41 protein-coding genes (1 of these 41 only partly in view) are annotated in these 47428 nt (G+C 44.0%); 28 read left to right on the forward strand and 13 right to left on the reverse strand.

Features of this window, described 5'->3' with window-relative positions:
- From HC175_RS05645 to queG, 4 genes are all read left to right on the forward strand, one after another.
- Positions 1 to 302, forward strand: partial view of a cytochrome c oxidase subunit I gene (locus tag HC175_RS05645; RefSeq protein ID WP_168137493.1) — the final stretch only. The gene continues 1516 nt to the left of window position 1, outside the view; the window shows 302 of its 1818 coding nt (coding positions 1517-1818); its start codon lies beyond the left edge, outside the window; the stop codon is at positions 300 to 302.
- A gap of 84 nt (positions 303 to 386) precedes the next feature.
- Positions 387 to 1409 carry a Holliday junction branch migration DNA helicase RuvB gene (gene ruvB, locus HC175_RS05650; protein WP_168137494.1) on the forward strand — a complete coding sequence of 341 codons (1023 nt, stop codon included), beginning with the start codon at positions 387 to 389 and terminating at the stop codon, positions 1407 to 1409.
- A 56-nt stretch (positions 1410 to 1465) separates the two neighbouring features.
- On the forward strand, positions 1466 to 2791 hold the full coding sequence (locus HC175_RS05655; RefSeq protein WP_168137495.1) for a cytochrome P450: 1326 nt from the start codon (positions 1466 to 1468) through the stop codon (positions 2789 to 2791).
- Positions 2792 to 2903: 112 nt separating this feature from the next.
- Positions 2904 to 3830, forward strand: a complete 927-nt coding sequence (gene queG / locus HC175_RS05660) for a tRNA epoxyqueuosine(34) reductase QueG (protein ID WP_168137496.1) — start codon at positions 2904 to 2906, stop codon at positions 3828 to 3830.
- Here the strand turns inward: queG and HC175_RS05665 are convergent.
- The gene (locus HC175_RS05665) at positions 3819 to 4583 is read right to left on the reverse strand and encodes an energy transducer TonB (protein ID WP_168137497.1); all 765 of its coding nucleotides are present in this window, start codon (positions 4581 to 4583) and stop codon (positions 3819 to 3821) included. The genes queG and HC175_RS05665 overlap by 12 nt on opposite strands.
- Positions 4584 to 4671: 88 nt before the next feature.
- Here HC175_RS05665 and HC175_RS05670 point away from each other — a divergent pair, with 88 nt between their 5' ends.
- The 24 genes from HC175_RS05670 to tsaB all read left to right on the forward strand — a co-directional run bounded on the left by HC175_RS05670 (position 4672) and on the right by tsaB (position 34745).
- Positions 4672 to 6534 (forward strand): trehalase family glycosidase, encoded by a 1863-nt coding sequence (locus HC175_RS05670; RefSeq protein ID WP_317172095.1) that lies wholly within the window; start codon positions 4672 to 4674, stop codon positions 6532 to 6534.
- A gap of 120 nt (positions 6535 to 6654) precedes the next feature.
- Positions 6655 to 8946 carry an NADP-dependent malic enzyme gene (locus HC175_RS05675; RefSeq protein WP_168137499.1) on the forward strand — a complete coding sequence of 764 codons (2292 nt, stop codon included), beginning with the start codon at positions 6655 to 6657 and terminating at the stop codon, positions 8944 to 8946.
- Between the two features lie 167 nt (positions 8947 to 9113).
- Positions 9114 to 9695 carry a Holliday junction branch migration protein RuvA gene (gene ruvA, locus HC175_RS05680; RefSeq protein ID WP_168137500.1) on the forward strand — a complete coding sequence of 194 codons (582 nt, stop codon included), beginning with the start codon at positions 9114 to 9116 and terminating at the stop codon, positions 9693 to 9695.
- A gap of 6 nt (positions 9696 to 9701) precedes the next feature.
- Positions 9702 to 16850 carry a T9SS outer membrane translocon Sov/SprA gene (gene sov, locus HC175_RS05685; protein ID WP_168137501.1) on the forward strand — a complete coding sequence of 2383 codons (7149 nt, stop codon included), beginning with the start codon at positions 9702 to 9704 and terminating at the stop codon, positions 16848 to 16850.
- 60 nt (positions 16851 to 16910) lie between these two features.
- On the forward strand, positions 16911 to 17291 hold the full coding sequence (gene gcvH / locus HC175_RS05690) for a glycine cleavage system protein GcvH (RefSeq protein ID WP_168137502.1): 381 nt from the start codon (positions 16911 to 16913) through the stop codon (positions 17289 to 17291).
- Positions 17278 to 17694, forward strand: coding sequence for a VanZ family protein (locus tag HC175_RS05695; protein WP_235942526.1), 417 nt, complete (start codon positions 17278 to 17280; stop codon positions 17692 to 17694). The genes gcvH and HC175_RS05695 overlap by 14 nt, the downstream gene beginning before the upstream one ends.
- A gap of 33 nt (positions 17695 to 17727) precedes the next feature.
- Entirely contained in the window at positions 17728 to 18453 is a 726-nt protein-coding gene (locus HC175_RS05700) for an energy transducer TonB (protein WP_168137503.1), read from the forward strand.
- A 207-nt stretch (positions 18454 to 18660) separates the two neighbouring features.
- Positions 18661 to 19380, forward strand: coding sequence for an energy transducer TonB (locus HC175_RS05705; RefSeq protein WP_168137504.1), 720 nt, complete (start codon positions 18661 to 18663; stop codon positions 19378 to 19380).
- 231 nt (positions 19381 to 19611) lie between these two features.
- The gene (locus HC175_RS05710) at positions 19612 to 21621 is read left to right on the forward strand and encodes a gliding motility protein RemB (RefSeq protein WP_317172096.1); all 2010 of its coding nucleotides are present in this window, start codon (positions 19612 to 19614) and stop codon (positions 21619 to 21621) included.
- 114 nt (positions 21622 to 21735) lie between these two features.
- Positions 21736 to 22638 (forward strand): heme o synthase, encoded by a 903-nt coding sequence (gene cyoE, locus HC175_RS05715; RefSeq protein ID WP_168137506.1) that lies wholly within the window; start codon positions 21736 to 21738, stop codon positions 22636 to 22638.
- Positions 22629 to 23210, forward strand: a complete 582-nt coding sequence (locus tag HC175_RS05720) for a cytochrome c oxidase subunit 3 (protein ID WP_168137507.1) — start codon at positions 22629 to 22631, stop codon at positions 23208 to 23210. Before cyoE ends, HC175_RS05720 begins: the two co-directional genes overlap by 10 nt.
- Before the next feature lie 46 nt (positions 23211 to 23256).
- The gene (locus tag HC175_RS05725; protein WP_168137508.1) at positions 23257 to 24237 is read left to right on the forward strand and encodes a cytochrome c oxidase subunit 3; all 981 of its coding nucleotides are present in this window, start codon (positions 23257 to 23259) and stop codon (positions 24235 to 24237) included.
- 18 nt (positions 24238 to 24255) lie between these two features.
- Positions 24256 to 24618: a cytochrome C oxidase subunit IV family protein gene (locus HC175_RS05730; protein WP_168137509.1), complete on the forward strand. Its 363-nt coding sequence runs from the start codon at positions 24256 to 24258 to the stop codon at positions 24616 to 24618.
- Between the two features lie 73 nt (positions 24619 to 24691).
- Complete coding sequence (locus HC175_RS05735) at positions 24692 to 25345, forward strand: hypothetical protein (RefSeq protein ID WP_168137510.1); 654 nt, start codon at positions 24692 to 24694, stop codon at positions 25343 to 25345.
- Positions 25346 to 25347: 2 nt separating this feature from the next.
- Positions 25348 to 26085, forward strand: coding sequence for an SCO family protein (locus tag HC175_RS05740; protein WP_168137511.1), 738 nt, complete (start codon positions 25348 to 25350; stop codon positions 26083 to 26085).
- Complete coding sequence (locus tag HC175_RS05745) at positions 26075 to 26608, forward strand: DUF420 domain-containing protein (RefSeq protein ID WP_168137512.1); 534 nt, start codon at positions 26075 to 26077, stop codon at positions 26606 to 26608. The genes HC175_RS05740 and HC175_RS05745 overlap by 11 nt, the downstream gene beginning before the upstream one ends.
- Positions 26609 to 26614: 6 nt before the next feature.
- The gene (locus HC175_RS05750) at positions 26615 to 26842 is read left to right on the forward strand and encodes a hypothetical protein (protein ID WP_168137513.1); all 228 of its coding nucleotides are present in this window, start codon (positions 26615 to 26617) and stop codon (positions 26840 to 26842) included.
- A gap of 109 nt (positions 26843 to 26951) precedes the next feature.
- Positions 26952 to 27653, forward strand: a complete 702-nt coding sequence (locus HC175_RS05755; protein WP_168137514.1) for an ABC transporter ATP-binding protein — start codon at positions 26952 to 26954, stop codon at positions 27651 to 27653.
- Entirely contained in the window at positions 27646 to 28890 is a 1245-nt protein-coding gene (locus tag HC175_RS05760) for an ABC transporter permease (RefSeq protein ID WP_168137515.1), read from the forward strand. Before HC175_RS05755 ends, HC175_RS05760 begins: the two co-directional genes overlap by 8 nt.
- Positions 28891 to 28899: 9 nt before the next feature.
- Positions 28900 to 30162: an ABC transporter permease gene (locus tag HC175_RS05765; protein WP_168137516.1), complete on the forward strand. Its 1263-nt coding sequence runs from the start codon at positions 28900 to 28902 to the stop codon at positions 30160 to 30162.
- A gap of 24 nt (positions 30163 to 30186) precedes the next feature.
- Positions 30187 to 31308: an efflux RND transporter periplasmic adaptor subunit gene (locus HC175_RS05770; RefSeq protein WP_168137517.1), complete on the forward strand. Its 1122-nt coding sequence runs from the start codon at positions 30187 to 30189 to the stop codon at positions 31306 to 31308.
- A gap of 61 nt (positions 31309 to 31369) precedes the next feature.
- A complete protein-coding gene (locus HC175_RS05775) occupies positions 31370 to 32806 on the forward strand; it encodes a TolC family protein (protein WP_168137518.1) in 1437 nt (478 codons plus the stop codon).
- A gap of 3 nt (positions 32807 to 32809) precedes the next feature.
- Positions 32810 to 34072: an efflux RND transporter periplasmic adaptor subunit gene (locus tag HC175_RS05780; RefSeq protein ID WP_168137519.1), complete on the forward strand. Its 1263-nt coding sequence runs from the start codon at positions 32810 to 32812 to the stop codon at positions 34070 to 34072.
- Positions 34073 to 34088: 16 nt separating this feature from the next.
- On the forward strand, positions 34089 to 34745 hold the full coding sequence (tsaB, locus tag HC175_RS05785; RefSeq protein ID WP_317172097.1) for a tRNA (adenosine(37)-N6)-threonylcarbamoyltransferase complex dimerization subunit type 1 TsaB: 657 nt from the start codon (positions 34089 to 34091) through the stop codon (positions 34743 to 34745).
- 107 nt (positions 34746 to 34852) lie between these two features.
- Here tsaB and HC175_RS05790 read toward each other — a convergent pair whose 3' ends face one another.
- The 12 genes from HC175_RS05790 to HC175_RS23840 all read right to left on the reverse strand — a co-directional run bounded on the left by HC175_RS05790 (position 34853) and on the right by HC175_RS23840 (position 47135).
- The gene (locus tag HC175_RS05790; RefSeq protein ID WP_168137520.1) at positions 34853 to 35698 is read right to left on the reverse strand and encodes a mechanosensitive ion channel family protein; all 846 of its coding nucleotides are present in this window, start codon (positions 35696 to 35698) and stop codon (positions 34853 to 34855) included.
- Positions 35699 to 35848: 150 nt separating this feature from the next.
- The gene (locus HC175_RS05795; protein WP_168137521.1) at positions 35849 to 36052 is read right to left on the reverse strand and encodes a dodecin family protein; all 204 of its coding nucleotides are present in this window, start codon (positions 36050 to 36052) and stop codon (positions 35849 to 35851) included.
- A 235-nt stretch (positions 36053 to 36287) separates the two neighbouring features.
- Positions 36288 to 37328 (reverse strand): serine hydrolase domain-containing protein, encoded by a 1041-nt coding sequence (locus HC175_RS05800; protein WP_168137522.1) that lies wholly within the window; start codon positions 37326 to 37328, stop codon positions 36288 to 36290.
- Between the two features lie 137 nt (positions 37329 to 37465).
- Positions 37466 to 38167, reverse strand: a complete 702-nt coding sequence (locus HC175_RS05805) for a CPBP family intramembrane glutamic endopeptidase (protein ID WP_168137523.1) — start codon at positions 38165 to 38167, stop codon at positions 37466 to 37468.
- Between the two features lie 84 nt (positions 38168 to 38251).
- Positions 38252 to 38650: a hypothetical protein gene (locus tag HC175_RS05810; protein WP_168137524.1), complete on the reverse strand. Its 399-nt coding sequence runs from the start codon at positions 38648 to 38650 to the stop codon at positions 38252 to 38254.
- 71 nt (positions 38651 to 38721) lie between these two features.
- Complete coding sequence (locus HC175_RS05815) at positions 38722 to 38991, reverse strand: hypothetical protein (protein WP_209309928.1); 270 nt, start codon at positions 38989 to 38991, stop codon at positions 38722 to 38724.
- A gap of 207 nt (positions 38992 to 39198) precedes the next feature.
- Positions 39199 to 39420, reverse strand: coding sequence for a YgaP family membrane protein (locus HC175_RS05820; protein WP_168137526.1), 222 nt, complete (start codon positions 39418 to 39420; stop codon positions 39199 to 39201).
- Between the two features lie 42 nt (positions 39421 to 39462).
- Complete coding sequence (locus tag HC175_RS05825; RefSeq protein ID WP_168137527.1) at positions 39463 to 39768, reverse strand: hypothetical protein; 306 nt, start codon at positions 39766 to 39768, stop codon at positions 39463 to 39465.
- 585 nt (positions 39769 to 40353) lie between these two features.
- Positions 40354 to 43602: an efflux RND transporter permease subunit gene (locus HC175_RS05830; protein WP_168137528.1), complete on the reverse strand. Its 3249-nt coding sequence runs from the start codon at positions 43600 to 43602 to the stop codon at positions 40354 to 40356.
- 113 nt (positions 43603 to 43715) lie between these two features.
- Positions 43716 to 44798, reverse strand: a complete 1083-nt coding sequence (locus HC175_RS05835; protein WP_168137529.1) for an efflux RND transporter periplasmic adaptor subunit — start codon at positions 44796 to 44798, stop codon at positions 43716 to 43718.
- Between the two features lie 331 nt (positions 44799 to 45129).
- Positions 45130 to 46446: a TolC family protein gene (locus HC175_RS05840; protein ID WP_168137530.1), complete on the reverse strand. Its 1317-nt coding sequence runs from the start codon at positions 46444 to 46446 to the stop codon at positions 45130 to 45132.
- Between the two features lie 524 nt (positions 46447 to 46970).
- Complete coding sequence (locus HC175_RS23840; protein ID WP_209309929.1) at positions 46971 to 47135, reverse strand: hypothetical protein; 165 nt, start codon at positions 47133 to 47135, stop codon at positions 46971 to 46973.
- Positions 47136 to 47428 lie beyond the last annotated feature (293 nt).

Consider the following 47428-nt stretch of genomic DNA (forward strand, 5'->3'; position numbering starts at 1 on the left):
TGGTTATCACCGTGTTTGCTATCATTACAGCTTTAGTACAGCTTCTTTTCCTTTACAACTTCATCCATTCGATCTTTGCAGGGAAAAAGGCAACTGCTAACCCATGGAACGCTAATACGCTTGAGTGGACCACCCCTGTAGAGCCAATCCACGGAAACTGGCCTGGTGAGATTCCGCATGTTTATCGTTGGCCATATGATTATAGCAAGACAAATGAAAAAGGAGAATATGTCATAGCAGGACAGGATTTTGCACCGCAAGATGTTCCGCTTCAAAAAGGGGAAGAGGAGCTTAATCACTAAGTTCTTATCACCTCATATCTAAAAGCCTTTTCGCCCCCATGAAAAGGCTTTTTCTTTTATCTTTGTTTTCCTAATTGTCCTTGTATGAACGAAAACCTTGATCCCACCGGCGAAAATTTTTCTTCGGAAGAAATGGATATCGAAAGAGCTCTAAGACCTCTCGACTTCGATGATTTTGCAGGGCAGGACCAGGTGTTGGATAACCTGAAGGTTTTTGTCAAGGCAGCCAATCAGCGCGGTGAAGCCCTTGATCATACACTTTTTCATGGCCCTCCTGGCCTGGGTAAGACTACTTTGGCTCACATCCTTGCCAATGAGCTTGGCGTAGGCATTAAAGTGACCTCCGGCCCGGTTCTAGACAAGCCTGGAGACCTTGCCGGTCTGCTCACCAACCTTGAAGAGCGGGATGTATTATTCATCGATGAGATACATCGTCTTAGTGCTGTGGTGGAAGAGTACCTTTATTCGGCCATGGAAGATTATAAGATCGATATCATGATCGAAACAGGCCCCAATGCCCGTTCCGTTCAGATCAACCTGAACCCTTTTACCCTTATTGGCGCCACAACACGCAGCGGATTGCTAACTGCGCCTATGCGTGCCCGCTTCGGAATCTCCAGCCGACTCGAATACTACACCACCGAATTGCTCTCAGATATCGTTCAGCGGAGCGCCCAGATCCTTAAAGTTCCCATCACGATGGAAGCTGCGATAGAGATTGCGGGCCGTAGCCGCGGTACGCCACGTATTGCCAATGCGCTGTTGAGAAGGGTGAGAGATTTCGCCCAGATCAAAGGAAATGGCAAGATCGACATCGAGATCGCGAAGTACAGCTTAAAAGCTTTGAACGTTGATGCGCATGGACTCGATGAAATGGATAACAAGATCCTTGTTACTATTATTGACAAGTTCAAGGGCGGTCCGGTTGGGATCACTACCCTGGCCACGGCGGTTAGCGAGAGTGCCGAAACTATAGAGGAGGTCTATGAACCTTTCCTTATACAACAAGGCTTTATCCAGAGGACGCCTCGAGGGCGTGAAGTTACCGAAGCTGCCTATAAACACCTCGGAAGAGTAAGAGGTGGTATTCAGGGTGGATTGTTTTAAAAATGTCCAGACCTAAAGGTTTCGCGAATAAGGGAGGCCTACATCTATTCTCGTAAATGAAAGACACCAAAGGCATACCTACTGTATCACGAATTCACTTTTACACGAGTGCCGCCAATATTCTGAAGAATCCGCTGCCTTTTCACAAGCGCAATTTTCAGAAGCATGGGGATACTTTTAAGCTGAAACTCGGTTTTGGTCGGGAGATCATATTCTCGCGTGATGCTGCCTTTGCCGAATATGTACTACAGAAGAATCAGAAGAACTATAAGAAATCTGAAATTCAGACTGTTGATATGGCAAAATATCTCGGTCATGGCCTCCTTACAGCCGAAGGGGAACTATGGAAAAAACAGCGGAAACTCATTCAGCCGGCTTTTCATAAAAAACAACTGGCAGGACTTTTAGACAAAGTAAAAGCGGCAGTAGGAGTGGAGCTGGCCAAAATAAGAACAGATGTCCCTATGGATATTTTTCCGGTGTTCAATGATCTCGCTTTCCAAACCGTAGTGAAGTCACTTTTTAGTAGCGCAGTGGGGCAGCAGGAAATTGACAAGTTGCAATACATCACCGAGGCGGCACAAAAAATGCTGGTAAAAGAGTTGCGGCAGCCCTATCTTGCGTGGTACTTTAACTGGACAGGAAAGATCAAAGGGCACCTGGCGCTTACCGCAGAAGCCCGGCATATCCTGCTAAAAGTGATAAAAGAGCGCAAAAAAAGCAAGGCGCAGCACAATGATCTTTTAGACATGCTTCTTGAAGCGCGGTACGAAGATGGTACGGCAATGAGTGAAGAACAATTACTGGATGAGATCCTTATTCTGTTCACGGCCGGTCATGAAACCACTTCAAATGCCCTCACTTTTACCTGTGAACTTTTAGCCCGAAATCCGGAAGTGCAGGAAAAGATCTTTGCAGAAATAGAGGCTTCAAAAATGGCTTCTGGAGGTGACCATATGCAGGAAATCAAGAATTGCCCTTACACCCAGCAGGTAGTAGAGGAAGCGATGCGCTTGTATCCTCCTGCGTATTTTATAGATCGGGTGAATTTAGAGGACGACCAGTTCGAAGGAAAGGAATATTCGGCAGGTTCCAGTCTTCTGTTTTCCATCTACGAGATCCACCGGCACCCGGATTTCTGGGATCAGCCCGATGAATTTCGCCCCGAAAGATTTTCAGAAGTAAGAACTAAAAATTATTTTCCATTTGGCGCCGGACCGCGAAAATGTATCGGGAACAATTTTGCGATGTACGAAATGGTGATCGCCATCGCCCAGTTGGTTTCAAAATACCAGATTTCCGGAGCGAGAGGAGAGATAGAGATCGAGCCCCTTATCACCCTCAAGCCGAAGAATGCAATTCTTAAATTTTCAGCTAGATAAATTTTCAGCACTTAAGTCTCCCCGACAGTTTAAAATAATACCCTTCAAAAATGCTATTTTTGACACCCGTTAATTTTGAGTGTCGGGCACAGATATTGCAAACTTCCGTAAAGTGAATTCACAAGCAAGTAGATATACCAGCCTTATAAAAGCCGAAGCCGATCGCCTCGGGTTTCTCTCCTGCGGAATTTCCAAAGCCGGATTCCTTGAAGAGGAAGCTCCCCGGCTGGAAGAATACCTTTCAAAACAAAGGCAGGGAAAAATGTCATTTTTGGAGAATCATTTTGACAAGCGACTAGACCCTACCAAACTTGTTGAAGGTTCAAAAAGTGTAATTTCTCTTTTGCTCAATTATTATCCTGAAGAAAAGCAGCGGGAAGGTTCGTATAAGGTAAGCAAGTATGCTTACGGTACAGATTATCACTTTGTCATTAAGGATAAACTCAAAAGTTTGCTACAATTCATTCAGCAGGAAATAGGAGAGGTTTCTGGAAGAGCCTTTGTTGATTCTGCACCAGTTATGGATAAGGCGTGGGCAGCAAAGAGCGGTTTGGGTTGGGTGGGGAAACATACCCTGCTCCTGTCTAAACAGAAAGGTTCCTTTTTTTTCGTAGCCGAGCTCATTGTGGATATGGAACTAGAGTATGATCTTCCCGTGACAGATCACTGTGGGAGCTGTACCGCTTGTATAGATGCCTGTCCCACCCAGGCTATCGTGGAACCTTACAAAGTTGACGGCAGTAAATGTATTTCCTATTTCACCATTGAACTTAAGGAAGAGCTGCCACAGGAAATAAAAGGAAAGTTTGCGGACTGGGCTTTTGGCTGTGATATTTGCCAGGATGTTTGTCCATGGAACCGTTTTTCTCAGTCTCATAAGGAACCTTTATTCAATCCACATCCCGAGCTGCTGGCAATGAGCAAAAAGGACTGGGAGGAAATTACGGAAGAGACCTTCAGAAAGGTTTTTAAGAAGTCGGCAGTTAAGCGAACGAAATACAGCGGTCTCACCAGAAATATTAAATTTTTAAAAGACTAATCTTTCATAGTAATAGCTTTTAACCGGTTGCTTTTGCTCATTACGTGCCGGGCCTTTTAAGCTGAGTTGCTCTAAAAAACTTTTTGCCTGCTTACTGGCATTTTGATCATTATGGCTAAGAACTGTCACATTTTGAAGCTTTGCCTCCTTGTCAATTTCAAAAGATAGATTAAGCACGCCTCCCGGTTTAGCAGCTACATTTTCTCTTATCATGTTTTCTATACTATTTGAAAAGCATTGGAACTTATCATCTTTTGAAGCGCAGGCAGCAACATGTGGAGGGAAGGCCGTACTGCGTGCGTGCGGTAGATCTTTAGCGCGGGTTTCAAAATAACTGGCGTAACTGTCAAACATTTCCTGCTTAAAGATAATTGGCATTGCATAGCTCATAGCCACGGCCTTGCCTTTTACCTTCGCAGGTTCCAGGATCCTGATCTCAGACAGCACCCGAATGACTTCAGCTTTTTGATCTTCATCTGTCGCCTTTACTTTGATCTCCTCAATTTTTCCCTTTTCACTCACCTGAAAAGTAGCATAGGCCTTTCCTTCCCCTTTCAGCGTTTTTGGTGTGACCAGGTTGCTTTTTACATGATCGCTCAGGTTTTGATTAAAACATTCTTTAGTATCTTTATTAGGATCATAACACTCTTTAATAAAGGGTGCTTCATCTACTGCCGAAATTATAAATGTCTCCTGGCCAAGACTTGTGAAGGAAATAAAGAAAATAAGAAATGAAAAGAGGAAAGACTTCATGAACAGATTTTGTTTAAAAATAGAAAAAATTTTATTTGTACTTCTTTTTACATGCTATTCAGCAACGTGTTTTTCCCAGGAAGAGCGGTTGCAGCTCAAGGTTGATACCTCTCTTGAACGACTTCTTGCCACTGCCGACACAGATGGGGATAGGAAGATCACCATAGAAGACCATCCAAAAATGCCTTTTTTGGCACCTCTTGCAGAAGGAGATTCGATAGCAATTAGTGAGATCTACCACTTGTCAAATTTGTTACAGGAGCTGGCACTGGCCCGTGCAGAAGAGAAGGATACGCTAACTGTTTCTATTAACGAGATACAGGAGCCACCCAGCCAGCGCATTTCGAGGCGCATTAGAGAAGAATTCTGGGATGACCTCACTCGCAGCATTGACAGGAAAGGCCTGAGGAAAATTCTGAAAGACACAAAAGCTTCAGATGGGGTGCAACGGCTGTACGTTCCCGCAACAGACACTGCAGGAATTAAATATTACAAAGATCTTCAAGGTGAATTTGATGGATTTGAAGTAGTAGTTCTTCCGCAGAAAATAAGTCCGCAATACGTGAAATCCATTAATGATAAACCCGGACTTCTTGCTTTAAAAATTGAGAATGGCAAGGGCGTTCCATTCGTGGTTCCGGGCGGCAGGTTCAATGAAATGTATGGCTGGGACAGCTATTTTGAAGGGGTAGGACTAATCATTGACGGTCGAATTGACCTGGCTAAGGCGATGGTGGATAATTTCATCTATCAAATCGATCACTACGGAAAGATCCTGAATGCGAACAGGTCTTATTATCTCACAAGATCACAGCCGCCATTCATGTCTTCTTTTGTTCGGGAGGTCTACGAAGCCATGGAAACCAAGGATTCCGGCTGGCTGAAAAGCGCACTTCAAGCTGCAATCAAAGAATATGAGGAAGTCTGGATGGAGCCAGGGGCAAGATTGACCCCTCCTGGTCTCAATCGATATTTGGGGCAGGGCATAGGCATCCCGCCAGAGACTGAAAAAGGGCATTTTGAGGAGGTGTTAAAAGTTTATGCTGCGAAACATGAGCTTCCGGTTCTGGAATTTGAGGAGAAATATAAGTCGGGAGAGATTGTGGATAAGGAACTGGATAAATATTTTGTTCATGACCGAAGTGTAAGGGAGAGCGGCCATGATACCTCATGGAGGCTTGAGAACAGAGCTGCGCATCTTAACACAGTAGATCTCAATTCGCTGTTGTACAAATACGAAACAGATTTTGCATACCTCATCGATAAATACTTCAATGGGCATTTTGCAGCTGCTTCAGGGGAGACGTATACCTCAGAATCCTGGCGTCAAAAAGCCGAAGCAAGAAAGCAGCTTATCAATAAGTATCTGTGGAATGAGAAGGCGGGGAGTTTTTTTGATTATAATTCTCAGGAAGGAGTGCAGACAGGATATATTTCAGCTACTAATTTTTACCCGTTGTGGAGCGGAATTGCTTCCGAAGCACAGGCAGAAGCAATGGTCAGGAACCTGATGCAGGATCTAAAGACAACCGGCGGAATATTGGCAAGTGCAAAAGCTTCGGTAGAAGAAACTGCGACCAACGAGGTACAGCGCCAGTGGGACTATCCTTATGGCTGGGCCCCGCATCAAATGCTGTTGTGGCAGGGATTGATCGATTATGGTTTTGAAGCTGAAGCTTATGAGCTCATCTACCGCTGGCTGTATATGATCACCAGGAATGCAGTAGATTATAACGGTACAATCCCCGAAAAATATGATGTGGTCAACGCCACGCATAAAGTCTATGCAGAATACGGCAATGTGGGTACTGAATTCGACTATATCACCACATCAGGATTTGGCTGGATGAACGCTTCTTATCAATTAGGGCTGGAATTACTTCCGGAGAAGTTTCGGCAAAAACTTGATGAGCTGGTTCCGGCAGAGGAGCCGGATTTTGATGAGCAGTAAATTGGAACTTGGACTAATGGCCGCATCATAAATCCAGGAAGTTGGTAAAAAATAATAGGGATCAATAGCCATAATAATGAAACTCTTTACCTTTGCCTGTCCTGAGTAAACAGGAAATTTATGAAGAACGAACGCAAAAGGCGTGAAGCTTTAATTTACCACGCAAAACCCAATCCCGGAAAGATACAGGTTGTACCTACCAAGAAATATTCTACGCAACGCGACCTCTCGCTGGCATATTCCCCAGGGGTAGCAGAACCTTGCCTGGAAATTCATAAAAATGTAGAGAACGTTTATAAGTATACCACTAAAGGAAACCTGGTGGCAGTGATCTCTAATGGTACCGCAGTCTTGGGGCTGGGAGATATTGGTCCCGAAGCTTCCAAGCCGGTAATGGAAGGTAAAGGTCTGCTCTTTAAGATCTTTGCAGATATTGATGTCTTTGATATTGAGGTGGATACAAAAGATGTAGATGCTTTTGTAAAAACAGTGAAGAACATTGCACCAACTTTTGGAGGGATCAATCTGGAAGATATTGCTGCGCCCGAAGCTTTTGAAATTGAGAGAAGGCTTAAGGAGGAGTTGGATATTCCGGTAATGCATGATGATCAACATGGAACGGCCATAATTTCTTCGGCGGCACTGCTCAATGCTTTAGATCTTGCAGGTAAAAAGATAGGAAAAGTGAAGGTGGTGATCTCGGGTGCTGGGTCTGCTGCAATTGCCTGTGCAAATCTTTATGTTCTGCTTGGAGTAAAGGTAGAGAACATTATCATGTTTGACGTAAATGGAGTTTTGCACAAGGACAGGCAGGACCTTTCTGACCTTCAGAAAAGATTTGCTGTAAAAAAGATATATGAAAATCTAGCGGCTGCAATGGATGGGGCCGATGTTTTTCTGGGGCTTTCTGTAGGGAATATTGTTACTCCCGAAATGCTGAAGAAGATGGCCAAGCGTCCTATCGTCTTTGCTATGGCCAATCCAGACCCCGAAATAGATTATGATCTTGCCATCTCTACCCGGAAGGACATCATTATGGCTACGGGGCGTAGTGATCATCCTAATCAGGTGAACAATGTACTGGGATTCCCCTTTATTTTTAGGGGAGCACTAGATGTTAGGGCGACCAAGATCAATGAGGAAATGAAGATGGCAGCCGTAAAGGCGCTTGCCAGGCTGGCGAAAGAACCAGTACCCGAGCAGGTGAATATTGCCTATGGAGAAACGAAACTGAACTTTGGAAAGGATTATATCATTCCAAAACCTTTTGATCCCAGACTGATCACGCAGGTGCCCCCGGCAGTTGCAAAAGCAGCAATGGAAAGTGGTGTTGCCAAGAATCCTATTCTCGACTGGGCCCGTTATGAAGATGAGCTTCTGGAAAGAATGGGGAACGATAATAAGATCACACGCCTGCTTATGAACCGTGCAAAAATGGACCCTAAAAGAGTCATTTTTGCGGAGGCAGATCATCTCGATGTACTTAAGGCTGCGCAGATCGCTTATGACGAGGGAATTGCAAAACCAATTCTTCTAGGGCGACGGGATGTGATAGAAGAGCTAATGCGGGAAATTGATTTCCATGCAGATGATGTTCCAATAATCGACTCAAAATCTGATGATGAAAATGGACGCCGTAACAGATATGCAGATGTTTACTGGCAAACGCGGAAACGTAAAGGCGTGACGCGCTATGATGCACAGCTGCTCATGCGGCAACGTAACTATTTTGCAGCCATGATGGTCAATGAGGGAGATGCAGACGCCCTGCTTTCTGGCTACTCACGAGCTTATCCCACAGTGCTAAGACCTATGCTGGAGCTTATTGGGAAGGCGAAAGGCGTTTCTAAAGTAGCAGCTACGAATCTTATGAATACTTCCAGAGGACCTTTATTCATTAGTGATACCTCTGTAAATATAGATCCTACAGCAAAAGAGCTGGGGAAAATAGCACAAATGACTGCGCGCACTGTTAGATTATTTGGAATGGAACCTGTGATCGCAATGATCTCTTACGGGAACTTTGGGTCATCCCAGAATGAAAAGGCCGAGAAGGTGAAGGAAGCTGTAGACTACCTGCATCGTTTTTACCCCGACCTTATTGTGGATGGGGAAATGCAGACAGATTTTGCTCTTAACAGCGAAATGCTGCAGAATAAGTTTCCTTTTTCAAAACTGGCAGGTCGTAAGGTAAATACTCTTGTATTTCCAAACCTGGATTCGGGAAACAGTACCTATAAGCTTATAAAAGAGCTTAACAAAACAGAATCTGTAGGTCCAATTCTTATGGGAATGAACAAGCCGGTACACGTACTTCAGCTGGGAGCAAGTGTAGAGGAAATTGTGAACATGACTGCTGTGGCCGTGGTCGATGCCCAGGAAAAAGAGCGGAAAGCAAAACGAGAACAGTAAGAGAAAATGATAAAGATAAGGACCGGGCAAGGAGAAATTCTTTCCCGGTTTTTATTTTCAGAAAAAACACATTGAAAATGGCCATTTTTGAAAGATGTACCTGCGGCTATTTCTTATTTCCCTATCGTGTTTAATTTCTTACATTTGAACCAAGAACACCTTGTTTCATGATCTATAGCGTTAAAGGCCGATTGGTTGAAAAGAATCCTACTAATGTAGTGATAGATTGCAACGGAATCGGATATTTCATTCATATTTCCCTTCACACTTTTTCACAGATATCTTCCAATGAGAATTTGCAGTTATATACGCATCTTCAGGTGAAGGAAGATTCCCATACCTTATATGGATTTTGGGAAAAAAGTGAGCGGGAGATCTTCAGGCTGCTTATCTCTGTTTCGGGGGTGGGAGCGAGCACTGCGCGCAGCATGCTGTCTTCACTTGAACCTCGCCAAATTATGGAGGCTATTGCAGCGGGAGACGTTGCTACTGTACAGGGTATAAAAGGTATTGGCGCCAAGACAGCCCAACGGGTCATAATAGATCTAAAAGACAAAATCGTAAAAGTGTTTGGAATAGACGAAGTTTCGGCACAAAAAAGCAATACAAGTCGCGAAGAAGCGTTATCAGCTTTAGAGACTTTGGGGTATACCCGGAAGCAATCGGAAAAGGTGGTGGAGAGAATTGTTAAAGAAGAACCTGATGCTACGGTAGAATCTCTTATTAAGCAGGCACTTAAAAAATTATAAATTCCTTTGGGGCAGAACTATAACCATCGGTTTTGGCTTTCCTATTCCATTGCGCTTATTTGTGCACTGGCCTTTTCATTCACGTCTAATGCCCAGGAGACAGAAGTGCCGCAAGACAGCACTAAAACGGGATATTCCCTTGGTAAGATACGCCTTCGCAATCCTAACAGTATTGTAAATTCCTATACTTATGACCCTATCCTGGACCGGTATCTTTATACTGAGAAACTGGGAAGCGTCAACATTTCTGTGCCTCTCATCCTTACGCCCGAAGAATACCAGGAACTGGTGATTCAGGAGGAGATGCAGCGGTATTTTCAGGAAAAATCTGATGCATTATCCGGAAGGAAATCGGGAACAGAAGAAGATCAACGGGATCTGCTTCCGGGATTTTATGTGAATTCAGACTTCTTTCAGAATATTTTTGGGGGAGGAGATATTGAACTGATTCCGCAGGGATCTGTCGCGCTTGATCTTGGAGTGCTTTATTCAAAAAGAGATAATCCTGCTTTTTCGCCGAGGAACAGGAGTACCTTCACATTTGATTTCGACCAGCGAATTCAGCTGAGCCTACTGGGGAATATTGGTGAGCGCCTTAAGGTAACTGCAAATTACGATACCGAATCAACCTTCGATTTTCAAAACCAGTTGAAACTGGAATATACTCCTACCGAAGATGATATTATTCAGAAAATAGAAGTGGGAAATATTAATATGCCCCTCAATTCTGCTTTAATACAGGGAGCGCAAAGCTTGTTCGGAGTAAAAACTCAGCTGCAGTTCGGAAAGACAACGATCACCGGAGTTTTTTCGGAGCAGAAGTCGGAAAGGCGCACAGTGAATGTGGAAGGAGGAGCCACCGTACAGGAGTTTGATAAATTCGCCATTGAATATGATGAGAACCGACACTTTTTCCTCGCCCATTATTTTCGGGATAATTATGACAGAGCGCTGGAGAATTACCCGTTCATTAACTCCAACGTTCAAATTACACGGGTTCAGATTTGGGTGACCAACAGGACCAACAACGTTCAAAATCTCACTGACACCAGGAACATTGTTGCAATTCAGGACCTGGGAGAATCGCCTGTTCCTGGAAACATAGGCCTGGAGAATCCTCCTGCCGGATTTTTCAATCGCCCGGCGGGTTCGTTTGCAGATAACCGGAACAACGACCTCAATCCCTTCGGAATTACAGGTCCGGAGGAATCAATCCTCACCCCCGCAATTAGAGACGTTGCGCGGGTAGAAGCCGGATTTGGCGGCTTACAGGTTTCGGAAGGACGCGATTACGTAAAATTGGAAAACGCCCGACAATTAAAACCCACAGAATACCGACTCAACTCCCAGTTAGGTTATATTTCTCTTAATCAACGGCTGGCAAGTGATGAGATCCTGGCTGTAGCTTTCCAATATACAGTGGGCGGAGAAGTTTACCAGGTAGGGGAATTTGCGAATGATGGAATAGATGCTTCGGGAGGAACCGGAATAGAATCTTCAATTTCCCAGAATCTCGTGGTGAAAATGCTAAAAAGCTCAGTTACGAATGTAGATGAACCGGTGTGGGATCTTATGATGAAAAACATTTACAATCTTGGTGCTTTTAACCTGGAGAGGGATGATTTCAGGATGAATATTGTATATACAGATCCTCAACCTCTTAATTATATTACCGGGGTTGAAGGAGTGCCGCTGCCCGAAGATGTGGAGCAAACTACCTTACTTCGTGTTTTTAATCTCGACAACCTGAATATTAACGGCGATCCTATTTCCAGTGGAGATGGTTTCTTTGATTTTGTGCCGGGAATCACCATTCATCCTGAAACAGGAAACATCATTTTTACCTCTGTTGAACCATTTGGGGAGTACCTTTTCAACAAGTTGGATCCAAACCCCAATACAGGGTCCGAGGAATATGAGATTCCTGAGACCTGGAATGAAAATCAGCAGAAATATGTTTTCAGGGCGCTTTATAACACCACAAAGACACAGGCAGAACAGCAGCAGGCCGAGAAGAACAAGTTTCAGCTTCGCGGGAGGTACAAATCTTCAAATGTGGAAGGAATTCCTATTGGAGCCTTTAATGTTCCGCAGGGTTCTGTAACGGTGACCGCAGGAGGAAGAGTTTTACAGGAAGGGGTAGATTACGTGGTGAACTATCAATTTGGAAGAGTGCAGATCCTGGATGAGGCTTTACTGGCTTCAAATATTCCCATTCAGGTATCCACAGAGAATAATGCCCTTTTTGGGCAGCAAACAAAACGCTTCACTGGGCTGCACCTGGAGCACATGTTCAATGAAAACTTTCTGGTAGGGGCGACCTATCTCAATCTTAATGAACGTCCTCTAACCCAGAAATCGAATTACAATTACGAGCCTATTAATAATACCATCCTGGGGCTCAATCTTAATTATTCTACAGAATTGCCATTTTTGACACGCTGGGTGAACAAGCTGCCAAACATAGATACCGACGTTGTTTCAAACCTTTCCTTAAGAGGTGAGGTGGCATACCTGCTTCCTGGGGCACCAAAAGGCAGTGAATTTGAGGGCAGGGCCACTACTTATGTGGACGATTTTGAAGCTGCTCAAACCTCTATTGCTATTGACAATCCATTGGGGTGGGAACTTTCCAGTGTTCCTCTGGGCTTTGGAGGTGAGCTTGGAAATGGTGATCTCGCCACTGGTTATAAGAGGGCGAAACTCGCCTGGTATAGTATAGACCCTATTTTCTACGGAAGCAGTCGGCCTTCGGGTGTTTCAGACGCAGATCTTTCCAGTTTTGCAACGCGCCGGGTCTTCCTTGATGAGATATTTCCGAATATTGATGTGGTGCAGGGGCAATCTCAGGTGCTTTATACCCTTGACCTTGCCTATTATCCAAACTTAAGAGGACCTTACAACTACAATCCAGCGGCTGCAGGAAGTAACAATCTACCAAATCCCGCTGAAAATTTTGGAGGAATCACCCGTGCCCTGAATGCCACTAATTTTGAGCAGAGCAATGTGGAATATATCGAGTTCTGGCTTATGGATCCTTTTATATACCAGGAAAATGCAGGGAATGACGGTGGGAAGCTAGTCTTTAACCTCGGAAATATTTCAGAAGATGTTTTAAAGGACGGACGAAAGCAATATGAAAACGGACTCCCTCCAAATGGGGGAGTCGAAAATACAACTCCTACTGAATTTGGTAAAGTGCCATCAAACCAGTCTCTAATTTATGCATTTAACACCGAGGGCCAGGAAAGGCTTAATCAGGATATTGGATACGACGGGCTTGCAGATGCTGAAGAAGCCGCAAGATTTCCTGGGTTTAGTAGTCTACCCGATCCTTCAGCAGATAATTATGATTATTTCCTAAATGCTTCAGGAAGCATCCTGAACAGGTATTTCGATTACAACGGAATTGAAGGTAATTCCCCGCCCGAAGTTTCGAACACTAATCGCGGTAATACTACTTTGCCCACTGTAGAAGATCTCAACAGAGACAATACCATGAATACTGTAGACAGCTATTACGAGTATGAAGTAGAGCTGTTTCCAAATATGAGTATTGACAACAGCCAGTACGTGACCGATGTCAAATCTTTTTCCACGACTTTACCCAATGGACAGGAAATGCCGGTACGATGGTTACAGTTCAAAGTGCCAATCTATGAACCCACGGCAGCACGTGGAGGCATAGGAGATTTCCGTTCTATCAGGTTTATGAGAATGTATCTCACCGGGTTTGAGGATCCCACGGTTCTTCGTTTTGGAACCATGGACCTTGTAAGAGGTGATTATCGCCGCTATACCCAGACGCTCGACCCCGACAAATCTGATCCGGCTACAGAAAATACTACGTTTACCGTGGCATCAGTAAGTATTGAGGATAATGAAAATCGACAACCCATACCTTACGTACTGCCTCCCGGCGTTGAAAGAGAGGAGTTGCTGAACAACAATACCAGGATACGACAAAATGAACAATCACTTTCAGTAAATGTCTGCGACCTGGAGCCTCAGGATTCAAGAGGAGTTTATAAGAATTTCCAGATCGATATGCGGCAGTACAAGAATCTCGAGATGTTCGTACACGCCGAGTCTGTTGTCAATCGCGCTGCCTGGCGAGAGGGAGAGCTGGTAGCTTTCATGCGAATAGGAACAGATTTTACCGATAACTTTTACCAGGTGGAGATCCCATTAAAGCCTACAGAATTTGGTGCGGCAAGTGCTTCAGAGATCTGGCCTGCAGAAAACAGGATGAATCTGCCTCTGGAATTGCTGCAGGAAGTCAAAGCTAAGGTCATAGGTGATCCAAATATTGTTGCTACAGAACTCAACTTCTTTTCGGAAGAAGGAAATCCTGTGGATGCAGATGATCCATACGAAATGGGCAGACTGCGTATAGGGATCAAAGGAAACCCAAGTTTCGGGAATGTGCGAATGCTAATGTTAGGTGTCAAAAATGGTCTTCCAGACGCTGCTTCCAGGAATCTTTGTGGAGAAGTCTGGTTCAATGAACTGCGTTTGTCTGAACTTAACAACGAGGGGGGCTGGGCGGCTATAGTCAATATGGACGCCAACGTAGCCGATTTTGCAAATGTTTCGGCAACCGGAAGAAAAAGTACCGTGGGATTCGGGGCTCTGGAACAGGGACCCAATCAGAGAAGCAGGGAAGATCTTCTGCAATATGATGTGGTAAGTAATCTAAATATGGGCCAGCTGCTGCCGCCTAAGTGGGGAATAAGGATCCCGGTTAGTTACAGCTATGGAGAAGAACTGATCACTCCAAAATACGATCCGGAATATCTTGATCTCGAACTGGAAACCGTTCTCGATAATGCTGCCACCCAGGAACGTAGGGATGAACTTAGAGAAAGAGCAGAAGACTATACGAGACGACAAAGTATCAATGTAATAGGGTTGAGAAAGGAAAGAGTAGGGGAATCCAAACCTATGCCTTATGATGTGGAGAACCTTACCCTTTCCGGAAGTTATAACCAGGTAGACCACAGGGATTTCGAGATCGAGGATGCATTTGATCAACATGTGCGGGTAGGTGCAACCTATGATTATACTTTTGCACCAGTGAATATTGAACCTTTACGCAATGTTCGGGCTTTAGACAGCAGTGCTTATTTTGCCCTTTTACGAGACTTTAATTTTAATGTGTTTCCTTCAAATATAACTGCGAGCTCAACCATCTTCAGGCAGTACAATGAACAGACCTTTAGAGAGATCAATCTTCCGCCGGGATTTTTAAATGGAATACCCACGCTCTACCAGAGAAACTTTCTCTTTGACTGGCAATACACTATCAATTACAATTTCACAAAAAGCCTGAGGCTTAATTTTGATTCCTCCACAAACAGGATCGTGCGAAATTATCTTGATGATGAAAATAATCCAGATACCACCACAGGAGTCTGGGACGGTTTTTTTAATGTTGGAATTCCAAACCAGCATTTCCAGTCCTTGCAGCTAAATTACGACCTGCCGTTCTCGAAAGTTCCGGCTTTGGAATTTGTGAAGGCTACCTATTCGTACACCGGGAATTTTCAATGGGAGAGAGGATCTCAGATCTACCAGATCCTGGAAGATGTTCCCGATCTTGGGAACAGCGTTCAGAATTCAAATTCCCACCAGGTAAATGCTAATTTGGAGATGCAGACCTTGTATGATTATATTGGTTTAAAGAAAAGGACTAAGGAAGGAGCCGGTCAATCTATCCAGGAACGCAGTCGCGCGGTGCCTACCTTGAATGGGAATACGCCATCTAAGCCTCAGGTGCCCGAGGAAACGGAAAGGCTTAATGCCGGAGATCGTACCTACAATACATTCGTGGGACTCTTGACTGCAATTCGCAGAATTCAGCTGAATTATCAGGAAACGAATGGGATATTTTTACCGGGTTATACTAATGGAATTGGATTTTTGGGAACCTGGGATCCAAGCTTTGGATTTACGCTGGGCAGCCAGGAAGAAATAAAATATGAAGCTGCGCGGAAAGGCTGGCTTACCCTGTATCAGGATTTTAATCAGCGTTATACCGAGGTGGAAAATGAACAGCTGGGGCTCAATGCCGAAGTTGTTCTGGTGCCCGATCTTACCATTGAATTAACAGCAGGGCGTTTGTATTCGGAGACTTTTCAGGAGAATTATCGGGTAGCAGGAGATGAATATATTCCGCTTACTCCAATGACCTTTGGAAATTTCAATATTTCGACGATCCTGTTAGGAACAGCCTTTAACCAAAGTAGTGCTGAAGCATCGGCCACCTTCAATGATTTCAGGGAGAACAGACTCGCAATTGCAAGGAGATTAGCCGAAGAAAATGGTCTCGATCCGAACGATACAGATGCCTTTGGATATCCTGTAGGATATGGTAGAAATAGCCAGAATGTATTACTTCCGGCTTTCCTCGCCGCTTATACGGGCGGTGATCCTAATGATATTTCCCTCGGAGCTTTCAGAAATATTCCACTTCCTAACTGGAATTTGAAATACACCGGCTTCATGCGTTTACCCTGGTTCAGGAAGAATTTCAGGCGCTTTTCGGTGAATCACGGCTATAGGGCTGGATATACCATCAATCAATTCCAGTCAAATCTTGATTATGATCCTGCCAATCCGCGTGCAGTTGATCAGGCTGGGAATATTAAAAGTGAAAGCATATTTTCCAATGTGAATCTTACCGAGCAGTTTAGCCCTCTGGTGAGGATCGACATGGAAATGACCAACTCCATAAAGATACTTGCCGATGTTCAAAAGGATCGCGCACTATCGCTAAGTTTTGATAATAATCTGCTTACCGAGATCAGTGGAAATCAATATACATTGGGATTAGGATATAGGATAAAAGATCTAAAGATCGATACTAAGATTGGGGGAAGGCAAAGGATATTAAGCAGTGACCTGAACTTTAAAGCAGATGTTTCCTATCGTCATAACGAAACTGTGATACGCTATCTTGATCTTGAAAACAGTCAGGTGACTGCAGGGCAGGACATTTGGGCGATCAATTTTACTGCAGATTATGCTTTGTCCAAAAATCTTACTGCCCTTATCTATTATGATCACGCCTTCTCTGAGTACGCCATTTCAACGGCTTATCCTCAAACCACCATTAGGTCGGGGGTTACTTTGAGATATAACTTCGGAAATTAGGTGCAGAGGCTTGACTTGAAGGATTAAAAAATTAACTTTGTTGTTATTAAAAACCTAACCATGAAGATTCCAAAAGATTTAAAGTACACCAATGATCACGAATGGGTGAAAATTGATGGAGATGTTGCCACTGTAGGAATTACAGATTTCGCCCAGGGAGAATTGGGAGATATTGTTTATGTAGAAGTTGAGACTGTTGATGAAACCCTTGAACGAGAAGAAGTTTTTGGTACTGTGGAAGCAGTAAAAACAGTATCAGATTTATTTACGCCACTTTCAGGTGAAATAATTGAATTTAATCAAAGCCTGGAAGATGAGCCAGAAAAGGTGAATTCTGATCCTTATGGAGAAGGCTGGATGGTAAAGATCAGGTTCAGTGATGCTTCGCAGATCGACGATCTGTTAAGCGCCGAGGAATACGCTGAAGTTGTTGAAGGTTAAGCTGCTTTTATTTTTAACAGCGCTGGTTTATACCAGCTTAATTCTTTACCTTTCATTGATTAATCTTGCAGAGACTCCTGTAAAGGATCTGGGGATAAGTGACAAAGCAATGCATGCCGGTGCATATTTTGGATTAGCATTCCTTTGGTCTTTATTTGCGATCTTTACGTTCGAGGCGGTGAGAGTGTTACAAAGCATTATCATTATTTCTGTAGCTTCAACAGCCTTTGGCATTTTTATTGAGGTTTTACAGGATGTGCTCACCAGTTATCGACAACTGGATCTTTACGACGTATTTGCCAATACAACCGGAGTTTTACTCGCAGGATTTATGGTATGGCTGCTGAAGGATTACCTAATCAGGTTAAAGGCTAAGATTAATTTAGATTTAATGAAAAAATAATTATTTTAGCCAACCTATAATTAAAACGGAATTATGAAACCCAAAAAGAACCCAAAAGCTGATTTGTCCAGGAGAAGCGTTTTGTTCTTCCAGATTGGAATGATCATTATGCTTTTTATTACCTGGAGGGCGATTGAGTGGAAAACCTATGACAGGGAAGCCATCGATACCGGAATGGTAGACATGGATGCTCTGGAAGAGGAAGATGTGCCAATCACCGAGTTAAATACACCACCACCACCGCCACCGCCACCACCGCCACCAGCTCCCGAGATCATTGAGATCGTTGAAGATGAGGAGGAAGTAGAAGAGACTGTTATCGAATCTACAGAAACCAATCAGGACGAGATCGTTGAGGTAGCCGAGGTTGAGGTTGTTGAAGAGGAAGAGGAAATTGGGGATGTTCCGTTTGCAGTTATTGAAGACGTGCCAATCTTCCCTGGATGTGAGAACATGAAGAACAACCAGGCCCGTAAGGATTGTATGAGTGAAAAGATCAACGATTTTGTGAATCGAAGATTCAATACCGGGTTAGGTAGTGATCTTGGACTAAGTGGGATCAACAGGATCTATGTTCAGTTTAGAATTGAAAAGAATGGTACTGTAACAGTTTTAGGAGCACGTGCACCTCACCCACGCCTTCAGCAGGAAGCTGAGCGTGTTGTGAACATGTTGCCTAAAATGCAGCCGGGTAAACAACGTGGACAGGCAGTAGGGGTTCTCTACTCTCTACCTATTACCTTCAGAGTTCAGGACTAGATCTTTATTACTATATTATAAAACCCGTTCCAGTTTGGTACGGGTTTTTTTATGCCTACCGGTGAGCTTGTAAGAAATTTGTAGGATAAAATTGCTTTTTCATTAGGTTTTGGATTGGTTATTGATTTATGATCAAAAGATTAACTAATAGTTTGATTTTTAATCTCTTTTGATCTTTCGGAATTACTAATCCTTAAATATACCTATATGAAAAGCAAAAAAAACAACGAGGCAGACCTGTCAAAGAGGAGCACCATTTTTTTTCAGATCGGATTGATCCTCTCATTGCTGCTCGTGTGGCAGCTCATTGAATGGAAGGTTGACAGCAAAGATGTTCCCGAAAATGAAATGATTTCCATAGCTGGTTTAGAAGAGGTAGATGTGCCTTTCACAGTAGTAGAAGAAGTTAAACCTCCGGAACCTCCAAAAGAAGTAGTAGAAGAAATAGACATTATAGACGACGACCTGGATAAGGAGGAGACAGATCTTGCTTCAACCGAAGCTACCGATGCGCCGATCTTAGAAGTAGAGGAGGTGAAACTGGTAGTAGAGGAAGAGGAGATCAAGGATTATGATATTCTCTCTGTAGAAGAAGTGCCTGTTTTTCCTGGCTGTGAGGCCGTTAAGGGAAATGAGGCACGCAGGCAGTGTTTTAGTGAAAATGTGAATAAAATTGTAGGGAAGACTTTTGATTCCGACCTGGGGCAGGAATTAGGTTTAAAGGGTCTCTACAGGATCTTTGTAAGCTTTAAGATCCAGCCAGACGGTTCTATTGCGGTTATTGGTGCCCGGGGTCCTCATCCCCGGCTGGAGGAAGAAGCTATTAGAGTAGTGAAGAAATTTCCGGAAATGATACCTGGAAAACAAGGTGGAAGACCAGTAGGAGTAACTTATTCCCTGCCTATTATTCTGAAAGTTCAGGATTAACAGAATTGTACAGAAAGCCAAACCCGCCCCCTTAGGAGGCGGGTTTTTTGCTTGCAGGAAAATACGTTAGATATTCAAAAAACTGTATCTTTCCTGCATAATCCGTTCAGCTTTCTGCTTGATATGATAAAGTTACAACAGCTCCTCATTCTTTTCTTTCCTATTTTAAGCTTCTGTCAGACCTTTAATGGGGATCTCGAAAGATTTCCAAAATTTCCTGAATGTTCAGATGTGAATTTTAAACAGGAAGCACAATGTTTCAGCAACACGTTGAAATCGAAAATCGTGCGGGAATTCCGGGTGCCGGAATCTGTTTCCGAAGCTAACTACAAGGGGGAACTTGTGGTGCTGTTTGAAGTGGACAGGGAGGGGAATTTCGTGCTGACTTATATCGATGCTACTTATCCCGAATTAAAGGAGGAAATAAAACGCATTTTTGAGACCCTTCCTGTAATCGCACCTGCTACCTATAATAGCCGACCCATTAATATGCAATTCAGAATGCCTGTGCGTATTCCTCTCGATTTCTCTGGAGATGCACTTTCCGAACCCGGGATTGAGATAGTAGATACATCAAGGGAACAACCGAATGCGGCACCGCAGGAAGCTCCGGAAGTATTCAAGGAATACGATCAAATAAAAAGTTTAGCTTTTGAGCACCCCAGGGCCACAAGTCAAATCAATATTCCCCTTTCTCACGAGCTTTACAGCCGCTTTGAAGATGAGGTCAACAGGGTGGGAACGAATTTTCATTCGGCTTCAAAACCATTTTTGTTTGCTGAAGTCCAGCCATATTACAATTTTGAAGAGGAAATTGAAGCTTTACAAAAACCGGCAGAGACCTGGATAGGTCGCAAATTGTGGAATGAACATTTATTTACTTTTCAAGTCGACGATTACTGGTTTAGCGTTGATTTCGCACTCGATATGCAGGTGGGAAAAGATATTGACAGCAGGCTGGATGTTACTTATAACAATACAAGGGCAGCAATATTTCAAGGAGGCTTAGGCAAAAACTTCAACTTCTATTCTGTGGTATATGAGAACCAGGGGAGATTTGCAGACTACTTTAATGAATACGCCGAATCAATTAGGCCAGGTAGTGAGGGGGCAGCTATAATTCCCGGGAGAGGAATAGCAAAAAGTTTTATGGGACAGGCCTACGATTATCCTGTTGCCGAAGGCTATCTCTCCTTTAGTCCTGGTAAATTTTTTAATCTGCAGTTCGGGCACGGAAAGAACTTTATTGGGGATGGTTACAGATCTTTACTGCTAAGCGATGTCGCTTCTCCCTATCCATTCTTCAAATTGAACACCAGCTTCTGGAAAATTAAATATACCAACACGTGGATGTCTCTGCGCGATGTGCGGCCCGAGGTGACGGGAGAAGATTCCTATAGAACAAAATTCATGGCCAATCATTATCTCAGCTACAATGTGACAAAGAGGCTCAATCTAGGTTTTTTCGAGTCTGTAATGTGGGAAAATGACAACAACCGGGGTTTTGATCTTAACTATCTTAATCCTGTGATCTTTTACAGAGCTATAGAGTTCTCAACAGGGGCGCAGGCCGGGAATGCAGTTATTGGGCTCACGGGAAAATATAAATGGAGTGACCAGGTCCTTACCTATGGACAATGGTTGATCGACGAATTTTCCTCGACCGATGTTTTTGGTGGGGAGGGTAGCTGGAAGAATAAGCACGGGTTCCAAATTGGGACTAAATATTTCAACGCTTTCAATATCCAGGATCTATACCTGCAGCTGGAGTACAATCAGGTGCGGCCATACACTTACAGCCACAACACCATCACCTTGAATTATGGGCATACCAACCAGTCTATGGCTCACCTGTGGGGGGCAAATTTTAGGGAGATCATCGGAATTGCACGGTATAAAAAAGGCAGATATTACGGTCATGTGAAGGCAATATTTGGAGAAAGAGGTTTCGATTATTTTGAAAACGGAGATTATTACGGCGGAAATATCTACCGTTCTGAAGAAGATAGGCCTTTAGAAACTGGCGTCAGAATAGGACAAGGCAACAATACCGATTCATTCTATGCGGAGACGGAATTCGGTTATATTGTCAATCCGGCTACCAATCTAAAATTTTTCGGAAGCTTTATCTATCGCAACTTTGATCCGGAGGTCAATACCTCTTTGAATTCAGATGCTACAACCTATTGGTTCAATGTGGGACTAAGAACAGACATCTTCAACTGGTACTTCGATCTTTAGGATCGATAAATCCCTGTAAATCAATCAGTGATTTTCTTTTAACTTCAAAATTTAACCCGCACATAGTCTTGTGAAAAAGCAATTAAGAAGTATCTTTGCGGCAAAATTGCCTTTTTGGAAAATACCCAGGTACATAACACTTCAGTTTCCCTCATAAGTGATCTTAAGGAAGTAACAAAAGTAAGGCTTGCTATAAGCGTGGTCTTTTCTTCTGTTGCGGGTTATTTCCTCGGGGCTGAGTCTATTGATCTCCTTACGGTTGTAATGCTTTCTATTGGAGGTTATTGTCTTGTGGGAGCTTCAAATGCTTATAACCAGATCCTTGAAAAGGACCTGGATCTTTTGATGAAGCGTACACGGAACAGGCCTGTCCCATCGGGGAGAATGAGTGTGAATACGGCCTTTCTTATTGCAAGTACGCTTACCCTTGCCGGCTTGATCATTCTATATCTTATCAATCCAAGAACGGCGATGTTTGGCGCTATTAGTATCTTTCTTTATGTAAGCGTCTATACACCTCTTAAGACAAAGACTCCGCTTTCTGTTTTTGTAGGTGCATTTCCCGGGGCAATTCCCTTTATGCTGGGCTGGGTTGCTGCTACAGGGGAATTCGGAATAGAGCCGGGAACGCTCTTTATGATCCAGTTCTTCTGGCAATTTCCGCATTTCTGGGCCCTTGGGTGGTGGTTGTATGACGACTATGCAAAAGGCGGATTTTTTATGTTGCCAACTGGGAAAAGAGATAAGGGCACTGCAGTTCAGATCGTTCTCTATACCATATGGACCATTATTGTCTCTTTAATCCCTGTTACAGGAATGACCGGAGGCTTATATATCACTCCATTTTCAGCAGGCCTGGTGCTTTTGCTGGGCCTTGGAATGTTATATTATGCAATTCAATTGTATCAAAAGCGCGACGAAAGTTCCGCGAAGAAATTAATGTTTGCTAGTGTGTCTTATATCACGTTGCTGCAAATTATATATGTTTTGGATAAATTAATTAGAATATGGATTTAACACAGGGAACTGTTAAGCATAAGGAAGAAAGAGCTAAAAAGATGATGCTCTGGTTCGGGATCATAAGCATGGCAATGATGTTTGCGGGACTTACCAGTGCGTTTGTGGTAAGTGCGAACAGGCCAGACTGGCTATCAGAATTAGAATTACCAACCACTTTTATTTGGAGTACCTTTGTAATTGCCTTAAGCAGTGTGACTATTCATTTAGCCGAAAGAGCAGTAAAAAGGGGAAACAGAACTCTTGCTACCTGGGGATTGCTCACCACATTGGTGCTGAGTTTCGTATTTATTGCATTGCAATTGTTGAGCGGAAGCGAGCTCTTAGAAACAGGATATTTCTTTACCGGGGCGACCAGCAGTGTTACCACCTCCTTTTTGTATTTGATCGTTGGTTCTCACCTGGTGCACCTTTTAGGCGGGATCATTGTACTTTTTGTAATAATTTATAATCATTTTAAACAGCGTTATTATCCGGGTCAAACGCTTGGGTTAGAACTTGGTTCCACCTATTGGCACTTTGTAGACGGGCTTTGGTTATACCTGTTTTTATTTTTATATTTCTTTAGATAAATAAAAAACCTATTTTTGCCCATACTTTAAAAATCAAATTCTTTCTATGGAATCTACTGTTGTAAGAACAGGTACTGAAGGAAAAACCTGGGGTGGAGGGAATCAACCCTTGAAAGTTAGTTACGGGAAAATGATGATGTGGTTCTTCATCCTTTCTGATGCGCTTACTTTCTCTGGCTTTCTTGCCTCATACGGTTTTGCGAGATATAAATTTGCGAATAGCTGGCCAATTGCCGATGAAGTGTTTAATCACTTTCCTTTCATGCATGGAGTAGATGCTCCCATGTATTATGTGGCCTTAATGACCTTTATTCTTATATTTTCTTCTGTGACCATGGTTCTCGCGGTCGATGCCGGGCACCAGATGAAAAGAGCGAAAGTAACTTTCTACATGTTGCTCACCATTATTGGAGGTCTTATCTTCCTTGGATCCCAGGCCTGGGAATGGAAGAATTTCATCCAGGGTACTTACGGAGCTATTGAAACCAGAGGCGGCAATGTGCTGCAGGTAATCAATGAAGATGGGAAACGAGTAGCACTGGGAGATTTCGTCACAGCTGCACCCAGGGAAAGAGTAGTACATGAGCGCACTAATGGTTTGTGGTTCGTTGATGAACCTACTTTACCAAGATTTACCATAGAAGATGTTATCACTGGCTTTAAAGCAAATCCAGATCTGCTTATAAGAACACAGGAGCTAACAGAGACCGGAGAGAAGGTTGTGCTTACAAGAGCCGCTTCGATGGCAAAGTTGCAAAATGAAGGAATTGGGATCATTGAAGGTGCCAACCTCCAGAAGAATGAGTATGGAAATCCTTTGTTTGGAGATTTCTTCTTCTTTATTACAGGATTCCATGGATTCCACGTACTTACAGGGGTTATGATCAATATCATTATTTTCTTCAATGTCTTGATTGGGACATACAAAAGAAGAGGTCATTACGAAATGGTGGAGAAAGTTGGGCTTTACTGGCACTTTGTGGATCTTGTTTGGGTATTTGTATTTACATTTTTCTATTTGGTATAATCGGGAATAAAGAATAAGATGGCACACGATACAACACACGCACACGAATCTAACACTAAAAGGATCTGGACCGTATTTGTAATTCTGTCGGTGATCACTATCGTAGAGGTGATCCTGGGAATTATTAAGCCAGATTTTCTAATACATACCTACTTCATTAGCCTTAAATTGATCAACTGGATCTTTATTGTGCTTACCATTTGGAAGGCTTACTACATTACATGGGCTTTCATGCACATGGAAGGGGAGACAAAGGGCTTGAGAAGGTCTGTAGTCTGGACCGCTGGTTTCCTTATCGTTTACCTTGTTTTCATTTTGCTTACCGAAGGAAATTATATCCATGAGGTATTGCAAAGAGGAAATGTAGCGTGGGACTTTTAAAAAGTTAAAACAATCCTGAAAGGCGGTTTTAAAACCGCCTTTTTTTATTTTTGCATCCCCGGGAGAATTAACTATGAAAAAATTCTTTGTCATTTTTGTCCTTTTTGCGCTGCCCCTTGTCGCCTATCTTTTCTTTGCATCGGGAGTAAACAATTTCGCAAAATTACCAGTGCTCACTCAGGAAGTGTATCAGCTTGAATCCTTCACTAATGTTGAGGAAGATGGTGGGGAAGTGAGTTTTGATAATAAGATCACGATCCTGAGTTTTCCAGGCACAGATCCTATGGAATATCTTACCAATGCCTATCACCTGGCGGAAAAGATCTACGATCCTTATTCAGAATTCAAGGATTTTCAACTGGTATCTATAGTGCCAGAAGGAAGTGAAGCAGAGGTCGAACTTCTGAAGCGAAAGATCTCGGAGATCGTAGATATAGAAAAATGGATCTTTGTTTCGTCTTCCGCAGAAGATATTCAGAGCCTTTATGACAGCCTGGAAACCGACCTTGTACTCTCGGGAGATCTTTCCACGCCTTACGCTTTTATCATCGATAAGGATGGAAAACTTAGAGGACGGGATGAAGATGATGACGGGGAGCCTCTTTTTGGCTACGATACAGGTTCGCTTCATGTGATCAACAACAAAATGAATGATGATGTAAAAGTGATCCTGGCAGAATACAGGCTGGAGCTTAAAAAATATAAAGAAGAAGGATTAGATCAATAGCGATGAAAAATTACTCCTACATAGGAATTTCCCTTGTAATTCTCATTTTTGGGATCCTTGTCATTCCCGAGATAATAGATCGAATCAAGGATACCGAGGTAGTGACCTCAAACCGCTCCAACGGCCAGGAAGAACGTGCGAATGCCACAGGAGAGCTTGAATACATCATGGTGAACAATGAGAGGAAGCAGGTGCCGCCTTTCGAATTCGTAAATCAGGATGGAGATACTGTTTCGAATAAAGATTATGCAGGGAAGGTGTATGTAGTGGAATTCTTCTTTTCCACCTGCCCCACCATTTGCCCTATTATGAAAGATAATCTCGTGCAAGTCCAGGAGGTCTTTGCGAAAAATGAGGATTTTGGAATTGCTTCCTTTAGCATCGATCCTGCGCATGACACGCCTCAGGTATTAAAAACTTATGCCGAAAACAAGAACATCACTCATCCTAACTGGAACCTGCTTACAGGAGAAAGAGAGGCAATTTTTGACCTGGCCAATGCTGGATTCAACATCTACGCAGGAGAAGATGAAAACGCAGAAGGAGGATTTGCCCACTCAGGATACTTCGCTCTTGTAGATCGGGAAGGTTACATCAGGTCTCGAAAAGATCAATTCGGGAATCCCATCATTTATTACAGAGGCTCTGTTCCGAGGAAGGCACTGGTAGAACCGGGCCAGGAAGAGCCACAGATCGACATTTTGATTGCAGATGCTAAAAAACTCATCAATGATAAATAGAGCAACAGACAAAGTGATGGTGCCGGCTATTCTGGCTGTTTCCGTCCTGGTGCCAGTCCTGGTATTGATCCTTATGTACCTTCCCGAAAGGTATGATCTCTTAGGAGGCAGGTTTAACAACTTTCCGCTTTTTCACGCAGTTCTCAATTTCTTTACTGCAGTTTTCCTCATCCTCGGATTTTTTGCAATGCGCGTAAGGGAAATTAACTGGCATAGAAATCTTATGATTTCGGCTTTTTCTCTATCTGCAGTGTTTCTCATTAGTTATGTGATCTCAAAAATTAGTAATGAGCCTGTTCCTTATGGAGGGGAAGGAGTATTGAGATATGTGTATTTTTTCATTCTTATCTCACATATTCTTCTGTCGGCTATCATTGTTCCACTTGTATTGTTCACCATGTACAGGGGATTATCTGGCGAGATTGAAAAACACCGGAAAATTGCCCGTTATACTTATCCCGTCTGGCTCTATGTCGCCGTCACAGGAGTTTTGGTATATCTTTTCATGGCGCCATATTATTAGTCCATTATGAATAAGAAGAGCTTCTTTTTACTTTTTTTCAGTATTCTGAGCTTTGCAGAAGCATCGGCACAATGTGCCATGTGTCGTGCGGTGCTGGAGAGTGAGGGCAGCCAGGCCGCTGCCGAAGGGATCAATGACGGCATAGTTTACCTTATGGTCTTTCCTTACCTGCTCATGGCCGGGGTGGCATATTTTATCTGGAAATCCCGTCGCAAGAGTCGGGTAGAGGAGTAGTAGTACCTTCATTTTCTTTCCTTTCTGAAACTTTTTTAGAAAAATGTAACATTTCCTCCTTTTGCAAGTCTAATGGGTGACGCCCTTTATGAATTGAATTATACCAGGTATGATTGAGATAAAAGATTTGCATAAGTCCTATAAGACCGGTAGCAATTCCCTGCATGTACTAAAAGGAATAAACTTTAATGTTGCCGAAGGCGAACTCGTTTCCATTATGGGTTCTTCGGGGTCTGGAAAATCTACCCTTCTAAACATCCTGGGGATGCTGGACGAGGCAGACGGGGGGACTTACACTTTAGACGGAGTGCCTATTAAAAACCTTAATGAGAAAATTGCCGCCAGGTATCGCAACAAATTTCTCGGCTTCATATTTCAGTCCTTCAATCTTATTAGCTATAAAACTGCGCTCGACAATGTGGCGTTACCGTTATATTATCAGGGCATCAAACGCAAGGAAAGGATCGATCGGGCGATGGAATATCTTGACAAAGTGGGCTTGACACCCTGGGCACAGCACCTTCCCAATGAGCTCTCTGGAGGCCAGAAGCAAAGGGTGGCTATCGCACGAGCGCTTGCCAGTGATCCTAAGGTACTATTAGCCGATGAACCCACGGGAGCATTGGATACCAAAACATCTTATGAGGTCATGGATCTAATTCAGAAGATCAATGAAGAAGGCCGCACTATCCTTATTGTGACACATGAACATGATATCGCAGAAATGACAAAGCGCATCGTCAATCTTAAAGACGGGGTGATCATTGATGATAAAAAAGTAGACCAGATAAAGGCACAGCAGTATGTTTGATCTTGAGCGTTGGGAAGAGATCTTTGAAACCATCCGCAAAAACAAATTGCGGACCTTCCTTACTGGCCTTTCTGTTGCCTCAGGGATATTCATTCTTGTGATCCTTCTGGGAATAGGAGAAGGAATGAGAAACGGGATCTCTTCAGAATTTGAACAGGATGCTGCCAACATTCTTTACGTCTGGACCGGGGCAACCTCTGTGGAACACAAAGGCCTTAATCCAGGAAGGCAGATAAGACTAAAAATTTCCGACTTTCAAACCACTGCCCAGAAGTACGAAGAGGAACTCGAATATAAGTCGGCCGTACATCGCATCTGGAATGGGGTGGTAGATTATGGGAAAGAAACAGGATCCTACCGGGTAGAAGGTGTGCTGCCAGATTATCAATTTCTTGAGAACAGTACCATGACACAGGGAAGATATATCAACTATTTAGATCATAAGAACTTTGAAAAAGTAGTGGTGCTTGGAAACAGGGTCAATAATGACCTTTTTAAAGGGGAAGATCCCATCGGGAAGTACGTGCAGGTATCGGGCATTATCTTTAAGGTTGTTGGAGTTTTCACAGATCCCGGAGGGGAACGTGAGGAAAGCAGAGTGTACGTGCCTCTTTCTACCGGGCAACGAGTTTTTAACGGTCAGAACTATATTAATAATATGGCTTTTACTCTCGAAAAAGCCGACAATTTTGAAGCTGCTCTTGCTGCATCCACGAAATTTTCTTCAGAACTGCAGGAGTTTTTAAAGGAGCAGCATACGATAGCGCCTGAAGATAACCGAGCTATCAACATTAATAATTCTCTTGAAAATGCGAAGCGATTTTATGATCTCATGGACATGATCAAGTTTTTCTTCTGGGGTGTAGGAATATGTACCATCATAGCGGGAATTGTAGGGGTGAGTAATATCATGCTCATTATTGTTAAGGAACGAACCCGGGAGATTGGAGTAAGAAAAGCGTTGGGTGCCGAACCTTTATCCATAGTGGGAATGGTGCTGCATGAATCAATTTTTGTTACGGCCATTGCCGGCCTCATTGGATTGATTGGAAGCCTTGCATTGCTGGAACTTGTAGGGCCAATGATAGAAATGGATTTTATTTCAAATCCTTCAGTAGATTTTGGAGTTGCGCTTACCACAGTGATCATACTCATTGTTGCCGGGGCTGTAGCCGGCTTCTTTCCTGCTTACAGAGCGGCAAGAATAAAACCTATTGTTGCATTAAGAGATGAATAAATAGCAATTATGTTCAGCAGAGATAACTGGGACGAAATTCTGGAAGCACTTAGCGCCAACTGGTTTAGAACAATTCTTACCGCGTTTGGAGTATTGTGGGGGATCTTTATCCTTGTAATTCTACTTGCCGCGGGAAAGGGTCTGGAAAATGGTGTGAAACAGGGATTTGGAGGCATGGCCACCAATTCCATGTTCATGTGGTCTCAGGTCACTTCCCGACCATATAAAGGCTTACCTAAGGGCCGGCGTTTCAATTTCAAGATTGACGATGTTGCGGCAATAAAAAGAGAAGTCCCTAATATGAGATTCGTCTCCCCACGAAATCAACTGGGAGGTTTTGGAGGTGCCAATAATGTGGTACGAGGGCTCAATACCGGGGCTTTCAATGTTTATGGAGATTATCCCGAGATCATTCAGCAGGAACCCATGGACATTACCTCCGGAAGGTTCATCAACTATTCAGACATTGAAGAAAAGAGAAAGGTAGCGATCATAGGAGAAGGTGTTCGCACTGTACTTTACGAGCAGGGGGAAGAGGTGCTGGGAAGTTATATAAAGATAAACGGCGTAAACTTTATGGTGGTGGGCACCTACAAGAAAAAGGGAAATAACGGAAATGCCGAAGAAAACCAGAAGCAGATCTACGTGCCTTTTACTGCTTTCTCCCAGGCCTTTAATCGGGGAAATGATGTGGGGTGGATGGCTATTACTGCAAAAGACGGCTCCTCAATTACGCAACTGAAATCTGAAGTAATCGATGTGGTCAAATCCCGGCATTCCATTCATCCTGAAGATGACAGAGCCATAGGGAATTTTGACCTTTTTGAGGAGTATAACAAGATCAACGGTCTTTTTATCGCTTTAAAAGGAGTAGCCTATTTTGTGGGGATTCTGGTATTGCTTTCGGGAATTATCGGAATTAGTAATATCATGCTCATCGTGGTCAAGGAACGCACAAATGAAATAGGTGTACGTCGTGCACTGGGCGCGACTCCCTGGGCTATAAGAGGGCAGATCTTAATGGAGTCTATTTTTCTCACAATAGTGTCGGGTATGGCGGGTATTGTCCTGGCTACCGGGATCATTGCAGGAGTAAATAAGCTTTTGAGTGGCATGGATACTTCAGAAATGATGTTCCTTAATCCTTCTGTAGATCTGGGCGTAGTAATGACAGCTTTAGCCATCCTTGTCATTTCAGGATTGCTGGCAGGATTGATTCCGGCACAGAATGCTATTAAGATCAAACCTGTTGATGCTTTAAGAACCGAATAACAATAAATACAAATAGATAACAGAATGAAAAGAGTTGTAACGATCCTGATTTTGGTTGTAATCGCAGTAGCTTTTTCCGGCGCACTATATTACCTGTATGCGAAGAATCAAGAGGATCCAACCGTTTATGAAACCGAGAAGCCTTCAGAACAAACCATCGTAAAGAAAACTGTTGCGACAGGGAATATTGTTCCTAAAGAAGAGGTATTAATAAAACCCAATATTTCAGGAATAATTGAAGAGATCTACATCGAGGCGGGTGACCGTATCAAGGCCGGGGATCAAATTGCGAAGATTCGCGTCATTCCTAATGTTTCTTCTTTGCAAAGTGCAAAAGATGCTGTGCAATCTGCAAAGATCAACTTTGATAATGAGCAGAAGAACTACGAGCGTCAAAAAGTGCTTTTTGAGAAGGGAGTAATTTCAGCTAATGAATTTGATAATGCGCAGGTGGCTTTCCGCAGGGCAGAGCAGAATTACAGGTCTGCACAGCAAAACTATGAGATAGTACGCACCGGTACCACCAGCGGACTGGGAAGTGCTGCAAATACCATGATCCGTTCTACTGTAGAGGGAATGGTGCTTGACGTTCCTGTAAAGGTAGGAAACCAGGTGATTGAGAGTAACAACTTCAATGATGGAACGACCATCGCAGTTTTAGCCGATGTTAACGAGATGATCTTTGAAGGGAAAGTTGATGAAAGTGAAGTAGGTAAGATCAAAGAGAACCTGCCTTTGGAGGTGACTGTAGGAGCGATCGAAAATAAGACCTTCAATGCCGTGCTGGATTATATCGCGCCTAAAGGTGTGGAAGAGAATGGAGCGATCCAGTTTGACATAGAGGGACGTCTGGATAAGGCAGATACCACTTTTATTAGAGCAGGTTTAAGTGCCAATGCTTCTATTATTCTGGCAAGGGCCGAGAATGTGCTTGCATTAAGAGAAGCGCTCATTCAATTTGATCCAAAAGATCAAAAGCCTTTCGTGGAGGTAGCCACAGGAGACCAGCAGTTCGAACGTCGGGATGTGGAGCTGGGAGTAAGCGACGGCATTTTTGTAGAGGTGAAGAGTGGGGTTTCGGAAAATGACCAGGTGAAGGTGTGGAACCAGCTCAAACCTGCAGGACCTGCACCACAGGCACAGTAAAAATTACAAAAAGCAGTAACAAAATCAGCATAATCAAGACCTAAATTTTACAACCACAATTATGAGAAGAATCTTATTAACTGCAGTTTTCCTTTCTTTTGGTGTCGTAGTTTCGGCACAAAAGAAAGAATGGACACTACAGGAGTGCATATTATATGCCTTAGAGAATAACATTAGCGTTAAACAATCCCAGCTGGATGTAGAGCTAAGCGACATTCAGGTTTCTGATGCCTTCGGAAATTTTCTGCCTGGAATCAATGCTTCGGCATCAAATTCCTGGAATACGGGGCTTACCCAGAATGTAACCACTGGAATTCTCCAGACGCAAACAACCAGGAACTTTTCTGCCGGGGTGACCGCGGGAGTAACCTTGTTTGACGGATTAAGGAATTTCAAGCAATACCAGTATGCGAAAATTGCAAAGCTGGCGAGCCAATATTCGCTGGAACAGATGAAGGATGACGTGGCCTTATTTGTTGCTAATGCGTACTTGCAGGTACTTTTTAATAAGGAAAACCTGAAGGTGATCGAAGCTCAGCATGAAATCACTCTGGAGCAGCTTGAAAGAGCCGAAGCATTGGTGGAGGCAGGTTCTTTACCAAGGGGAGACCTGCTGGAGATCCAGGCCACTGCTGCAAATGAAGAACAACAGATGATCGTGGCTCAAAACCAGATCGAGATCTCCCTGATCTCCCTTGCCCAGATGCTGCTCATCAAGGATTATGAGAATTTTGATATTGCAGAGCGTGATTATGAGGTCTTTGGTGCCGAAGTTCTTGATGTACCGGTAGCACAGGTGATAGAAGCAGCCGAAGAAGATCGCTATGAGGTCAAGGTAGCTGAAATAAACCGCGACCTTGCCGAGAAGAATCTCGAGATCGCACGTGGTGCTTACTGGCCAACCCTTGGTGCCTTCTTTAATTACAATACCAGGGAATCTGGTGCAGGAAGATTTATTGCTGCAGGTCTTGATCCAGATGAGCCTTTTAGAGAAATTGGTTTTGTGGAATCTACCCAGGAAGTTGTGGTTGCACCAAATATGGCTACCGAAATTGGGAACCCATTACCCTTTTTTGAGCAGCTACAGCTTAACGACGGGATCTCTTATGGGGTACAGCTAAACGTTCCTATCTTTAACGGTTTTGCTACTCGCAACCAGGTAAAAAGAAACCAGGTGGGAGTGCTGCGCAGCGAATACCAGCTGGAGCAGACCAGGCTTGATCTTGAGGCAAATGTCTACCAGGCCCAGAGAGATGCAAGAGGCGCTTTAAAAGCCTATGAAGCTGCCCTGCTTGCAAGGGAAGCACAGGTGCAGGCGTATGAATATGCTACAGAGCGATATAATGTGGGAATGACCAATGCCTTCGATTTTAGTCAATCCAAATTCAACCTGCAGAATGCAGAGATTGAGGTTGTAAGAGCCAAATATGATTACATTTTCAAATTAAAAGTACTGGAATTATATTTTGGAGTTCCAATCACCGATCTTAAATTTTAAGAAATGAAGAAAAAAACTATTTTTATTATAGCCGGAATTGCCATTGTACTTATCGTACTTCTTGTGGTTGGAAAAAAAGCCGGTTGGTTTGGAAAATCAGGTAATTTCAAGGAAGTAGAAATTACAGAAGTAAAAAAGCAGGATGTCATTGAAAAAGTTTCAGCAACTGGAAAGATTCAGCCAGAGGTTGAGGTGAAATTATCTTCAGAAGTTTCAGGAGAGATCATTGAACTCCCTGTTGTTGAAGGGCAGCAGGTGGAAAAAGGAGATCTGCTGGTGAGAGTGAATCCAGAGATATATCTTTCCAACCTGGAACGATCTCGCGCCGGACTTCAAAATGTGAGATCTGGCTTATCACAAGCTGAGGCATCACTTAGAGAAGCCGAATCAAATTATGAACGCAATCGAACTCTTTTTGAGAAAGGAATAATTTCAAAGGCAGAATGGGACAGGATAGTTTCGGCCTATGAAGTTGCAAAAGCGAACAGACAGGCTGCGTTTTACAGTGTGAGAAGTGCCGAGGCCAGTGTGAATGAAGCGCAGGAAAGTCTGGGCCGTACAAATATCTATGCCCCTATGTCGGGGACTATATCTTCCCTTTCGGCAGAGCTTGGGGAGCGGGTAGTAGGTACACAGCAAATGGCAGGTACCGAGATCATGCGTGTAGCCGATCTTTCTGATATGGAAGTGGAAGTAGACGTGAATGAAAATGACATTGTAAAAGTTTCCATAGGAGATTCCACGATTGTAGAGGTTGACGCTTATTTAAAACAGGAATTCAAAGGTCTCGTAACAGAGATCTCAAATTCTGCTAATGCCACTGCCACTGCCGACCAGGTGACCAATTTTAAAGTAAAGGTGAGGATACTTAAGGATTCTTACCAGCATTTACTGGAAGGAAAGCCTGCGAGCTATTCTCCATTTCGTCCTGGCATGACAGCAACTGTAGATATCATTACCAACCGCAAGGATGGCGTTATTGCCATACCAATTAGTGCGGTGGTTGTAAAGACAGATACCGCTGCAAGTACTGCAAAGAAGGCACCAGAAAAGCTGGCTGCAAATCAACTTTTTGAGACAGTATATGTAAAAGAAGGAGATGAAGCAAAGCAGCGAGTGGTAAAAACAGGAATACAGGATGATGCTAATATTGAGATAAAGGAAGGTCTTGAAGAAGGAGAAACTGTAATTACCGGGCCATACAACACCGTTACGAAACTTTTAAAACCTGGAGACAAGGTTGAGGTGAAGAACGAAAAGGAATAATTCTTAACTTGCGCCGGTGATATTATGCATAGAAACAGCTACCACCAATTGTTCGGTAAGCATAGGAAATAAAGGAAAACTGCTGGCTTTAAAAGAAGATTACAGCAGCAGTTATTCTCATGCCGAAAGGCTTCATCTTTTCATCGACGAGATCCTGAAGGAGAACGGGCTTAAACCGCAAGAACTATCGGCTGTTGCGGTTAGTAAAGGCCCGGGTTCCTATACAGGTTTAAGAATAGGAGTTTCTGCAGCAAAAGGTCTTTGTTTCGCGCTAGATCTGCCACTTATTGCTGTGCCTACGCTCAAAACCCTGGCTTTACAGGTGAAGCAGGAAAAAGAAGGCTTCATTATCCCACTTTTGGATGCCCGTCGCATGGAGGTTTATACTACCGGCTTCAATTCAGATTACAGGAGGGTATTTGACACTCGGGCAGAGATCCTTACCGAAAATTCCTTTTCGGAATATCTGGAGAATGCTGCAGTCAGTTTTATTGGCAGTGGCGTTGAGAAATTCAGGAACATCTGTAAGCACGAGAATGCCACTTTTATTGAAGGCAAATTACCTTCGGCTGCACAAATGGTCGCTTTGGCCGAGGAGAAATTTCAGAAAAAGAAATTTGTGGACGTTGCCTATTTCGAACCCTATTATCTAAAGGATTTCGTAGCAAGTTAGCCTCGTTTTAGCGCCTCTCATCTTGAATGCCGGCTCCCTGCTTCCGCAGCAAAAGGTATTGACATCCGCTTCAGAATTCAGGAGCTTATTAAAATGTAAGGAACTTTCTAACTCTTGATCTCTTCCTTAGAGTGGTTGAAAAAATGTACATCTCGTTGAGGAAACGGAATGGAAATTCCTGCGGCTTCCAGGCGTGTTTTGGCCTCTTCAATGGTGTACCAGTGACAATCCCAGAAAACATCGTTCTTAGCCCAGAATCTCACCGAGAGATTCACCGCACTATCGGCCAGCTCTGTTACCACTACAGCCGGGGCAGGATCTTCAAGAATATTTTCCTGTTCCTTAAGCAGACCCATTAGCGTATCTTTGGCCAATTTGATGTTGCTTTCGTATGAAATACCAATGGTAATGGCGTCTCTCCTTTTATCTTCGGCCGAATAGTTTATGATGTTCTCATTAGACAGCTCACCGTTAGGAATAATTGCCAGTTGATTTCCGAAGGTGTTGAGCTTAGTATAGAACATTGAAATGTCCTTCACACTACCCGAAATTCCATTTACCTCTATCCAGTCACCCAGTTTAAATGGCTTTAGCAAAAGGATCAAAACTCCCCCAGCGAAATTCGATAGAGAACCTTGCAACGCCAGACCAATGGCCAGACCTGCTGCCCCTAAAATGGCAATAAAGGAAGTTGTTTCTATACCCAGCATGCCCACAACACTAATAAGAAGGAGTACAACGAGAACTCCGTTTGCGAGGTTTAGAAGAAACTTGATAAGAGCGGGATCGTGATTTCTTTTGTTGAAGAATTTCCTCAGGTAACCAATGATCAGTTTAATGAGCCACCAGCCCACAAGCAGCCAAACAATGGCTCCCAAAAGATCGGGTAGAAAGCCCAGAAATTGCTGTAAATATTCTTCAGAAATGTCTTTAACATTATAGATTTCCTCCATGGAGATAGTAATTTCCCACAAAGGTGAAGGAATAAGCATTTTTATGACGAGTAATAAGTGTTAAAATAAAGTGAAACCCGCAGGTAACTGTCAACTCAAAATAATAAAGCCCTCCTAAGAGAGCTTTATTAACTAATTAAATTGCCTGTTTCAGGCTTCTACTTCAAAAGTGATCTTCACGATCACCCGGTAGTCTGTAATGCTATCTCCTTCCACGTTTGCAGTCTGGTCTTTTACATAGACCGACCGAATATTCTTTACAGATTTAGCCGCTGTTTTCACAGCATTCTTAACGGCTTCTTCCCAGCTCTCTTTAGAATTGGCCATGAGCTCCAAAACTTTCATTACTGCCATAGTTCCTAATTTTTAAATTTGTGTAATTGGTTGATTATCAATTTACAAAATTCTGAAGGCTGCAAAATGTAAGAAACTGTTAAACCTGATCTTTATTCTGAAAACCTAAGCTGAATCTACCAGTGGAAAAACAAAAGAATGAACATAAGGTCTCAAAAATGACAAATGCCAGTAAAGTTTATATGAGGTGACTACAGTAGCGCCGCATTCCCGGTGGTAAAATTCTGAAGCGGCTTTAATCTGAAGAATTTCTTTTCAGGATCTTAACGATCTTGTTGTAGATTATTTCTGAAAGCTGCCAGTGGTATCCGTCAAAATTGGTGGTATTGACAAATTGAATGACAACAGTGTCAATATCGGGATGGTACCTGGCAATGCTCTGATATCCCGGAATCAAGCCGGTATGCTCAAACTTATAGAGGGATCTATAGATATCGAGTTCGTTTTCCTGGAACAGAGAGCCGTCATTCAAAGCGCGCAGAAACTTGCCGACATCTTCGGCAGTTGCTAGCATGGATCCGTAATCTACAGATTTGATGTCTTCCTCCACGCCAACATAGTACCCGCTCATTACATCTTCCATCGCCACATCATGAATAGAGCTGTAGGTGTTCTTCAAACCAAGGGGCGTTAAGATCTCTTCCTCGATATACTGAAATTCGCTATAGCCCAATTCCTGCTCAATGATTTTTTGGATCAAAAGGTAATTTGTGTTAGAATATTCGTAGTCAGATCCCGGTTCAAAATTGGCCGGCATATCTAAAACGCGTTGCAGGGCATCTTCATTATCTTTTGGAAGATCTGTCCAGAAATTCGGAGTGTTAGTAAAGTTCGGGATCCCGCTTTGATGCTGCACCAGCATTCTTAAGGTGATTTCTTCAGCATTTGCGATCCTGCCAACAAGGAGAGGAAAATATTCAGCAAGGTTTTTATCCAGCGACAGGCGTTGATCATTAACCAGTTTTGCAATGGCAACTGCATCGTAAAGCTTGCCAATACTGGCAATTTTGAACAGAGAGTGCGGACTCGCCGGAATACTGTCCTCCTTGTTTTTTAATCCTGCAGCGTAATATTCGGGGGCCTTTCCCTGCTTTTCCACATAAACGATCATCCCGTCAAACCCAAGAGCAATCCCTTTATTCATTTGTTCCTGTACAGTATCGGGGAGAGGTGAGATCCAGGCCCAAAGCAGGACCCAGGGCACAAAAAACAGCGAAATTAATGTTGCAACAGGCAGTACAATGCGAAGGATCTGTTTAAAACGTCTTTTTGACATGCTCTTAAGGATGAGGCCAGGGAAACCTGACGGCAAACATTAAGATTACCTGGGCTGAGGTTCCACCGGGAATTTTCGGCAAATACAAGTTAAAGGTAAGTAAAAATGCCATTTTTGAGACCCAAGCAGGTGATCCCTTAAAAAGTAATCTTATCACATTTTTCTGTTGAGATTTGTTCTGCAGGGAAGAAATAAACGCAGGTTAAAACTACCAGGGGAACCAGCCATAAACCTATTAACGAAAAATAATCGGAAAGTAACTGTCCGTTTTTTACCAGCAGGAGGCCATCGCCAAGCGGACCTCGGGAGAAAATAGTGTTCAGTGTGAAATTCCAACCTAGATGCAGGCCAATGGGCAAGGCAATGGAGCCGGTCCTGGAGAAAGCATGGGCTAAAGCGTATCCCATAAGTCCGGTACCAATAAAGATGACCAACATGGGCACGAGATTTCCGAAAATTCCGAAGGAAAACCAGTGATAGATCCCAAAAGCAATAGCCGAGATTAATATTCCTTTTCTGTTTCCCAGACGCCTTAAAAGAATATACAATATTGCACCACGAAAAATGAGTTCCTCAAAAAGTACTGATTTCAGATCCCAGTAAAACATGCTAAAGATGTAGGCCGGAGTCGCGTGCGGATTGAAAACCCAGTTGGAGGCGGAGATAAATTTTTCCAGAACCTGCAATGCCAAACACAGTAGCGCAGCGAGAAAAAAGCCAGACAGGAGCTGTGCTGCTCTTTTTCCAACGGGAAAGAGGCCCAGTGCCAAGAGGCTTTTCTTTTCAACGCCCCAAAGGAGCAGCCACGAAATGAGAAGTTCTGCAATTATTCCTGCCATTCAAGATTAATTTTTTGCAGATTCACCAGGTTTAGCTCCTGCTGCGGAAAATTTTTATGGTATGGAGGTACCTCGATTATATGATCAATTCTCATCTCGCTCATATCTGGATTGAAAGCAATCATAGCAGTCACCGGTGAGAAACAGCTCGCCAGGAGAAACTGAGAACATTTCCCGCATGCCGTTTTCGTAAATGATCATCTCTCTCGAATCGCCATAGATGAGGCTTTCCCTTATTTCAAGGGTGTAATTCCGTGTAGATTCCAGCCTTCCGTTGACATAACGTTTAATGGAACTGCTGTTAATTTCAAGGATGACTGTTTCTTCGGAAGTTTTTGGTGTTTGAGTGGTGCCGGCGATACCACCTGAAGATTCGGTCCAGAACCACCTGCCCATCAGTTGTTCTGCCGGAATACTGCTGTTAGAAGCTAAGCAGCCTATGAGGAGATTCAGGAGCAGAATATAGCATGCTGTTCTTTTCACGGTTTTGATTTGATGCTGAGGCATTATGCTTGTGCGGAAGCTTTTTCAAGTTCCCCAGAGAACAATGTTTTTTAAAGATACTGAAAAATGCCATTTTTGAAAGGTATTTCTGAAGGGACAGAAGCTACGGCTACAGCCAGAATTACCAAATTGGGAATAGTTGCTGCTTTGGCATCTCTCCAGTTGCGTGTAACAAGGACTTGTGAAACTGTAACCGCTACAAATGCAAGCAGCCAGCTGAACTTATAGGCGGACCACCAGGAAATGCCGTAGGTCAAAAAAATAGATCCCGTTACCAGCCATAAAAGGCCTACGGATTTGGAAATTGGGAGACAGAGCACTTTTTTTTCTGCTAATCCAAAACCTTTGAAAAATCCTAAAAAATGGATTAGCCCATGTAGCACGACCAATATTAAAAAAGCTATTCTCATCTGTTGCATTTATCTTTAATTCAGAAAGGATTTTCCAGATAAATGTATAAAACCGCCGATTCCCGAAACATGCAATTCGTCATGTTCCGGAAATTTTAGCTGTATTCTGAAAATATTTTATGCCTCGGAAGGGGATTCCTTTAGTTCTTTTTTTTCATTATTAATCCCGAATTTCTTCAAAATGTCTTCCATCAAACACCATTTCGTAAGAGATGACTGTAGCAGGTTCACACCAACAAAAGCTGTAAACCAAAGCCAGTTGATATTTACATAAACTGCCAGCAGCAGACTAATAAGAATAAATGCTCCGGCGATGCCGCGTATAACTCGATTTAGCATGACTTTGTTATTTGTTATTGGTTAATTGATTATTGTTCATTGTCAAATAGATTGTTCTATGGGGACCACTACCGCCCTTATAGGATTGTTGGTCTCCAGTTTATTATTGAATTCGCGCACAGTGCTGAAGAAACTGCTGATCTTGTCTTCATCTGTGAACGAGAAGAACATGGAGGATTCGTTACCTCCTTTTTCCCCGGGAAACCAACTTTGCGTGGCAACCAGGTTATTTCCGTTCATATAGCCATCGATCTCCGAGGAGCTGAAGGCTTCAATATTTGCTTTTTTGAACAGCTTTAGTACGTCTTTTTGGAAGGCTACTACGCTGGTAACTATTAGTAATTTCATCTTGTCTACGATTATTGTTTAGTGCTATTATCATGTTTGTTCATTTTTTTGCTTGTCCAAAAAAACGAACCAAAAAAAGGACACTTTTTTGATAGGTGTTTCCAATTTTGCTCCCGCAAATTGGAACCGTGCTCCCCCGGCTAAATTTTCTCCAAGGCTTCAAAAATTTTTAACGCCGGGGGAGCACTACACTTACAAAAAAGAAACTCCACCACATGTTTAGTACCTCATATTGTTCTTTCATTGTTGCCGCCACTTTCCGCCTCCCTGTAGGGCTGGGGCAAAGCGGAAAGTTCAACTCACAACTTGCAACCCGCAACTTCCGTTTTAACCCCCGTCCCCCTGAAGGGGGAGAAGGGGCATTTATTGTTCAAAATTTAGTTCGTTCCCGAAACCACTTCGACCGTCGCCCCCTGAGGTCGCTGGCTCAGTGTGACATTCGGGTCAGGACGCGCAACTCGCAACTCGCAACTGGTAACCGGCAACCCGCCCTCCTTCACTAAAGCTTCGGCGGACAAGCAACCCGCAACCCGCAACAGGCAACAGGCAACAGGCAACCCGCAACCCGCAACAGGCAACAGGCAACTATTCCACTTCAACCGGTTCTTTTTCTTCCACAACCTCCGGTTTCTCCTCCCTGTCCTCATACTTCTTTCTTTCTATCATGTAGTACACCAATGGCACTACCAGGAGGGTAAGGAAGGTGGAAACTATCGTTCCTCCCATCAGCGAGATAGCAAGTCCCTGGAAAATTGGGTCGAACAGGATCACGAAGCCTCCGATCACTACCGTACCGGCAGTTAACAGGATAGGAGTGGTCCTTACGGCCCCGGCTTCGATCACCGCCTGTTTCAACGGAATACCGTCTTCAAGTCTCAGGTTTACGAAGTCAATGAGCAGCACCGAATTCCGCACCATGATTCCGGCCAGCGCGATCATACCAATAAAGGAGGTGGCGGTAAAGAAGGCGCCCATGATCCAGTGGCCCAGTACGATTCCTATCAGCGATAGCGGAATGGCTACCATCATCACGATTGGAGCTTTAAAGTTCTGGAACCATCCCACGATAAGGATGTAAATGATCACGATGACTCCCAAAAATGCGATCCCAAGGTCACGGAATACTTCCAGGGTGATCTGCCATTCTCCATCCCATTTCACGGTATAGTCATCTTCATACTGCGGCTGACCCATATAAAGGTCACTGATCTCATAACCGGCAGGCATGTCGATCTCCTTCAGTTTTTCTTCCATTCCCAGGATAGCATATACCGGACTCTCCAGTTCTCCCGCCATATCGGCCAATACATATACCACGCGCTTCTGATTCTTGCGATAGATGCTCTTGTCCCTTATCACCTCGTTTGGCGTTACCAGATCGGCAATAGGGATCATTTGTCCCTGCTGGGAAGCGATATTAATCTGCATAATATCCTGAACAGAGGATTTTTCCTCTTCATCTAAAGTCAGCACGATTCCAACTCGTTGGGTAGCTTCTTCATCATAGAGCTGCGTAATGGCTCTTTCTCCCATCGCACTGTTCAGGGTATAAACGATCTGTTGGGGAGCTATGCCATTAAGCATCGCCTTTTCCTTATCGATCTCGAACTCGTACTCTTTTTGATCGGCTTCCACCATCCAGTCTATATCCACCACATCTTCGGTGTTGTGAAGGATAGTCTGGATACTGTCAGCAAGTGCGATCTGCGTTTCATAATCGGGTCCGTAGACTTCTGCGACTATGGTAGATAACACCGGAGGTCCCGGCGGAACTTCCACCAGCTTAATGTTGGCACCGTATTTATCTCCTATCGCCTGAATATCCGGGCGCAGCAGTTTCGCGATGTCATGACTCTGCAGGCTTCGGTCTCCTTTAGGAAGCAGGTTCACCTGAATGTCGGCAGTGTTGCTTGCGCCTCTCAGGTCGTAGTGACGTACGAGGCCGTTGAAGGTGATAGGAGCAGAGGTTCCAATGTAAGTCTGGTAATTCACTACCTGTTCGCTTCCGCTTAGGTATTGACCTATCTCTTTGGTCACTACGGCTGTTCTCTCTAAAGTTGTTCCTTCAGGCATGTCAATCACCACCTGGAATTCGTTCTTATTATCAAAAGGCAACATTTTTACGGCTACATCTTCCGTAAAGAACAAGGCTACAGAACCCAGGAGAAGTATGGCGGTAAGGCCAAGGAATCCCCAACGGATCTTCGAATTGTCAATAAGCGGCTCTTCAAAGCGTTTATAAACGCGGTAGATCATGGAATCTTCAATTCCTTTTTCAGCCTCTTTTACCGGCTTTCCTTTCTTCTCCTTTTCCCGTAAAAAGATGAATCCGAGGTATGGAGTAATGGTCAGTGCTACGAACAGGGACAGGATCATCGCTATAGAAGCTCCAATAGGCATCGGGCTCATATAAGGTCCCATCAATCCGCTTACGAAAGCCATCGGCAGTACAGATGCAATTACCGTAAAAGTTGCAAGGATAGTTGGGTTTCCTACCTCGTTGATGGCATATAGTGCAGCCTGTTTGAATGGCAGGCGCTTCATCTTAAAGTGCCGGTGCATGTTCTCGGCGATAATGATCGAGTCATCCACCACGATACCGGTTACGAAAACCAGGGCAAATAAGGTGATCCTGTTCAGGGTGTAATCCAGCATATAATAGCTCAACAGGGTAAGGGCAAAGGTAATAGGTACCGAAAGGAATACTACCAGTCCGCCTCGCCAGCCCATGGCCAGCATCACAACAAGCGTTACTGCTATGATCGCACCAATAAGGTGTAACAATAATTCGCCTACTTTGTGCGAAGCAGTTTCCCCGTAGTTACGGGTCACTTCCAAATGCACATCTTCAGGAATTAGGTTTGTTTGCAGGTGTTCAACTTTTTCAAGGATCACATCGGCGATCTTCATCGCATCGGCTCCCTTGCGTTTTGCTACAGATAAGGTTACCGCAGGATATTCCCCGGGATATTCCGAAGCACCTATTGCCTGCCCATATCCAAAATTCACATAGGATTTAGAAATTTCAGGCCCGTCCTGTACCGTTGCAATTTGATTCAGGTACACCGGTTGCCCGTTATTCACTCCCACGATGAGGTTCTCCACATCCTGAGGGGATTCCAAAAAGCTTCCGGAGCTAACCAGAACTTCGCTGTCGTTGCGATCAAAACTTCCGGAGGAAAGCTGCTGATTCGATGCCTTTATCTTTTCAGAAACACCTAGCATATCCACTCCGCTGGCAGCCATCCTGTCCTTGTCGAGCACCACGCGCAGCTGCCTGTCACGGCCACCAATGGTGTTCACAATAGAAACATCCTCAACCTTTTCGATCTCGTGGCGCAGCTCGTTGGCCATTTGCCGCAGCTGGTAATCATCATAATTTTCGCTCCACAGGGTGAGCCCCAGCACCGGAACATCGTCAATAGCCCGCGTCTTCACCAGCGGCTGAGTAACATTTGGCGGGAACTGGTCCATGTTCTTCATGAGCTCGTTGTAGAGCTTCACATACGAACGTTCAATATCCTCGCCCACGTAGAACTGCACGATCAACATCCCCTGTTCCTCCATGGAGGTAGAGTAGACATACTCCACACCCGGAATGTTGGAAACCATCTTTTCAAGGGGTTTTATGATGCGCTGTTCCACCTCGGTAGGGCTGGCACCCGGATAGCCTACAAAAATGTCGGCCATGGGCACGTCGATCTGCGGCTCTTCCTCGCGGGGAATTAAAAACGACGCGTATACCCCCACGATCATGAACACGATCATGAGCAACACCGTCAATTTCGAATTTATAAAGCCTTTGGCAATCTTGCCTGCTAATCCTTCTTTCATATTTTTAATAGTTGTTTGGGTTAGTCCACCATAGCTTTTGCGAAGGTGGGCGTGACCCTACGGGTCGGGCTTTCGGCGCTACACGGTAGCTGCCTCTATCCCTCACGCGGGTTTTACTCCTTTACACTAACTTTTGCTCCGTTGAACAATTTTCCGTCTGCCGAAACTATATAGGCCTCATCAGGGTTGAGTCCGCTAAGGACTTCTACACGGTTTCCGTAAGTCCTTCCCAGTCTCAGCCATCTCAGCATCGCGGTATTCTGCTGACTCACGGTATAAACTCCTTTTAAATCTCCGCGGGTAACGATAGCCTCTGTGGGGATCATTACCGCTTCGGCAGTGTTTTCCTGCTTCTCTACCGGAAACCTCACCGTGGCATACATGCCCGATTTCAAATCGGCTTCGGTATCTTCAAGAGCCACTTTTACCAAATATTGTCCGCCGGTGTTACTGGCCGAAGTACTTACTTCGGCAACGGTTCCCGGAACGGTCTCATCAACAGATTTTACGATCACATCGACATTAGTTCCGGTTTCAATCTTGGAAATACTTGATTCCGGAACTCTCGCAGTCACCTCAAAATTCCCCGGTGCCTCAACGGCTAAAAGCGGCTGACCCGGATTGGCCATGGTACCTTCCTCGGCAAATTTGTTGGTGATCACTCCGCTAAAGGGAGCACGTATGTTTACATAAGCGAACTGGGAGTTCACTTCATTTCTCATTTGTCTGGCAGCTTCCAGTCTGGCCTGGGCCATTTCGAAACGCGCGGTCTGGTCGTCCATCTCTTTCTGGGAAGCCGACTGCTCTTCGAAAAGTGCTTTGAAACGTTCGTAATCTTTCTGGGCGTTGTTAAAAGCGGCTTCAGCTTCGGTGATTCCCGCGTTTACCTGGGCGCGTTTTGCCTGTAGGTCGCTGTTATTGATGGAAACCAATAACTGACCTTTGCTCACTTTGTCTCCCACGTTCACGTGGATATCATCTACAAAGCCCATCATGCGGGTGCTGAGGGTGGCGCTGTTCACCGCTTCGATCTGTCCGCTGGCAGTGAGAAAACGGTCTCCCGCCCCCGATGGTGTTTCCACCTGCACGGGCACTACCGGCCCGTAATTCGCAGCCTGTTTTTTATCATCGCTGCCACAGCTCGTAGCGAATAATCCCAGGGAAGCTAATGCTATTGTGTATATCGTTTTTTTCATCTCTATTGGTTCAAGGTTTAAAGTTTAATGTTCAAAGTTTTTTTAATTCAAAATTCAAGGTTCAGGATTTAGAATTCTTCTTCGCTGTCACCTCGAGCCCTTCGGCTGTCGCTCAGGACAGGCTCGTCGAGAGGTCTTTGTACTCTTCACTCCCTTTTTCCCCCCGCCCCCTAAAGGGGGAGAAGGGCATTTGGGGTTCACATTTAAATTCGATTTCAGCAGCGCTTCGACCCTCCTCCCGCTGTTGCGGTCGGGCTCAGCGTGACATTCGTTATAACTGGAATTTGGAATTTGGTGCTTGGAATTTTTCCTGTCCTCTCTCCACTTTCCACTATTCTGTACTTTCCGTTAAAAACTCCAGGTACGCCACTGCATAATTATATTCATACACTGTCTGGTAATACTCCAGTCGTTTTTCAGAAAATTGTGTTTCGGCGCCTAAGAGATCTGTTGTTTTTTCGAGGCCCTGTTCATATCGGTTGCTCCGAATTCGCAGGGCTTCTTTGGATTGTTCCAGGGCCAGTTGGGTGAGCTGCAGTTTGTTCTCTGCATCCTGTAAAGCACGGGTGGCGCGGTTCAATTCCATCTGACTCTGTTGTACGTGTTGTTCCAGTTCCAGCTGAGCCTGTTTATATTCAGCTCTTGACTGTTGGGTTTCTCCAATACGTTTGCTTCCGTCAAATATGTTCCAGGACAAGGCGACTCCGGCCATGTATCCGTTGGCATCTCCCTGGAAGAGCTCGTCGTCATAGAGCTCATAGCTTCCAAAGGCATTAAGGCGTGGCAAAAATGTCATTTTTGAGGCTGTATACATTTTCTTGCGCGCCTCGGTTGCCAGTTCCATGGCTTGGATGTCGGCACGGTCTTCGGGAAGTTCAGAAGTCGTTACAGGGTTCATTTCCACTGTTAAGGAATCCTTTGGAACCAGCACCACGTCAATGGAATCGCCCATAAGGAACATGAGGTAATCACTCGCATTCTTCACGTTGCTCCTGGCGTACTGCAGCTGATTGTTCACCTCGGTCACTCGGACTTCCACCGCCAGCACATCCGAGCGCTGCAGGTATCCCTGCTTAAAATTGTTTTCGGCCAGTCTCAGGTTGGCCTGCGCTGTTTCCAGTGCCTGCTCCAGTACGGTCACCGCTTTATGGGCAAGCTGCAACTGCATATAGGCTTTCTCGGTTTCAAGTTTCATGGCGTCCCCGGTGCGTAGGCGCTGCAGCTCTGTAGCTTCCATCTTGTTCTTCGCAGCGCCACGCTGCCAGAAGCCGTCAAGATTGATAAGCGGTTGCTGCACTTCCACTTTGGTAGCGAAATTGTCGATACGGTCGGGGTCATTGAGCCGTGCCGGATCAAAATCGGCCTGGGTAACTCTCTCCTGGTTCAGTCTGGAACCAAAGGCCATGAGGGGGTTATTGGTGGTCATCCCGGTGTGGGAGACACTTATGTTGGGTAAAAAGACCGCGTTAGACTGCCGGTACTGTGCACGGGCTGCCAGGAACTCCTGTTGGGAGATCTTTAGCTGACTGTTATTCTCTTGTACCCGTTCCTGGACTTCTTTTTTCCCAATGGTAACTGTCTCCTGTGCCTGTAAAAGCAAGCCGAAAAACAATACGGGAATAAAGAATAAGGTTCTTGTTCTCTTCATCTATTTAATATTTGATGAAGCAAAAATACCTTTAGAGAAGGCGGTGGTCAGTAACTTTTGTTACCTACAAGTGTAGCATTTGTAACAGAAGTAAAATGATGGCACCTATTTACTGGAAACCGGAAGAAGGCGTGATCTGCGTGAAATCTTTTAATTAGTACCGTTAAATAATCAGTGGGAAGAATTTCTTTGCGGCCTTTGCGGATAAACTTTGCGGGCTTTGCGAGAAACCTGAAAGGAAATTCCAAATTACAAGCGCCAAATTCCAAATTGGAATCCAATTGCTTCGTGCTCTTATTTTTTAGCTTTGTGACCTTTGTGAGAGCTTCCATTAGAGATTTCTCGTCGCCTCTTCTTTTTCTCAAAAGAAAAGGCTCTGTCGAAATGACAAATGATTTGCGGCCTTTGCGGCCTTTGTGAGAAACCTGAAAGGAAATTCCAAATTATAAGCACCAAATTTTAATTGGAACACAATTTCTTCGTGCTCTTATTTTTTGGCTTTGTGAACTTTGTGAGAGCTTCCATTACAGATCATGAGATTTCTCGTCGCCTCTTCTTTTTCTCAAAAGAAAAGGCTCTGTCGAAATGACAAATGATTCGCGGGCTTTGCGGTTGAGCTTTGCGGCCTTTGCGAGAAACCTGAAAGGAAATTCCAAATTAAAAGCTCCAAATTCCAATTGGAACACCATTTCTTCGTGCTCTTATTTTTTGGCTTTATGCCTTTGTGAGAGCTTCCATTAGAGATTTCTCATCGCCTCTTCTTTTTCTCAAAAGAAAAGGCTCTGTCGAAATGACAAACGATTTGCGGCCTTTGCAGGCAAACTTTGCGGGCTTTGCGGGAAATCTGAAAGGAAATGAACTTCCCTGATTAGTGTTGACCGGTTTTACATATTAATTTTCATTATCAAAAATAGTAATTACTGGTCTTTCTTCTGGTCTGAGGGTTGACCAATAACTAATGAATTCTTCAGGATTCTTTTTC

The sequence above is a fragment of the Salinimicrobium oceani genome (genome assembly GCF_012037645.1).

Excerpts from the sequence above, each read along its gene's own strand:
- HC175_RS05740 (WP_168137511.1), top strand. The coding sequence starts at position 25,348 with ATGAAAAATTACTCCTACATAGGAATTTCCCTTGTAATTCTCATTTTT.
- HC175_RS05805 (WP_168137523.1), bottom strand. The coding sequence starts at position 38,167 with ATGGCAGGAATAATTGCAGAACTTCTCATTTCGTGGCTGCTCCTTTGG.
- HC175_RS05700 (WP_168137503.1), top strand. The coding sequence starts at position 17,728 with ATGAAACCCAAAAAGAACCCAAAAGCTGATTTGTCCAGGAGAAGCGTT.
- gcvH (WP_168137502.1), top strand. The coding sequence starts at position 16,911 with ATGAAGATTCCAAAAGATTTAAAGTACACCAATGATCACGAATGGGTG.
- ruvA (WP_168137500.1), top strand. The coding sequence starts at position 9,114 with ATGATCTATAGCGTTAAAGGCCGATTGGTTGAAAAGAATCCTACTAAT.
- HC175_RS05830 (WP_168137528.1), bottom strand. The coding sequence starts at position 43,602 with ATGAAAGAAGGATTAGCAGGCAAGATTGCCAAAGGCTTTATAAATTCG.
- HC175_RS05770 (WP_168137517.1), top strand. The coding sequence starts at position 30,187 with ATGAAAAGAGTTGTAACGATCCTGATTTTGGTTGTAATCGCAGTAGCT.
- HC175_RS05795 (WP_168137521.1), bottom strand. The coding sequence starts at position 36,052 with ATGGCAGTAATGAAAGTTTTGGAGCTCATGGCCAATTCTAAAGAGAGC.
- HC175_RS05765 (WP_168137516.1), top strand. The coding sequence starts at position 28,900 with ATGTTCAGCAGAGATAACTGGGACGAAATTCTGGAAGCACTTAGCGCC.
- ruvB (WP_168137494.1), top strand. The coding sequence starts at position 387 with ATGAACGAAAACCTTGATCCCACCGGCGAAAATTTTTCTTCGGAAGAA.
- HC175_RS05675 (WP_168137499.1), top strand. The coding sequence starts at position 6,655 with ATGAAGAACGAACGCAAAAGGCGTGAAGCTTTAATTTACCACGCAAAA.
- HC175_RS05825 (WP_168137527.1), bottom strand. The coding sequence starts at position 39,768 with ATGAAATTACTAATAGTTACCAGCGTAGTAGCCTTCCAAAAAGACGTA.
- HC175_RS05800 (WP_168137522.1), bottom strand. The coding sequence starts at position 37,328 with ATGTCAAAAAGACGTTTTAAACAGATCCTTCGCATTGTACTGCCTGTT.
- HC175_RS05835 (WP_168137529.1), bottom strand. The coding sequence starts at position 44,798 with ATGAAAAAAACGATATACACAATAGCATTAGCTTCCCTGGGATTATTC.
- HC175_RS05665 (WP_168137497.1), bottom strand. The coding sequence starts at position 4,583 with ATGAAGTCTTTCCTCTTTTCATTTCTTATTTTCTTTATTTCCTTCACA.
- HC175_RS05780 (WP_168137519.1), top strand. The coding sequence starts at position 32,810 with ATGAAGAAAAAAACTATTTTTATTATAGCCGGAATTGCCATTGTACTT.
- HC175_RS05720 (WP_168137507.1), top strand. The coding sequence starts at position 22,629 with ATGGATTTAACACAGGGAACTGTTAAGCATAAGGAAGAAAGAGCTAAA.
- HC175_RS05750 (WP_168137513.1), top strand. The coding sequence starts at position 26,615 with ATGAATAAGAAGAGCTTCTTTTTACTTTTTTTCAGTATTCTGAGCTTT.
- HC175_RS05745 (WP_168137512.1), top strand. The coding sequence starts at position 26,075 with ATGATAAATAGAGCAACAGACAAAGTGATGGTGCCGGCTATTCTGGCT.
- HC175_RS05840 (WP_168137530.1), bottom strand. The coding sequence starts at position 46,446 with ATGAAGAGAACAAGAACCTTATTCTTTATTCCCGTATTGTTTTTCGGC.
- HC175_RS05775 (WP_168137518.1), top strand. The coding sequence starts at position 31,370 with ATGAGAAGAATCTTATTAACTGCAGTTTTCCTTTCTTTTGGTGTCGTA.
- HC175_RS05735 (WP_168137510.1), top strand. The coding sequence starts at position 24,692 with ATGAAAAAATTCTTTGTCATTTTTGTCCTTTTTGCGCTGCCCCTTGTC.
- HC175_RS05790 (WP_168137520.1), bottom strand. The coding sequence starts at position 35,698 with ATGGAGGAAATCTATAATGTTAAAGACATTTCTGAAGAATATTTACAG.
- HC175_RS05655 (WP_168137495.1), top strand. The coding sequence starts at position 1,466 with ATGAAAGACACCAAAGGCATACCTACTGTATCACGAATTCACTTTTAC.
- HC175_RS23840 (WP_209309929.1), bottom strand. The coding sequence starts at position 47,135 with ATGGTGTTCCAATTGGAATTTGGAGCTTTTAATTTGGAATTTCCTTTC.
- HC175_RS05755 (WP_168137514.1), top strand. The coding sequence starts at position 26,952 with ATGATTGAGATAAAAGATTTGCATAAGTCCTATAAGACCGGTAGCAAT.
- HC175_RS05760 (WP_168137515.1), top strand. The coding sequence starts at position 27,646 with ATGTTTGATCTTGAGCGTTGGGAAGAGATCTTTGAAACCATCCGCAAA.
- HC175_RS05705 (WP_168137504.1), top strand. The coding sequence starts at position 18,661 with ATGAAAAGCAAAAAAAACAACGAGGCAGACCTGTCAAAGAGGAGCACC.
- HC175_RS05725 (WP_168137508.1), top strand. The coding sequence starts at position 23,257 with ATGGAATCTACTGTTGTAAGAACAGGTACTGAAGGAAAAACCTGGGGT.
- HC175_RS05820 (WP_168137526.1), bottom strand. The coding sequence starts at position 39,420 with ATGCTAAATCGAGTTATACGCGGCATCGCCGGAGCATTTATTCTTATT.
- HC175_RS05730 (WP_168137509.1), top strand. The coding sequence starts at position 24,256 with ATGGCACACGATACAACACACGCACACGAATCTAACACTAAAAGGATC.